General features: G+C 44.8%; 51 protein-coding genes and 1 pseudogene (2 of these 52 running past the window's edge). 38 read left to right on the top strand and 14 right to left on the bottom strand.

Annotated elements, in window-relative coordinates:
- Together K0625_RS06520 and K0625_RS06515 are read right to left on the bottom strand one after the other, a co-directional pair.
- Positions 1 to 247 carry the 5' end (the start) of a YjgN family protein gene (locus tag K0625_RS06520; RefSeq protein WP_220108933.1) on the bottom strand. Its footprint begins 932 nt before the window's first position, so 247 of the gene's 1,179 nt are visible here — the first part of the coding sequence; it begins with the start codon at positions 245 to 247; its stop codon lies off the left edge, out of view.
- A 126-nt stretch (positions 248 to 373) separates the two neighbouring features.
- Positions 374 to 835 (bottom strand): NanQ anomerase/TabA/YiaL family protein, encoded by a 462-nt coding sequence (locus K0625_RS06515; protein ID WP_220108932.1) that lies wholly within the window; start codon positions 833 to 835, stop codon positions 374 to 376.
- A 130-nt stretch (positions 836 to 965) separates the two neighbouring features.
- Between K0625_RS06515 and K0625_RS06510 the strand changes: the two genes are divergently transcribed.
- The 4 genes from K0625_RS06510 to K0625_RS06495 all read left to right on the top strand — a co-directional run bounded on the left by K0625_RS06510 (position 966) and on the right by K0625_RS06495 (position 4,468).
- Positions 966 to 2,021, top strand: a complete 1,056-nt coding sequence (locus K0625_RS06510; RefSeq protein WP_220108985.1) for an alpha/beta hydrolase — start codon at positions 966 to 968, stop codon at positions 2,019 to 2,021.
- Positions 2,022 to 2,240: 219 nt separating this feature from the next.
- On the top strand, positions 2,241 to 2,816 hold the full coding sequence (locus K0625_RS06505) for an LON peptidase substrate-binding domain-containing protein (protein WP_012323215.1): 576 nt from the start codon (positions 2,241 to 2,243) through the stop codon (positions 2,814 to 2,816).
- Between the two features lie 148 nt (positions 2,817 to 2,964).
- The gene (locus K0625_RS06500; RefSeq protein ID WP_220108931.1) at positions 2,965 to 3,885 is read left to right on the top strand and encodes a pseudouridine synthase; all 921 of its coding nucleotides are present in this window, start codon (positions 2,965 to 2,967) and stop codon (positions 3,883 to 3,885) included.
- Positions 3,886 to 3,997: 112 nt separating this feature from the next.
- Positions 3,998 to 4,468 (top strand): hypothetical protein, encoded by a 471-nt coding sequence (locus K0625_RS06495; RefSeq protein WP_220108930.1) that lies wholly within the window; start codon positions 3,998 to 4,000, stop codon positions 4,466 to 4,468.
- Between the two features lie 26 nt (positions 4,469 to 4,494).
- Here the strand turns inward: K0625_RS06495 and K0625_RS06490 are convergent, their stop codons facing one another.
- The 4 genes from K0625_RS06490 to K0625_RS06475 form a co-directional block, all read right to left on the bottom strand.
- Complete coding sequence (locus K0625_RS06490; protein WP_220108929.1) at positions 4,495 to 6,444, bottom strand: alkaline phosphatase D family protein; 1,950 nt, start codon at positions 6,442 to 6,444, stop codon at positions 4,495 to 4,497.
- 112 nt (positions 6,445 to 6,556) lie between these two features.
- A complete protein-coding gene (locus tag K0625_RS06485) occupies positions 6,557 to 7,522 on the bottom strand; it encodes an FAD-binding oxidoreductase (protein WP_220108928.1) in 966 nt (321 codons plus the stop codon).
- A 3-nt stretch (positions 7,523 to 7,525) separates the two neighbouring features.
- Positions 7,526 to 7,891 (bottom strand): group I truncated hemoglobin, encoded by a 366-nt coding sequence (locus tag K0625_RS06480; protein ID WP_220108927.1) that lies wholly within the window; start codon positions 7,889 to 7,891, stop codon positions 7,526 to 7,528.
- A 132-nt stretch (positions 7,892 to 8,023) separates the two neighbouring features.
- Complete coding sequence (locus K0625_RS06475) at positions 8,024 to 13,168, bottom strand: Ig-like domain-containing protein (RefSeq protein ID WP_220108926.1); 5,145 nt, start codon at positions 13,166 to 13,168, stop codon at positions 8,024 to 8,026.
- A 286-nt stretch (positions 13,169 to 13,454) separates the two neighbouring features.
- Here K0625_RS06475 and K0625_RS06470 point away from each other — a divergent pair, with 286 nt between their 5' ends.
- Together K0625_RS06470 and K0625_RS06465 are read left to right on the top strand one after the other, a co-directional pair.
- Positions 13,455 to 16,340, top strand: coding sequence for an alkaline phosphatase family protein (locus K0625_RS06470; RefSeq protein WP_220108925.1), 2,886 nt, complete (start codon positions 13,455 to 13,457; stop codon positions 16,338 to 16,340).
- A gap of 181 nt (positions 16,341 to 16,521) precedes the next feature.
- Positions 16,522 to 17,202, top strand: a complete 681-nt coding sequence (locus K0625_RS06465; protein ID WP_220108924.1) for a spondin domain-containing protein — start codon at positions 16,522 to 16,524, stop codon at positions 17,200 to 17,202.
- A 51-nt stretch (positions 17,203 to 17,253) separates the two neighbouring features.
- Here K0625_RS06465 and K0625_RS06460 read toward each other — a convergent pair whose 3' ends face one another.
- Positions 17,254 to 17,886, bottom strand: coding sequence for a DedA family protein (locus tag K0625_RS06460; protein WP_220108923.1), 633 nt, complete (start codon positions 17,884 to 17,886; stop codon positions 17,254 to 17,256).
- Between the two features lie 78 nt (positions 17,887 to 17,964).
- Positions 17,965 to 19,182 (bottom strand): MFS transporter, encoded by a 1,218-nt coding sequence (locus tag K0625_RS06455; protein WP_220108922.1) that lies wholly within the window; start codon positions 19,180 to 19,182, stop codon positions 17,965 to 17,967.
- Positions 19,183 to 19,265: 83 nt separating this feature from the next.
- On the opposite strand from K0625_RS06455, the gene K0625_RS06450 reads away from it, so the two are divergent.
- The 6 genes from K0625_RS06450 (at position 19,266) to K0625_RS06425 (ending at position 28,557) form a co-directional block, all read left to right on the top strand.
- Positions 19,266 to 22,028, top strand: a complete 2,763-nt coding sequence (locus K0625_RS06450) for a GNAT family N-acetyltransferase (RefSeq protein ID WP_220108921.1) — start codon at positions 19,266 to 19,268, stop codon at positions 22,026 to 22,028.
- The gene (locus tag K0625_RS06445; RefSeq protein ID WP_220108920.1) at positions 22,025 to 23,362 is read left to right on the top strand and encodes a lysine N(6)-hydroxylase/L-ornithine N(5)-oxygenase family protein; all 1,338 of its coding nucleotides are present in this window, start codon (positions 22,025 to 22,027) and stop codon (positions 23,360 to 23,362) included. Before K0625_RS06450 ends, K0625_RS06445 begins: the two co-directional genes overlap by 4 nt.
- Entirely contained in the window at positions 23,362 to 25,623 is a 2,262-nt protein-coding gene (locus K0625_RS06440) for a TonB-dependent receptor (RefSeq protein ID WP_220108919.1), read from the top strand. The genes K0625_RS06445 and K0625_RS06440 overlap by 1 nt, the downstream gene beginning before the upstream one ends.
- Before the next feature lie 141 nt (positions 25,624 to 25,764).
- Complete coding sequence (locus K0625_RS06435; RefSeq protein WP_220108918.1) at positions 25,765 to 26,685, top strand: dTDP-4-dehydrorhamnose reductase family protein; 921 nt, start codon at positions 25,765 to 25,767, stop codon at positions 26,683 to 26,685.
- 40 nt (positions 26,686 to 26,725) lie between these two features.
- Positions 26,726 to 27,994, top strand: a complete 1,269-nt coding sequence (locus K0625_RS06430; RefSeq protein WP_220108917.1) for a sensor histidine kinase — start codon at positions 26,726 to 26,728, stop codon at positions 27,992 to 27,994.
- Positions 27,994 to 28,557, top strand: coding sequence for a response regulator transcription factor (locus K0625_RS06425; protein ID WP_220108984.1), 564 nt, complete (start codon positions 27,994 to 27,996; stop codon positions 28,555 to 28,557). The genes K0625_RS06430 and K0625_RS06425 overlap by 1 nt, the downstream gene beginning before the upstream one ends.
- A 121-nt stretch (positions 28,558 to 28,678) precedes the next feature.
- Here the strand turns inward: K0625_RS06425 and K0625_RS06420 are convergent, their stop codons facing one another.
- Both K0625_RS06420 and K0625_RS06415 read right to left on the bottom strand, forming a co-directional pair.
- Positions 28,679 to 30,754, bottom strand: coding sequence for a TonB-dependent receptor (locus K0625_RS06420; protein ID WP_232846948.1), 2,076 nt, complete (start codon positions 30,752 to 30,754; stop codon positions 28,679 to 28,681).
- A gap of 140 nt (positions 30,755 to 30,894) precedes the next feature.
- Positions 30,895 to 31,809 carry a LysR family transcriptional regulator gene (locus K0625_RS06415; RefSeq protein ID WP_220108916.1) on the bottom strand — a complete coding sequence of 305 codons (915 nt, stop codon included), beginning with the start codon at positions 31,807 to 31,809 and terminating at the stop codon, positions 30,895 to 30,897.
- Between the two features lie 99 nt (positions 31,810 to 31,908).
- On the opposite strand from K0625_RS06415, the gene K0625_RS06410 reads away from it, so the two are divergent.
- The 8 genes from K0625_RS06410 (at position 31,909) to K0625_RS06375 (ending at position 37,525) form a co-directional block, all read left to right on the top strand.
- A complete protein-coding gene (locus K0625_RS06410) occupies positions 31,909 to 32,313 on the top strand; it encodes a VOC family protein (protein WP_220108915.1) in 405 nt (134 codons plus the stop codon).
- Complete coding sequence (locus K0625_RS06405; protein WP_220108914.1) at positions 32,310 to 33,401, top strand: alkene reductase; 1,092 nt, start codon at positions 32,310 to 32,312, stop codon at positions 33,399 to 33,401. The genes K0625_RS06410 and K0625_RS06405 overlap by 4 nt, the downstream gene beginning before the upstream one ends.
- Positions 33,402 to 33,414: 13 nt before the next feature.
- A complete protein-coding gene (locus tag K0625_RS06400; protein WP_220108913.1) occupies positions 33,415 to 33,606 on the top strand; it encodes a hypothetical protein in 192 nt (63 codons plus the stop codon).
- Positions 33,603 to 33,746, top strand: a complete 144-nt coding sequence (locus K0625_RS06395; protein WP_220108912.1) for a hypothetical protein — start codon at positions 33,603 to 33,605, stop codon at positions 33,744 to 33,746. The genes K0625_RS06400 and K0625_RS06395 overlap by 4 nt, the downstream gene beginning before the upstream one ends.
- The gene (locus tag K0625_RS06390; RefSeq protein ID WP_220108911.1) at positions 33,743 to 34,636 is read left to right on the top strand and encodes an NAD-dependent epimerase/dehydratase family protein; all 894 of its coding nucleotides are present in this window, start codon (positions 33,743 to 33,745) and stop codon (positions 34,634 to 34,636) included. Before K0625_RS06395 ends, K0625_RS06390 begins: the two co-directional genes overlap by 4 nt.
- A gap of 666 nt (positions 34,637 to 35,302) precedes the next feature.
- The gene (locus K0625_RS06385) at positions 35,303 to 35,602 is read left to right on the top strand and encodes a hypothetical protein (protein ID WP_220108910.1); all 300 of its coding nucleotides are present in this window, start codon (positions 35,303 to 35,305) and stop codon (positions 35,600 to 35,602) included.
- A 616-nt stretch (positions 35,603 to 36,218) separates the two neighbouring features.
- Complete coding sequence (locus K0625_RS06380) at positions 36,219 to 36,395, top strand: hypothetical protein (protein ID WP_220108909.1); 177 nt, start codon at positions 36,219 to 36,221, stop codon at positions 36,393 to 36,395.
- Between the two features lie 737 nt (positions 36,396 to 37,132).
- Complete coding sequence (locus K0625_RS06375) at positions 37,133 to 37,525, top strand: hypothetical protein (RefSeq protein WP_220108908.1); 393 nt, start codon at positions 37,133 to 37,135, stop codon at positions 37,523 to 37,525.
- A gap of 85 nt (positions 37,526 to 37,610) precedes the next feature.
- Here the strand turns inward: K0625_RS06375 and K0625_RS06370 are convergent.
- The 3 genes and pseudogenes from K0625_RS06370 to K0625_RS06355 all read right to left on the bottom strand — a co-directional run.
- A pseudogene (locus tag K0625_RS06370) lies at positions 37,611 to 37,901 on the bottom strand (transposase); the annotation flags it as partial.
- A 1,758-nt stretch (positions 37,902 to 39,659) separates the two neighbouring features.
- A complete protein-coding gene (locus K0625_RS06360) occupies positions 39,660 to 40,817 on the bottom strand; it encodes a putative sulfate/molybdate transporter (protein ID WP_220108907.1) in 1,158 nt (385 codons plus the stop codon).
- 214 nt (positions 40,818 to 41,031) lie between these two features.
- Positions 41,032 to 41,751: an SDR family oxidoreductase gene (locus tag K0625_RS06355; protein WP_220108906.1), complete on the bottom strand. Its 720-nt coding sequence runs from the start codon at positions 41,749 to 41,751 to the stop codon at positions 41,032 to 41,034.
- A 192-nt stretch (positions 41,752 to 41,943) separates the two neighbouring features.
- Between K0625_RS06355 and K0625_RS06350 the strand changes: the two genes are divergently transcribed.
- The 16 genes from K0625_RS06350 to K0625_RS06275 all read left to right on the top strand — a co-directional run bounded on the left by K0625_RS06350 (position 41,944) and on the right by K0625_RS06275 (position 56,060).
- Positions 41,944 to 42,861: a LysR family transcriptional regulator gene (locus tag K0625_RS06350; RefSeq protein WP_220108905.1), complete on the top strand. Its 918-nt coding sequence runs from the start codon at positions 41,944 to 41,946 to the stop codon at positions 42,859 to 42,861.
- 448 nt (positions 42,862 to 43,309) lie between these two features.
- Positions 43,310 to 44,227, top strand: a complete 918-nt coding sequence (locus K0625_RS06345) for a LysR family transcriptional regulator (RefSeq protein ID WP_220108904.1) — start codon at positions 43,310 to 43,312, stop codon at positions 44,225 to 44,227.
- 153 nt (positions 44,228 to 44,380) lie between these two features.
- Positions 44,381 to 44,599: a Flp family type IVb pilin gene (locus K0625_RS06340; RefSeq protein ID WP_220108903.1), complete on the top strand. Its 219-nt coding sequence runs from the start codon at positions 44,381 to 44,383 to the stop codon at positions 44,597 to 44,599.
- Between the two features lie 22 nt (positions 44,600 to 44,621).
- A complete protein-coding gene (locus K0625_RS06335) occupies positions 44,622 to 45,116 on the top strand; it encodes an A24 family peptidase (protein ID WP_220108902.1) in 495 nt (164 codons plus the stop codon).
- 15 nt (positions 45,117 to 45,131) lie between these two features.
- Positions 45,132 to 45,965, top strand: coding sequence for an RcpC/CpaB family pilus assembly protein (locus tag K0625_RS06330; RefSeq protein WP_220108901.1), 834 nt, complete (start codon positions 45,132 to 45,134; stop codon positions 45,963 to 45,965).
- Positions 45,966 to 45,967: 2 nt separating this feature from the next.
- Positions 45,968 to 47,308, top strand: coding sequence for a type II and III secretion system protein family protein (locus K0625_RS06325; protein WP_220108900.1), 1,341 nt, complete (start codon positions 45,968 to 45,970; stop codon positions 47,306 to 47,308).
- Entirely contained in the window at positions 47,305 to 47,796 is a 492-nt protein-coding gene (locus K0625_RS06320) for a hypothetical protein (RefSeq protein WP_220108899.1), read from the top strand. Before K0625_RS06325 ends, K0625_RS06320 begins: the two co-directional genes overlap by 4 nt.
- Before the next feature lies 1 nt (position 47,797).
- Positions 47,798 to 49,033 carry a CpaE/TadZ family protein gene (locus K0625_RS06315; RefSeq protein WP_220108898.1) on the top strand — a complete coding sequence of 412 codons (1,236 nt, stop codon included), beginning with the start codon at positions 47,798 to 47,800 and terminating at the stop codon, positions 49,031 to 49,033.
- The gene (locus K0625_RS06310) at positions 49,030 to 50,301 is read left to right on the top strand and encodes a TadA family conjugal transfer-associated ATPase (RefSeq protein WP_220108897.1); all 1,272 of its coding nucleotides are present in this window, start codon (positions 49,030 to 49,032) and stop codon (positions 50,299 to 50,301) included. Before K0625_RS06315 ends, K0625_RS06310 begins: the two co-directional genes overlap by 4 nt.
- A complete protein-coding gene (locus K0625_RS06305; RefSeq protein WP_220108896.1) occupies positions 50,298 to 51,206 on the top strand; it encodes a type II secretion system F family protein in 909 nt (302 codons plus the stop codon). Before K0625_RS06310 ends, K0625_RS06305 begins: the two co-directional genes overlap by 4 nt.
- Before the next feature lie 85 nt (positions 51,207 to 51,291).
- Positions 51,292 to 52,137, top strand: a complete 846-nt coding sequence (locus tag K0625_RS06300) for a type II secretion system F family protein (protein ID WP_220108895.1) — start codon at positions 51,292 to 51,294, stop codon at positions 52,135 to 52,137.
- A 3-nt stretch (positions 52,138 to 52,140) separates the two neighbouring features.
- Entirely contained in the window at positions 52,141 to 52,854 is a 714-nt protein-coding gene (locus K0625_RS06295) for a tetratricopeptide repeat protein (protein ID WP_220108894.1), read from the top strand.
- Entirely contained in the window at positions 52,854 to 53,345 is a 492-nt protein-coding gene (locus K0625_RS06290; RefSeq protein ID WP_220108893.1) for a TadE/TadG family type IV pilus assembly protein, read from the top strand. Before K0625_RS06295 ends, K0625_RS06290 begins: the two co-directional genes overlap by 1 nt.
- The gene (gene tadF / locus K0625_RS06285) at positions 53,335 to 53,859 is read left to right on the top strand and encodes a tight adherence pilus pseudopilin TadF (RefSeq protein ID WP_220108892.1); all 525 of its coding nucleotides are present in this window, start codon (positions 53,335 to 53,337) and stop codon (positions 53,857 to 53,859) included. The genes K0625_RS06290 and tadF overlap by 11 nt, the downstream gene beginning before the upstream one ends.
- A gap of 2 nt (positions 53,860 to 53,861) precedes the next feature.
- Entirely contained in the window at positions 53,862 to 55,355 is a 1,494-nt protein-coding gene (locus tag K0625_RS06280; RefSeq protein ID WP_220108891.1) for a TadE/TadG family type IV pilus assembly protein, read from the top strand.
- A gap of 3 nt (positions 55,356 to 55,358) precedes the next feature.
- A complete protein-coding gene (locus tag K0625_RS06275; RefSeq protein WP_220108890.1) occupies positions 55,359 to 56,060 on the top strand; it encodes an OmpA family protein in 702 nt (233 codons plus the stop codon).
- A 109-nt stretch (positions 56,061 to 56,169) separates the two neighbouring features.
- On the opposite strand, the gene K0625_RS06270 is transcribed toward K0625_RS06275, so the two are convergent.
- A complete protein-coding gene (locus K0625_RS06270) occupies positions 56,170 to 56,367 on the bottom strand; it encodes a hypothetical protein (protein ID WP_012323260.1) in 198 nt (65 codons plus the stop codon).
- Between the two features lie 300 nt (positions 56,368 to 56,667).
- On the opposite strand from K0625_RS06270, the gene K0625_RS06265 reads away from it, so the two are divergent.
- Positions 56,668 to 57,234 (top strand): carboxymuconolactone decarboxylase family protein, encoded by a 567-nt coding sequence (locus K0625_RS06265; RefSeq protein ID WP_220108889.1) that lies wholly within the window; start codon positions 56,668 to 56,670, stop codon positions 57,232 to 57,234.
- A gap of 20 nt (positions 57,235 to 57,254) precedes the next feature.
- Positions 57,255 to 57,671 carry the start of a putative bifunctional diguanylate cyclase/phosphodiesterase gene (locus tag K0625_RS06260; protein ID WP_220108888.1) on the top strand. The gene runs 1,503 nt beyond the window's last position, so the window shows 417 of its 1,920 coding nt (coding positions 1-417); the start codon lies at positions 57,255 to 57,257; its stop codon lies beyond the right edge, outside the window.

Here is a 57,671-nt window from a genome sequence, read left to right as displayed (position 1 = left end):
CAACGGCGATGATACGCCCAATTAGTATCTGCATAGGTTTAGCAAGATACTCAAAACGATCGCCATCTAACTCAGTATTGCCGTAAAAGTAATTATTGGTTCTGACTTTCGCCCAGGCGGAGTAGATGCCAAAGGTGACGATAGTCAGTAGGATGTTAACGATCCAGATCCCGAAGAATTCTGTGGCGTTACCGTGGAAATTAAAGGGGTGTTGTGTATTGGATAGATCTGTGTTGGTCCGGGTCATGATTTTTCCTTCCATTGGAATAAGCGTCTATTAGAGACGATATGAGGAAAGATATCAAATTATGGCATTAACTCACAGATGAAATTTACTTAGGCCAAACCTTCGAGAGGAGGCTGGCCATAGCGTTTAGACTTTCACTTTTATCACGACTTTGCGCACCTGCTTTGGGCTCGCACTTGTGCCCGGCATATGCATATCTTGGGGAAAGAAGATCGCAAACATCCCAGCTTTAAAGGGGATAAAAGCGGCGTCATCTTTATTGCTCTCGTAATCAAACTCGGCATAATCATGTTTAGCAAAGTAGGGACGAGAGGGAGTTTGATCCGCAAGTGGAAGGTAGCCAAACTCCTCCTCACCGCTAACGACGAACTGCACATCGATATACTCTTGGTGCACTTCAAAAGGCTCCACCTCTCTGGGCTTTGTCTCGTAATCGTTAACGATGACGAAAATATCTTTACCCTCGAGCTCATAACTTCCCACCTCAAGCTGGGTGAAGTCGGTTTGGGTGAGGTGTGCCAACGCTTTCGTCAATCTTGGCGTTAGGTGGGAGTATAGGTCTGCGTTGCTTAACGTATCGAGGATCATAATCGGCTCAATAGGAGGAGATAGTAGTGGAAGTGTAACCTTGTCGCTGTTTGGCGTAAACCAGTTGGTTTGCTATATTGCCGAGGCTTATGAAGCAAATTGATAATTAATTGAGATAGGGATGTTCGCTTTGCCTGCACTACGCTTTCTTGCTGGTTCTACCGCATACAAACAAATTGCCGAAAATGGTTTAAAAGCCGACCTGTTTACTCAAGTGCTAGCGGCATCTGGAGGACCTAAATGGATCGGTATCGCTGGCTTAGATAGGTATCTCTTTGGGGAGTTCTTTAAGGGAAGAACCGCCCCGCTGCACACCTTAGGAGCATCATCAGGTGCTTGGCGCCTAGCTTGTTTGGGTCAGGCAGCTCCTTTAAGTGCCTATTCCCGCCTGGAGGAGCTCTACATAGAGCAAAGGTACGATACTAAACCCACTCCGGTTCAAGTCTCGACTCAGGTTAAAGGGATCATTGAGGGGCTTTTGGGTCAAAGTGGAGCGCAGGAGTTAATCTCCCACCCAGTGATCAAGACCCACCTGTTAGCGTGTCGTGGTCGACATTTGAATCGTATAGCCGGTCGATTACCGTTAAGCTTAGGTTTGGCAGCCACAGCAGCGACTAACTTTGCGAGTCGTCGTAGTTTAGGCCTGCACTTTGAACGTTTTGTTTTTAGCGGTCAGCATGATGACTCTCCATTTAACCAGCTTAAGGATCTTCCCAGTCAGCAGGTTAAGTTGACCTTAGATAATCTTCATAACGTCCTGTTAGCGACAGGCTCTATTCCTTGGGTGTTGGCACCTGTTATCGATATTCATGGGGCGCCTAAGGGGCACTATTATGATGGTGGGATCACAGATTATCACTTCGATCTGCCTCTTTCCCATGCCGAGGGGCTAACCCTTTACCCTCACTTTTACCCGAATATGACACCGGGTTGGTTTGATAAATCTCTGCCTTGGCGTAAGGCAAGCAAAAACTATCATAATGCACTTGTACTGGCACCAACGTCAGAGTTTCTCGCCTCACTTCCCTATGGAAAGTTGCCGGATCGCAGCGATTTTAAACACCTCTCTAGTGATGAGAGAATAGTGTATTGGCAACAAGCGCTTGCCATGAGTCATCGACTCGCTGATGAGTTAAACCATGCAATTTCAAAGGGTAACGTTATGGAACACCTTGAGCACCTATAAGGTGAATTTAGGTTGTTGCAACAAAACCCCATTTTAACTTGTCTAATAGTTATCAGTATGAAAAACAGACTTTCAGTCTTTTGTACTGTTTTCTATCTTGGTTAACCATGCTAGAAGCTGTTAACTGCTACACTTTAAGATTATCAGCTCTTTATTTTGACTAATCAGCTAAAGCTAGTTCTTTCTAGCAGTTACCTACCCTAAGTGGAGGAGGTTACTATGAGAACACAGGAGATGGCGTTAATCACGCGGGATGCCTTACTGTTGCCCGATGGAAGACTTGAGCTGAGACTAGTAAGCCCCAACCACCTAAAGATGATTGCCGATGTATATAAAGGTAAATACCCCTTGGCATTTGGCATGTTAAAAGCCAATGGCAACCCTCCCTGTTACTCCAGTGTCACTCAATGTGAGATCATCGACTTTAATCAGCTAGACGATAACAGTTTGAGTATTGTACTTGAGGGTAAACAGAGGGTAAAAATCTTGTCTGCAGCTCGACAGAGAAGTGGCGTTTGGATGGCAAGAACCCTACCATCTTGTAACTGGAGTGAGGAGCCGATTCAAGGGGAGTTTGAGTTGATAAGCGCAGCATTAGAGCAGTTTTATGAGGTCAATCCTGATCTATTTGAACTCTACTCTAATGTGCATTTAGAGGATGCTTCTTGGGTCAGCCAACGTTGGCTTGAGGTGCTACCACTTTACAATAAAGATAAACTGAAGCTAATGAATCAACCCGATTGCCATCAAACTATGGAGTTTGTCTTAGAGTTAATTAAGTCACATGCAGATTAACTGGATTAAGATATATAACTAGCTCTGTTTATGTGCCTATGTCTTATCCTGAGCCTATTTATGGCGCCCTCTTGAGGGCTTTATTCTCTGTGTCCCGCGTTTATAATTCTGTTAAAATACACTTCCCATTTTTTAATAGTTAACTCTCATGTCCTCCTCAGTCCTTGCAACTCAAGCCTCCTACGTTGTGTTACCTGAACATATTACCGATAAACCAACCGTGCTCAGTTTTCTGGTTGAACGTTTCGCTCAGATTGATGCTAGCGTATGGCAATCGAGAGTGGTTGAGGGAAAAGTACATTGGCAAGATGGAAGTTTGATTGAGCTTGATACTCCCTATAGACCAAGGGCGAGAGTCTATTATTATCGTGAAGTGGTGAGTGAGACTAAGGTGCCTTTCGATGAGGAGGTTATCTATCAAGACGAGAGGATTATTGTCGCTTTTAAGCCCCATTTTTTAGCATTACACCCAAGTGGAAATGTGATTAATGAGTGTTTAGTCAATCGGTTGAGGATGAAAACTGGATTAGAGACCATAGTGCCTGCCCATAGGCTCGATAGGGCGACAGCGGGTCTAGTATTACTTTGCCTGCATCCTGAGCACCGGCAAAAGTACCATGACCTGTTTAAGTTTGGGCAGATCCACAAAGAGTACCAAGCACTGGCTAAACTGACACCTGAACTGTTACTGAAACATCAGCGGGGGGAGCTAACACTTCCGCTTAATTGGACGGTGAAGAACCGTATGGTGAAAGGGGACCCGACATTCACCATGAGAGTGGCGCCGGGGGAGGCCAATACCCACTCTGAGGTTGAGTTGATTGAGATAAATGGCGAGCTAGGTGTGTTTAATCTATCCCCTATTACGGGGCGCACTCATCAGCTTAGGGTACATATGCAAAGTCTAGGCATGCCGCTCTTAAATGACAGATGTTACCCTGAGCTGCAGCCTAAGACCCCAGATGACTACAGTAAGCCTCTTAAGCTTTTGGCTAGGCGACTCACTTTTACCGATCCTGTGAGTGGTGAGTTGATTAAACTTGAGTGTGATGCTCTATCTTTGGCTTGAATATTGTATTCAATTATTGTTTTTCTGCTGTGTTCGTTTTATGCTGGCGTATATTGAGGATGGTAAACCTCTGGATCTTTACGAGATATCTAACATAACAGGGAGAAAGGTAATGGATAAAACGGGTCTTACCGGTTTAGGTTTAGTAACACTTGTTGGTATTACTGCCTTGGGGTATCAAGTTTTCACTCAAGAGCCTTCAGCCTCGCTTACTCAGTCTCAATCAAGTGAGCAGCCCTCTGAGATGTTAGCTCATCTGTCTGACTCAGCGCGAGAACAAGTTGAGTTAGTGATGGTTTCAACCCAAGTGGCACCTGAGGAAGGTTTCACATCATCTCCCGCTTTGCCCGCTGAGTCAATCAGTCCCTCTACTGTTAACGCATCGGTTGAGAGGGCTGTTTCCTTACCTGAAAGAGAGAGGGAAAATGAGGCGCAAACCCCGCCACCTCAAGCTGCAGACTTGATAGTAGAGACCGATCCAGGCCCTAGTGCTGGAAAAGATCTCTCACGTCCTCAAAGGCCCACAGTTCAAGCGAAAGTCGTGGCACCTGTCAGTCGCCCAGCACCCGTATCTGTGAACTAGGTTATTCACAATAGGGACTTATAGGGTTAATCATCACTCACTGAATCGGCATGTTGAGCGCCATGTTTATCACGACTGGGGGCCTGAAAAAGGGTCTCACTCATATCCGCATGAAGAACTGCAATTTTAGTTGGCGCCCCATTTGGCGAAAAACTCACTACACCTATGCCGCTCTTGTTAAACAGTCGTTGACTGCGAGCACCATTAGGTCTTCTGCCCCGTATCGACATGCGCTTACGTTTGGTGAAGAAGTTAAGTGGTGAGAAGTGTCCATATAGCCAACCATTAAGCTTATCGAAAATAGGCAATAGCTTTTCGGGGAACTGGTTCTTAATGCCGCTGCTGGTGATCTGGTATATTTTCGGTCCCCCTTTACGGAAACGAATACGGATATCGTAAGCAAAGGAGTAGTGCACATCTCCTGATAGGATCACAAACTGCTCTGGGGTTTTTCTGTGTTGGAATATGCTGAGCAGAGTGTTGGCGGTTCCGGGGTGAGCCATCCAGTTTTCTGCATCGACTAATAGAGAGCCCCCAAGTAAGGTTGCGGTTCTTTGAATTGTCTCGATTAGTTTTACTCCGAACATAGGCGCAGCGGAGATGATGATCACCTTATCTTGACCCATTAACTCATGTTGAAACTCCATAAGAGCTTCCCAGTCCATTAAACCGGAGGGCTTGGCCAGGTTAGACTCACTGCGCCATCTATGGGTACGGGTATCCAGTACTACGATTTTGGGACTGGTATTTAGGCTATAGTGCCAATGTTCAAACTGCAGTAATTTATCGATTAACTCATCTTGGTTGAGCTCATTGGGCTGATTAAAGAAAGCATCTAGGCTGGGAGTGATCTCATGTTTAAATTTATCAGGCCCATTGCCGAGTCCTTGGAACAGGGCGTAACCTATCAGTGCATTACCAATGATACGCTTTGAAAATGTATGACCGTAAGCCGCTTCCTCCCACTTAGCGGTGAGGTTCCAGTCATCGGTGACATCATGATCGTCAAATATCATATAGGTGGGCAGATGAGCCATGAGTCGCCTGACCTGCTTTAGCCCAGCTTTGAACTCAAGCAGATGTAACCACTCTCGCTGCCACCTTGCCGTATTGGCGACTGATAGGCCTACAACCTCTTTTGGAATTTCGATGCGATCCCATAGCTCAGGTGACCAAGTTAATAGGTAGAAGGCGATGATCTCCCCTAGGCTCACCAGGTGGTTTTCAGCGAGGGAGGAGGTGAAGATTGGGTGGTTTTTATACCAGTGCCCCAGTGCTGTTTTGGCTGGATAGTTGGTTTTTGGCAGCAGATTCCTATGCCTTTGGTACATGGCGGCAGGGTGGTAGCTTATTGAGTGACTATCGGGGAGCTGGGCATGGGTAAATTTCTCCTGTGGCAGACCCAATAGCTTTATCGTTTCTCCAATGGCAAAAAGGGTGGGGCCTGCAATATCATCGACATAAACTTGATCGCCACTGAGCATCAGAAGTGAGGGTCTGGCTTGTGGGCTTAAGTCTTGGCTTACCTGAGTATCGGCCGCGACTAAGGCATCGCCACTGTGATGATGTGCATTACGACAGGAGCCATGGAGCATATGGTCAATTTCAGGTTTGATAACCAAGTTCGGTGTCGCTTGATCATCATAATTCAGCGCTTCCACATCGCTAAAAATCGCACCATGCTGGCTGTCTTCGAGGCTATAACTTATCTCTACGTCTGTTGGCAGTAGCTGAGTTTGTTTGAGCTGAACCATATATTGGTAAGCTCGCTCGCCCAATCGAATAGTGTGTAGCTGCTCACCCTTTAGTGGTTTGCAGAAAAGAGCTTGCTCCCCTTGATGTAGGCTTGAGCTCTGTTTGAGCGTAAGAGTGAGCGAATCCATAGGTTGGCTGCTCACAAACCAGAGGGTAAAGTTATCCCGATCGCAATGGCGCAGTATCGGGCCGGCAACTAATAGGGGGAGAGCTGACTTCATCTAATACCAATCTCAATATTTTAGTGCCTACCAGCCTAAACAAGTGATCTTAAATTGCAAAGGTAATTCAATGAAAAAGAGTTAACTTATGTTTGGGAATAATAAGAGAAGATCATCTGGCCTTATGAATAAAAGGATCGGCGAAAATATGTTTGATATCGGCGCCTGCCAGATAGGTGCGTTTTTTCATCTTATTTACCATATCAGGGTGTCCACATAGGTACACTCGCCAGCCACTTAAGTTTGAATGGTTTTTAAGTGCAAGCTCATCGGCGCGAATTCGTTCTTTCTCCTCTGCCTGAGCTCCAGAAACACAGCCTAGGTAATGGAGATTATCGTGTTGTCTTGCAAGTGAGGTCAGGAGTTGTTGGGCATATAGGTCATCAGCGGTTCGACTTCCGTGATAGAGGTATATAGGTCCTTGATGTTGGTTATGCAGTGCATCTTTGACGATACCAAGTAGAGGCGCTAAGCCACTACCTGTTCCCACCAGCAGCATGGGCATGGTTTGCATATTTTTTTGATAGTAACAATGGCCAAAGGGGCCGCATAGCTCAAGTTTGTCACCTAGTGATAGCTCCTCATGTATCCACTGGCTCATGCCTCCATTATCGGTGCGCTGAACATGAATCTCGATCATCTTATCTTGGGCTGGATGGCTTGCTAAGGAGTAACTTCGTGTTAATCCATCGGATCGTCTGAGGTTGATAAATTGGCCTGCGCGGTACTCCAGTGGTGTGCCGGGGTCGAGTGTGATGCTGAGTATTCGCTTGCTAAGGGGAGTAATTGCAGCGACTTTAACTTGGGAAAATAGCTCTTGCTGGGTTATGGGGGATACCGTTAACTCCCCCTGAGGAAAGCAGATACAGGGGAGAAAGTAGCCCAATGCTTTCCAGCTTTCTCTTATGTCTGGCTGGGCATCTTGAACATCACCTTTTTCTGCTTGTAGCATGCAGGTGTGGCAGTTGCCGTTTTTGCAGGAGTAGGCAAGGTCAACCCCTTGTCTGAGAAGGCCCTCGAGTACGCTTTCATCTTGGTTGAGAGTGATTGTTTTTTCTTGCCAGTGTATCTGCTTCATCGGCTATAAACTTAATACGTCGTCATGGGTGCTAGCTGCAATAGTCATGACTTGTTCGATTAACTCATCTGATACATTGAGCTCTTTGAGTGTGGCTTGCAGGTGTCCTGCGACGATTGTGAAATGACTGGTATCGAGCCCCTGTTTAAGCAAAGGGGCATGGGCTTCGCGCAGAGAGGTGCCGGTGTAGTTATTTGGGCCGCCAAATGCCATGGTTAAGAAGCTTTTTTGCATCGCCCGCATACGATCCATATCAACATCATCAAAAAACTGGCTGATGCTATCATCGCTTAATACTTTACGATAAAAGATATCCACTGCTGCATCGACAGAGGCGTTACCTCCGAGTTGTTCAAAAAGTGTTGTCATTTTTATACCCTGTTGGTCTAGTAATATTTGGTTCCATCTCTATGAGATAAATACGCTCTTTTGAGGTTAGGACACCAGCAGCTAACGTCAAGTTGGAGGGCTTTGTAATCAGCTTTTATCAGGTGTTATGGGTCATAATATTTTGCGCCTGATAAAGATGAATAGAGCTAACATTAGAATTAAGGTAAGACCCAGTGCACCAGAGCTTGAGCCTACTAGCTCTACTGGAGTATTGATCTGTAAGCGATCATTAATGCCATCTCTGTTGTTATCGAAATTCTCACTTCCGTCTAAGATCCCGTCATTATCCGAATCACTGTCGAGATAATTTGGTATGCCATCACCATCGGTATCTATGACTCCCTCCTCAATATCAGGTACCCCATCGTTATCACTGTCTAGATCAATGAAATTGGGGGAGCTATCTTTATCTGTATCGATATCCCCTTCAATACTGTCGGGGATAGTATCGTTATCGCTGTCGCTATCGATAAAGTTCGGGGTATCATCATCGTCGATGTAGCTTTGGGTTAAGAGGCTGTCATCTATGCCATCGAAGTTCTCGTCGACGCCCATGGTGATCTCTACATCGACAGCGTCATCAATTCCATTTTGGTTACTGTCTACTTTAGAGAGCGCTATCAACACCTCCTCTTTGGTATCTGAAATAGAGTCATTATCACTGTCTAAATCTAGGTGGTTTGGTCGAGAATCAAGATCTGAGTTAAGTGGGATAAATTGATCGTCAATGCCGTCGTTATCAGCATCGATACCACCTGTGATATCTACGTCCCATGCGTTATCGATACCATCTTTATCATGATCGAGATTCATTGGGGCAGGGTAGTTGTTTTCAACTGTATCGGATAAGCCATCATTGTCACTATCACGGTCTAAGTAATCGGCCACATTGTCTTGATCAAAGTCGCCTCGGCCTTCGATAATGTCAGAGAGTCCATCATTATCATTATCTTTATCTAACGCAGAGGGGATGCCGTCATTATCATGATCTATGGGGGCGGCGGTGCCGAACCAATTGGGCATGTTGTCATAAGAGTTATCTATGCCATCTGCATCATCATCGTTTGATAGGTCGATGCGTCCATCGCTGTTTTTATCTAACGTGGCAGCGGGAGAGTCTGTGATATCCATAACGCCATCGTTATCACTGTCCAGATCGATGAAATCGGGAATAGTATCTAAGTCAGTGTCACTTGGTATTAAGATCAGTGTGCTGTTGGCATCAGATAATCCATCGTGATTGATATCTGTTCCACCAGACTCATTAATGTCGAGTAGGCCATCGTTATCACTGTCTAAGTCATGCATATCGATCACACTGTCTGCGTCGCTATCGGTAAGCTTGATATTGTCGATGATCCCGTCATTGTTACTGTCATTGCCAGGGGTGAAGTCAGGATCGAAGATATCTGCTATGCCGTCATTATCTTCATCTAAGGCTTGTGCGATGGTTTCGCTCGTATCTATGATGCCATCGTTGTCAGAATCTGTGTCTAAGTGATCAGCTATACTGTCATGGTCATTATCATTTTCCTGTAACTTGGCATCACTTATCCCATCGTTATCTGCATCAAATTGACCGGTATTATCGATATCGAACCTGTCATCAATACCATCGGCATCACTATCCTCTCCCAGAGTCATATCTATGTCGTAGAGATCGGTGATCCCGTCATTGTCGAAATCGGTACGGGCATAGGTGGCCTCGATAGCATCGGGGAGCCAATCGTTATCTGAGTCTGAGTCTAGGTAGTTAGGTTTACCGTCACTATCCGAGTCGATAAGATTAATATCATCATCGATACCATCGTTATTAGTGTCTCTTCCTTCTGTTTGCTGGATATCGAAAAGATCATCTATCCCGTCACTGTCGGCGTCCTCTCCTGAGATCCCAGCTTCAAATCCATCCACTAATCCATCATTATCACTGTCAATATCTAGATAGTTCATGATCCCATCGAGATCGCTATCAAAATTACCCTCAACAATATCTGGGATCCCATCTCTGTCTTCATCTTGACTGGAGTCGAGGTAATCGGCGATTCCATCGCCATCGCTGTCGACTAGGCCCTCCTCGCTATCAGGTATGCCATCATTATCTGAGTCTGTATCTCGACTGTTAGGAATGCCGTCGCCATCACTGTCAGAGTCTCCTTCGATAATATCTAAAATACCATCGCCATCATCATCGAGATCTTCACTGTCTGAAATTCCATCCCGATCGAGATCTGGCAAAATAAGAATAGTGATAAGAGCAATATTTGAATCAGACTCAGTATCATTGACCTTATATGTGAAACTATCACTTCCAGAAAAAGTCTCTGTTGGCGTGTAGGTTAAATTGGGTCCAGACCCCATTAGCATGCCGTTTTGAGGAGATGACACGATAACGTAATTTAATGGTGAATCTTCAGTGTCTGTGGCGGTTAACAGGAGCCCAATGGAGTTGGCTTGCACCATCTCTATACTTTGCCCATTTGCTACTGGTGCATCGTTAATGGCGTGGATATTGATTGAAACAGTGGCGATACTGGAGTCGAGAGTTCCATCATTGACCGTAAAGGTGAAGCTGTCGGCTCCAGTTTCATTAAGGTTTGGCGTGTAGCTCAGATTAGGTAGGGTGCCGGTTAATACTCCCTTGCTGGGTGAGCTGGTCAAGCTGAATGTTAGGCTGTCGGCTTCGACATCGGATGCGGTGAGGGTGATGGCTTTAGGAGTATCTTCTGTCACCGTTACGCTCTGATTATCTGAGATCGGCGCATCATTAATGGCGTCGATATTGATTGAAACGGTGGCAGTATTGGAGTCGAGAGTTCCATCATTGACCGCAAAGGTGAAACTGTCGGCTCCAGTCTCATCAAGGTTTGGCGTGTAGGTCAGATTAGGTAGGGTGCCGGTTAATACTCCCTTGCTGGGTGAGCTGGCCAAGCTGAACGTTAGACTGTCGGCTTCGACATCGGATGCGGTGAGGGTGATGGCTTTAGGAGCATCCTCTGTCACCGTTATGCTCTGGTTATTCGAGGTTGGCGCATCGTTTACCGCGGATACGGTAATGGTGATGCTCGCAGTATTTGATATCAGATTGCCGTCATTGGCGATAAAAGTAAAACTATCTCCACCCACATAATTTGCTGCAGGGGTATAGGTCAGGTTAGGTAGAGTTCCGCTTAGACTACCGTTTGCTGGAGAGGTGAGTAAGCTATAACTCAGGCTGTCCAGATCGATATCGGTTGCTGTGAGGGTGATGGATGTCGGTATATCTTCTACAACAGGAATACTCTGATTGTTGGCACTGGGAGTGTCATTGACTGGGCTGACATTAATTGAGATCGTTGCTGTATTGGAGTCGGTAAACCCATCATTGACCTTAAAGCTGAATGTGTCAGCTCCGTTATAATCTGAATTTGGTGTATAAGTTAGGTTAGGGAGCGTGCCGCTCAATACCCCATTATTCGGGGAGCTGGTAAGGCTATAGCTGAGGACATCGAGATCTATATCTGTTGCGGTTAGAGTGACTGATGTAGGAGTATCTTCGGTTACTGGTATGCTTTGAGGGGTTGAGTTAGGTATGTTGTTAACTGAAACGGTTAACTCCTGATGAATATATTCTAACGTGCCACCACCATCTACACGAACAAACAGTAAGTAATCATTATTGGTGTCTGCATCTAAAGGTGTCTCATAGTTTGGGGCGGAAAGGAAGGTGAGCTGCCCACTGGCGTCGATATTAAATAGAGCTGAGTCACCGCCAAATATAGAATAGGTGTATGATCCAGAGCCTCCCGTTGCGACAACATTTGTCACTAAGGTGCTGCCCTCATTTATTTCGATTGCAGCTTCATGATCTCCTCCATTTGAGGTGATTGTCGGGGCGCTGGCATTAATATTGATAGCTTCGGTGGCAAAGTCACTTGAGTGACCATAAACATAGGTGTCCATGTAGTTGAGATCACCAATGCTAGTGAAGGTAAAGTCTCCCCATGTATGTCGGTGTGTACCCACTGACGCAAGAGAGGATAGGGTGCCTGTGGGGAGATTCGTGCTTCCGCCGACAGGGGTGTCATCCCAATAGACCTGCGTTCCCACCAGAGTCGTTTCATCGGTGGCCTGTAAAATTGTTAGGCCGTTATTTGTTCCCCCTCCACTGGTTTCAACATCTTTAACAACGAAGTGAGATTCACCTAGCTTTAGGGTTAATTTAACATCATATTTGGCTGGGATCATGGCGTTCCCATCAGCATCCTTACCATCCCAAACGTGATTAACGGTGACATTTTGCTGCATCTCTCCCTGTAAGACTACTTCATAACTTCCCCCTAGTGCGGCCACGCTGATAGCATAAGTTCCTGTTGCATTAGGAGTAAACGAGAAGGTGCCTGTATCTTCAATGGTGTCTGCATTGGGGGTTATTTCATTGTCGTTTCCCGCACTATCGATAAAACTGAGTGTGTCGGTAAGTTGAGCGGCACTGCTAGGAGCTGGAGAGGGGCTTGCCCCTTTTGGGTAGCTAAGGTAAGTGGGGAATTTCTCATCAATACTGAATGAAAGAGAGTTACTCGTGCCGGAGTGGGGAGGGTTTAACCCTATATTGTTTGAGAGTATTTTATAGATATCTCCGGCAAAGTTTTGGAGATCGGCGGCCCATACATAGTTAGTGTTAGTAAAACCACCCGGCGCTAGAATATACATCCTAGTATCTGCCGCATAGGGCTCAGTGTAACTGGGCGTATCAAATCGCCATAGGTAAGAGAATAGGTTGCCGTCATTGGCCATAGGGTCGACGCTGTCGCCCACGTTATCGACAACTGAGATATCCCACCTCTCATAATTATCAAATAGCTCACTTAAGTCGACGGCATAAACCCCTGCGCTTGATACCTGATAATGCATCACTTCACCACTACTAGGTGTCGCTGGAAGTGGGTTAGTCATGGGATCTGAACAGCTAATATTCCCAACGGTGGAGGTCAGATCTGCCAACTTGGTATTTTTCACATATTTACCGGAGACAAGGCTCGTTGAGTAGATGTCAGCATAGACTTGTCCGCTTTGATTGAACTGTCGACATAGGTGCAAGCGAATATACTTATTTGCCCCATCGACATGGATAAACATCAAGGTATCTGTTTCGAGAAATTGTGGGTGGGCAGCATCCATCTGATAGGTGCCCTCTGCATAGAGGTTATGGCTGTATATGCAAAGGAGCATCAGGAAAATTAAACGGTTTAATAATGGCTTTAACGTCTCATTCATCATCAGCTTCTTTTCCACATTAAGGTAAAGGCTGGGTCAATGAGTGAACTGAATTTCGATTTGATAATTTCAGTTCGATTGACCTGATTATTACGAAAAATCCATTTCTTATTTCATTAAATATAGAATAGATGTCGAGTTTTAGCTTGTTGGCGTAAACGCTGAGCTCTTTTGATTGTTTTGATATCAACGGCTTCTAGTAGACTTATCTTGTTTTCTAGTCTGCGCCATTATGTAATGATGAGTGACTTGAGCGCGTATAACATTGAGATTGGAAACTTTAGATATTATGGATGATGTTCAGATTAAATGGCGTAAGTTTAAAGCCTGTATAGCTCTACCTATGGTGATGATGAGTGCGCCAGCACTGGCTGATATCGGCGATACCCCTGTTATTGGTGGCGTGTTTAATGCGAGTGAGATAATGAGAGATCAAATCGTCTCCTCTTTGAGTGCATCCACTAAGCTGACCCGTGATATCACGCTGTTTACCATTGCAGGTGTCTCTCTCGATGTTTACATTCTCTCTCTTCCTCTGGACAGTAAGGTTAAAGCCAGAGTTATCGGCCAACTCAGCGATCCCACCTATGCCATCCCTTTGGGTCACTTTCTCTACAGTTATTACGATCGTTATGGCGACATGAGCAGCGATGATGAGTTTAAGTTGTACCTCAATAGTCAATATACGCCAGAGCAACTAAAAGGGTTCGAACATAGCTTATATCACGTAGGTGTAAAGAGTGAGATAGAGGAGAAGGAGTCAGGTAGTCAAGGTAATAATGAAGGTTTAAAAGCCGATAGTCAGTTTATCGCCTCTATGGTGACAATTTATGATGCCTTGGTTGAGATTGGCCAGTGGCAGGAGATGGATACCTTGCCATCGACTTATACCTACCTCACCTCTTCAGCAGAAGATCTTGAGTTAATAGATAAGATACAGCCGATCATTATTGGCTTAATGGACAAAGCCAGTGCTGGGATGGAGCCTAGCGAGATGAAAGCTGCTCTGCTTGGGATCGTCGAAGATGGCAAGCCTGAACATAAACACAAAGTGAACAATAAAGCTCAGGCGTTAACCATCACGCTCATAGATTTTGTTCGTCTAAATGTCCTTAAAGCATATCGTCAATTTATCTATAAGCAGGAGCGGGAAGAGGCGTTACATGCCTGGATGCTGGATACTTTTGATGAGGATAATGATCGCTTAATCGCGTTTCTCAGTTCACAGCAAAAACGCCGTTATGGGGTGCAGGTGGCCGTTGATGGCCTGCAACAGGGGTTACTCGAAGGGCTGGTGGATCAAGGTAAACCTTTTATTAAATATGCAAACTTCCTACATGAATCTCGTGACAAGTTAAAACCTAAGGGAGAGGGGGTTAATCAGCCGGAGCATGAACAACAAGTTAAGTTTATGAAACACTTAGCCGAGCATGAGTATAAAGATCCCAACTACCTGCCATTCTTTAAGCGGCTCTACCTCAACCATAGTGACTCCATTACTCAGGTGGGGATCTCATCCACACCGACAATCAGCGTGCGAAACCTACCTATCATTAAAACTGGGGCCAAGGTTTCTGGAGAGAGAGGAACTGGGATCCCTAATTTTCACTTTGTCGACAGAGAGGATGATAGGGCATATTACTTTTTCGGTAACGATGCACTGCAACTGGACAGACTAATGGAAAGTCAGGGCGTTCAGACTATGTTCGATCGTTTAGCTTATCTCAATACCCTTAACTGCAATGGACAATATGATTGGAATGCTCACACAACCTATGATGGGCTCGTCAACCTTGGTTTTGGCGAAGCACAGCGAGATTACGGTGAGAAGCGTTGCCTCAGAGAACTAACTGAGCGGGTTAAAGTGGAGGTAAAATTAAGGCTCTTTCGACAGGAGTTAATTGAAGATATACAAGGTTATCAGGGGATCTTCTTTCTCGATATTGTTACCAAACTCACCAAGAGGTGGAAGATAGAGAAGGCGATCGCTGAACTGGCAAGCTTGGATGGACAAGGTATGCCAGATTTCACCTTGATCTATAACCCTTGGCCAGATCATTTTGCGCATTTTACTGGGCCGTTTAGTGATGAGATCATCATGCCCACAGGAGAGCTTAACCGGCTAGATCATTGGCTTGCCAAAACAGAGCAGATCTACAAAGAGGCTGGGATCTATGAGCAAACACTCTGGGGAATGGCTGGAGATCATGGTCTAACCCCTATCTTCTATGCGCTGAATCCTGAGAAGCGTGTCTTTGAAGCACTCTCAAAAGAGCGGGGATTTGAGATTGTGGTAAAGAAGATCTCCTCCGATGAGGGCGAAGGCCCTAAGATCACAAATGCCCTGAACTACCCTGGAAATCAATCAGTTGATGTGGTTGTTGCTTCTACAGCAGGTGGCAACATGATGATGGACTTTTTCAATTCAAAAGCGGGGTGGAAATCTCAACCTGTTTACCAAGAGTTGACTCAATGGAAGCCATTTAAAGGGGATAAACCTGTCGATATCGTGGCTGAGTCAGCAGCTAGGTTATCAGAGTCTCTTGACTACATGGTACTGCGTGAACGTCAGTGTAAAGTGGATGATTGCAGGGTACGTTTGGTGGGGCTACGTGAAGGTGTACGCCTAGATGAACTTGTTGAACTTAAAGGAGATAAGCTATTTTATGCCAGTCACTCTGCTAGTGAACCAAGCTTGCTTGGTATCCAAACTTTAAATCCTTATCGTGTTCGCCCTACAGAGGCTGAGCTTCAACATTACTCAGATTTAAAAATGCAATGTCTGCAGCAAGCCAAGGAGCAAGACAGTGCAACGTGGTGCAGTGTAAAACAGTGGCGCGAGTTGACGGCATTTACCCTGAGGCCTGATTCAGTAAATCAAATAGCAAGGCTTTATGAGGAGGATAGAGCGGGCACAATTAATCTGTTTCCTAAAGCTGGGATAGGATTTAATACCAAAGTCCCAGGTCGTCACGCTGGTGAAGATTACCTAGAGAAAGATGCTTTTATCGGTTTTTGGGGCGCCCCAATAGGTGACTCAACCACACCATTAACTATCGAAGAGAATGGTTCACTTGCACCAACCATCTATGAATACCTAACAGGTGAAACTGTTGTGCCCGGTGAGAATGGTTGGGGATATCCCTCTTTACTGGACAAGCTGGATATTCAATAAAGCTTCTTTAACTTCTTTTATAGTCTAGAGGCCATGTATCATTTTGAATGGCCTTTTTATCATGTTGTTCAAATGTGCCTTTCTCGTGAATCTTTTGTGATATTCGGGGCGTAGAGTCTGGGTCTCTAGTTCAAGATGTTGATATTAAATTTACCCTATCCATTACCATGAGAGCACAGCCATGAGACATACTATAAAACTGAGTTTGATGCTTTTTGCCCTTTGCTTATCTCCAAACCTGTTAGCAGACAACTACGGGAATTATCACCGTGAAGCTGTTTATGAGGTAACGGTGACCAATTTAACCAAAGGGATCGCATTTACCCCTATTTTAGCCGCGACCCATAAATCTGGAATGCAGCTGTTTACCTTAGGTGAGCCGTCGAGTGAAAATATCGCCAATATTGCCGAAGGTGGAGATATTAGTGGTTTAAAAGATGAGTTAGACAGTTCATCTAGAGTCGCTAATACAACCAGTACGGATGGATTGCTAACAAATGGCCAAAGTGTGACGTTTGAAATTAGTTCGAGTCGTCGCTTTAGCCAGCTCAGCTTAATTTCGATGTTACTGCCAACCAATGACACTATGGTTGCATTAAGAGCGAAGAAGCTGCCTAGAAAACGTGGTCAAACGGTTCACTACAATATGCGTGCGTATGACGCAGGCTCAGAAGCAAATGATGAGTTATGTGTGAATATTCCAGGCCCTGTTTGTGGCGGTAACCCTTTCTCTGCACCAGATGCCAGTGATGAAGGTTACTCATATCCCAGCCCTGGCATTCATGGTGAGGCTGATTTAGCTCAGTCACTCTACGATTGGAATGGCCCTGTTGCTAAAGTAAAAATTAAGCGTATCCGTTGATCTCTCATTGATTTAATTGATGCCCAAAAAGCGAGCCATTAGGCTCGCTTTTTACTGGCCGTTAGTATCTGTTTGAGCTCTACGCCGCTTCATAATTAAGCACAAAGTCACTGAGGTTATGATGATTAAGGAGGTGATCACCAACCAAAATAGGTGTTGGTGGTGATGGTAAAAACTGAGTATTGGGGTGAGCTCATTACGAATAAATAGAGGTCCAAGGCCGAAGAGGCCTAGCCAAAGTCCAGTGGCTAACGTATTACCTAATAGGAACTTTTTAAGGGGCATCTTGGCCATGCCGCAACCGATAAAGATGGTTTGCTTAAGGCCTTCTATAAATCGGCTGAGGAGTAGCGCGATTAATCCATACTTGCCGATAAAACTGTGGAGCTTGGCTTCTGTGTCTGCTTTTATCCAGCCCTTTTTAAGCAGAATATCGCCAAATTTTTCCCCTAGAAGGTAGCCCAAGCTATTACCGATAAAGGCGCTGCTACCAGCTACAATCAGTACAAGTGGTAGTGACATCTCTCCTGTCGCAGCGAGCAAACTGGCTACGATTAACAGAGATTGGCCGGGAGCGGGGATGCCAACACCCTCAATCGCAATCGCCAGCGCTAAAATTAGGTAACCATACTGCTGCAACCAAGGTGTCATCTCGGTCATGATATGTTGTAAGGCTTCAGGCATCTGTAGTTATTGATTGTGGGTATTTGAGTTTTCCATCATAGCGCCTGAAGCTATCTAGAGGAGAAATATTGCCAAAATTTAATCTTTCACTGCCTCTTCAGTTCCTATGTTGAATTTCCAGAGCATCAGCGAAGCCAGCTGCGCCAACCCCAATAGAGTTAAAAGCTGTAAGTTGGTATCGATATCTGAGTTGGTCAGCCAGAGCAGTCCTGCACCCATGCCATAGCCGAGGGTTTGATACTTAGAGACTAGGCCTGTCGCAATCGCTTTTCTTCCTCTCCCAGCTTGATCGCACAATAAGCTAGTGACCTGCAGTTGTAAGATAGCGAATGCGCCACTAAGTAGTGGTACACAGATGAACAAAATATGGGGAATTGGCAGCTGCATTAATAGCAGTGAAAGCAGCAACATCATATTGGCAAGCAGCATCATCTTAAAAGGAGCTAGATGCGTTAATCTGGAGGTAATTCCGTAACATAACAGCATAGTCATGGCGGCTAACGTCATCAATAAACTGAGATATTGGCTGGCTTGTTGGCTAGTGTAATGCAACCACTCTAGCGCCATAGGTGTCAGTAGAAAAGTGACACAGCTATAGCAGATACAGATTAAGGTGATACTGATAAGTAGGCTGTGGACGGGTTTGCCATCTATTCGATCTTGAGTGATTTTGGGTTTATCCACATGATGAGCTGTTAGGGTCTCTTGTGAGCGACTGAATTTAAATATGCAAATTAAGCAAATCAGTGGTGCCAAACTAAGAAAGAGTAACGGTGCTTGCCAGCCAATCCAGATCAGAGCCATTGCAAGCAGAGGGGCGATGAGTCGACCAAAAGCCATTGTTGCCGAGAGTTCTGCGAGTTTTTTCATTGTATGTTCAGCATGATTTAACTCGCTTAACCAGGCCTGACAACTTGGCACTATAGCCGAAGCTGTCATGCCGTAGATCACCCGAGAGATGATAAGGCAGCTTATCAGCCACACCAAAGGCCACTGCAATGAAACACTCCCCCACAGGGCTACTAGCATTAAGCTGAAACTGATGCTGAAGCCTAAAATCCCACTTAGTAACACCTTAGGGTATCCGTAACGCAGTGAACACTTAGCCCACATGGGAGCACTAAATAGAAATAGTGCTGAACCTAAGCTCATTAACATGGCAAGAGAGGCAAGCGAAAGTGTTGTTTTCTCAATAAATATTGGAGTGAAGACAAGCAGAATACTATGACTTAAACCTAACAACGGCGCCGATATAAACAGCGGCCAAGGGCGCATTTTCATCACTAACTTTCGCAAATGTAAACCTTGTTGACATGCTAATGGTAATAATTATCATTTGCAACTCAATATTATCTAAATTAGATGCAGGTGTAATAGGGATGTTAGTCAATGAGCAGAGTGAGCGTGTCGATCTGGCGGCTCAATGTTTTTTTAATGGGCTACTAAAAGAGTTTCATGGCTGGAAAGTGGATGAGCAACAGCAGTTTGTCTCTATCGACTTGCCTGATAGTGGTGTTGAGTTACAGCTCTCATATGAACATCTTTCCAGTTGCGGCCCCCACAAGTTTATCTTCCCTATTCGTTATTTAGATGGAAAAAGCAGAGGTTCGCTGAGCTTTGAGCGTGCGCTATCTTTAATCATCAATGAGTCGGAGATTGTCGGTGAACTGTCAGATAGTGCAAGAGATCTGTTTAAAGATCGTGTGATCCAGAGTGCGGCAAATACCGCTAATGGGGTCACAGAAAGGTTTGATGATCTTCCACATCTCTATAATCAAAAACTGAACTTTATTGAAGCTGAGCAGGCACTGCTGGTGGGACACAGTATGCATCCAGCCCCTAAGAGTCGTAGCGAGTTTAGTGGTGCCGACATTCGTTATGCTCCCGAGAGCGGTGAGAGTTTTGGCCTTCACTGGTTTGCCGTCCACAAAACTGCTTGGCAGGGCGAGATATATGGTGGAGAGATTGACGCTGCGATCGCCTCAATTATTGAAGATCTTAAGTTAGACCTCAAGTTAGATCTTAGGCTTATTCCCTCTGATTATCAGCTACTTCCCATGCACCCTTGGCAAGTCAAAGTGCTTAAAGAGCGCGATGATATTGCGCATCTATTTGCGTCCGATCTCATTTTAGATCTGGGAGTTCATGGGGATGGTTGGCGAGCCACCACATCTTTGCGAGCCATCTATCATCCAGATTGTCGTTTTATGCTCAAATATTCATTGAGTGTGAAGTTGACTAACTCAGTGCGCCACCTTTCGGTAAAGGAGGTGCGCCGCGGCATGTTGCTGGAAAAGATCTTAGATGCCGATAAAGGACTTGAGCTACAGCAGCGCTACCCAAACATGACCATAATGCGTGAGCCTGGATTTGTTGCACTGCAAAACGGTGAGGGAGAGGCGATTGAGGAGAGCCTGTTTGCCTTTAGGGTGAACAGTTTTTGGAAGCAGCCAGAGCGTGAGTCTTTAGTGCTAGCGAGTTTGACTCAAGCCGACCCTATGGGTGGGAATAGTGCGTTGGCCAACATGGTGTTGAATCGTGCCAATGAGCGAAAAGAGTCTACCTCAATCGCGTCGCAGCAGTGGTTTCAAGGGTATTTGGAGCAAGTGTTAGAGCCCTTAGTGACTGCGCGAAGTGACTATGGTGTGATATTTCTGGCCCATCAGCAAAATATCGTAGTGGATATTCAGGACAGGCTTCCTGTTGGTCTCTTCTATCGAGATTGTCAGGGAACAGGCTTTACTTGTGCGGCTCAAGCGTGTTTCCCCGAGCAGTTACGCGAGGTTGAACCTGAAAACTTTATGTCCCGTGAGATCGTAGATCCTTTTATCAGTTACTACCTGATATTTAATAGCAGCTTCAGCGTGATCAGTGCCCTAGCATCGGCTGGATTAGTGGATGAATCAGTACTGCTGAACCAGTTAAGACTGTTTATGGGACATCTAAAGCAGAAAGGTTACAAGGATTCTGGCTTTGTTGATTATCTTCTAAGCTCTGAAACTTTGATATTTAAAGGTAATTTCTTTGTCTACCTGAGTAATATTAATGAAAACAGCATAGAAGATCCCAGCGAGATCTACCAGACGATCCCCAACCCTCTCTATGTTAAATCTGACACCAAGGCTTTGATTAAGCGGCTTCCCGATAATAGCCTGATCGGTTTTAGCCAGAGCAATGCTATCAACATAGAGACACCTGAAACCTCATGTGAAGTCAGTTTGACTGAGCTCGATGGCTTAAGAGTTGTGCAGCCGAGCGAACTAAGCGCTAACTTCTTGCGACTCTCCTACCTGCAGATGTTGTCGCTGATCGAACATGTGATGTTTGCCAAAGAGGTTAAAGGGGTCAGTATCTCGCTATCTCATTGGGAGCTGCTATGTTTTGTTAAGCCTCCAGAATGGATCTGTGTCGATGATAACGCGCTGTTTATTGGTGTTTCTCAGTTTGAGCAGAATCCAGATCTCTGGCTGTTATCTCCGCTATCACCCAATTTAGCTTCACCTGAGTGCTTCATTAAAAATGATGAGGTTACACACCCCTTAAGACCTAACCATCCACAAGGTGTTTTCTTCCGTCGTTTCAGCTACGAGCTGGGTCTGGAGTTTAGCCTGCGACTTATCGATCCACAGGCGGATCTCGAGCTACTCCATCAATGGATGAACCAGCCGCGAGTGGCTGAGTTTTGGGAGCTTGATAAGCCTAAAGAGGAGCTGCTTGAGTACCTGCAAACTACCCTCGCACTTAAGCACCAGTTTCCTGTGATCGGTATGTTCAATGGTAATGCCTTTGGTTATTTCGAATATTACTGGGCAAAAGAGGACAGACTAGGGCCTTACTACGAAGCCGATGATTACGATCGCGGTGTTCATCTCTTGATCGGCAATGAAAATTACCTTGGTACCCAATACTGGAAAGTATGGGGTAACTACTTTATTCAATATGTTTTTCTCGCTGATAGTCGTACAAAGCACCTTGTTGGCGAACCTAGGATTGATAACAAGAATATTATCAAGCTATGGCAACACTTTGCCTTAGAGAAGGTGAAAGAGTTTCATTTTCCCCATAAGCATGCAGCCTTAGTTATGGGGATGCGAGAGCGCTTTTTTGAAAAAATGTTACGTCATTATAGGGGGAAAAAATGATGAATAAGGATATGAAGCACTTTGATCTTTTTGGTATAGGTATTGGGCCTTTTAATTTAAGTATTGCCGCGCTGTCTCAAGGCATTAATGGATTAAATACAGCTTTTGCCGATGCCCATAAGTCGATGACTTGGCACCCTGGCTTGCTGCTCAATGAAGCGAGAATGCAGACCAGCCCATTGAAGGATATGGTGACGGCTGTTGAGCCGACAAATCCACTCTCCTTTCTCTCTTACTTAGTGAATAAACGCAAAATCTACGCTTATATGGCGGCCCAGATGGACACCATCAGCCGGATAGAGTTTGCCGATTATTTAGCTTGGGTAGCCAGTAGAGTTGATAACCTAATCTTCGATAACCCTGTGGATGCAGTGGAGTTTTCCGGTGATAAATTCCTAATCCATAGCAAGCAGGGGATCTTTACCAGCCAGCATATCTGCCTAGGAACCGGCAAGGTTGCTCACCTGCCAGCATGTGTTAAGCCCTACATGGGTCCTAAATGTCTGCATGCGAGTCGCCTAGCGCTAAAAGATCGCAGTTATCAAGGGAAGACCGTGGCTGTAGTCGGTGGTGGTCAAACTGGCGCCGATGTTTTTCTAAACCTATTGCAGCGTCAGTGGGGGGAACCAACACGGGTTATCTGGATCTCGAGACGACCTAATTTTCAAGCCTTGGATGAGGGGGTCTTTACCGATCAGTACTTTACTCCTGGTTATGGCGAGATCTTCTATGGGCTGAGTGAGCAAGTTAAAAGCCAAGAGGTGAAGCATCAGAAGCTGTCGAGCGATGGCATTACCAGTGCTTCTTTGAATGAGATCTATCAGCACCTCTATCAGGAGCGGTTTATCAAGGGAGATAAGTCGGGAGATAAATGGAATCTGCGTCCCCACAGAACCTTAACAAAGATGCGTGAGCAAGGTGACAAATTTGAGCTGACCTTAATAAACGGGATCACAAACTGTGATGAGTTACTCGAGGTGGATGAGCTGATCCTCTGTACTGGTTTTGAGTCACAGATCCCAAGTTATCTGGCACCGATTAAGCAGAAACTAGATATCGACCGCTATGGTCAATTTAATCTAAATCGCGAGTTTTCTGTTGCCTGGGATGGGCCACAAACCAATAAGGTCTATGCGGTTAATGCGGGTATTCATAGCCATGGCATTTTAGAGCCTCAGCTTAGTCTAGCCGCTTGGCGTAGCGCCATCATCATCAATGACATGCTTGGGCATGACCATTTTGACCTTTCATTAGAGGAGTCAATTATAGATTGGGGTCAGCAGCCTCCAGTTTTAAACAAAGAAAGTACTATTAAACATCAGGGAATAAAATAGTGTCTAAGTTCAAGTTAGCTCCAATATCGACCGCCATTTTGCTTTCCACTCTGGGGGGATCTGCATGGGCTGAGAGTGACCAACTTAACGTCGATAATCAGGAGATGGAGGTGATTAATGTCACCGCCAAACCTTTCGATACTCCAATATCATCACTGCCGGGAACGGTTCAGATCATCGATCAGGAGGCGATTGCTGCACAGATCAGTGTAAGTGCCGATCTGTCTGGATTGCTAGCAAACCTAGTGCCGAGCTACGGCCCTGAAACTCAGATGATGTCCAGTACATATCAGGGGTTTCGTGGCCGAAAAGCGATAGTGATGATCGACGGGGTTATTGTGTCTAATACGCTACGTGATACCAGTCGAGTGCTCTCATCTATCTCGGTGGAGAATATAGAACGTATCGAGGTGATTCAGGGGGCGAGTGCCGTTTATGGAAATGGCGAATCTGCAGGTGTGATTAATCTTATCACCTATCAGGCAAGTGAAGAGGGGATCGCATTTTGGAGCCAAGCCAAAATAGATGGCTCTATCCATGACTCTGACTCAATCGGTTATCAGCTAAGCCAGCGAGTCTCTGGTACTCAAGGCCAGTTTAACTATCTGGCTCAGCTTAACTGGCGGGATTCAGGCACTCTGTTTGATGGGGAAGGGACTCAAATCCCATCAGATCCCGCGGGACGTGGTGGGCAGGGGGAGCTTGAAGACCTCGACGCCTTAGTTAAACTGGGTTATCAGTTTGATGATGACTCAAGCATGGCGCTCAACCTGCATACTAGAAAGCTTGAGAATCAGTTGAGCTTTGCACGTAAAACAGTGTTTGATGAAACCGTTGTAGTTGATACCTCTAAGCCCTTTACTGGTGAAGCACCTTACAGCGAAAACAAGTATCTGCAGTTTACTTACCATGCCCCCTCATTAGGTGGGCATCAGGTGAATATCGAAGTGAGCGCCAGTGAAAGTGAAAATACTCAAGCAAACAAGGTGCTGACTCAGTCTAAAAAGCAGGCTGCACGTATCGCAGCCCAGCCCCTTAGATTACCTAGGGAGCAAGACAGACTCACCTATGGTATCGATTATCAAGTGGATAAAACCAAACAGATCAGCGCCAAAGGGATCTGCGAGATCTGCAATGTTGAGCAGACCAATATCGCCCCTTTTGCCGAGTATGAGTTTAACCAAGATGATTTTATGCTGCAGTTTGGCGTCCGTTATGAGAATTTTGACCTAGATGTGCCAGATTACCTGGCTACAGGCAGGTATGGTTCTACACCATTTAGTGGTAAAACCATCGAGGGCGGCAGCCTAAATTACAGTAAGCCAGTATTTAATTTGGGTGGGGTTTATCGATTTGAAACCACAGAAGTTTATGCCTCATTTTCACAAGGATATGGACTCGGCGATCTGCGTCGACTTCGCTCTATCGATGTGCCTGAGGTTGAGCAATATGATGACAAGATGAAACCAACCGAAGCCAATAATTTCGACTTGGGATACCGGGGACAGTTCGATAGTTTCAGTTTCGATATCGGCCTTTTCTATACTCAATCTGAACGTGCCCAGAGCTATGTCGATATATTGGATCAGGTGATCTACGGCACTTTAGCCACGATAGACTCTCGATTGGTTTATGATCAATCTAAAACATTAAATCCAGATGCTATTGATGCCGTGGTGAGCCGCGATGAGAAGACCTACGGGCTTGAGCTTATCTCATCCTATGCGATTAATGACACCTTTACCTTTGGCGGAAACTTGAGTTATACCCAAGGTGAGTACCGTCACCCGACAAAGGGGTGGGTGGAGATGAACAACGCTCGCATAAGTCCGATGAAAGCAAATATCTTTCTCGACATGAACCTGAATGATGAGTTTGGTGGTCTGTTACAGGTCAACTATGTAGGTTCACGAGATGAAGGTACAGAGATAGACCTGCCACTGCCGCAAAACGGTATGTGGGGAACCTTTAATGGCTATAGCTATTACAACGCTCCTACCGAGAGTTATACCACAGTGGATCTCAGTCTCTTCTATCAGAGTCATTTTGGTCGATTTACTTTAGGGATCAAGAACCTGTTTGATAAGGTTTATCGTCCAGCCTATGCCCAGATGGGGAGTGGCAGTGTATATGGTGGTATCGACTTGCCAAGCGATCCGACTCTAGATCAGCTCGAAGGCTTAGTGCGTGACTATGCGTTTAAAGACAGTTACAACGCTCAAGGAACGACCTTCACCTTAGGTTATCAAGTCTATTATTAATAGACATTAATATAGCTAAGAGATAGCAGCAGAATCGAATGCGGTCCTGCTGCTTTTATTTGTCTAAATTTAGGGTTATTTATGGTGGAAAAAATCATTAGACTAGAGGCTATACCAATCAGTCAATAAACTGGAGTTGATGTGGCAAGAGTTATGGTAACAGGGGCGACGGGCCTCTTAGGTAGAGCGGTGGTTAAGCAGCTTAAGCAAACAGATGAGCATCTACTTATCGCCACGGGATTTAGCCGCGCCGAAACTGGTATATACAAGTTAGACCTGACCGATGAAGAGGCTATCAGTCAGTTTATCGGAGTCCATCAACCAGATGTAATTATTCACTGCGCAGCAGAGCGTAGACCGGATATCTCTGAACAATCTCCCGAAGCTGCACTGGCGCTTAATCTAGGTGCGACAGGTGCTTTAGCAAAAGCGGCTAAGCAGCAGGGAGCTTGGCTTATCTATATCTCCACTGATTATGTGTTCGATGGGACAGAGCCTAGCTATTGTGAGGCTGATAAGCCAAATCCAGTTAACTTTTATGGTGAGTCAAAGTTACAGGGCGAGCAGGCTTTATTAGCAACTACCAGTGATTTTGCCGTGTTGAGGTTACCTATCCTCTATGGTGAGGTTGAGAAAATTGAGGAGTCTGCTGTGTTAGTACTATTAAATCAGCTGCTCGATAACTCGCCACAAGATGTGGATCATTGGGCGGTTCGCAGCCCCACTTCAACTCAAGATATTGCTCTGGCCATTGAGCAGATGATCAGCCTTCACCTGAAGGGAGAGGATCTGAATGGGATCTATCATTTCAGCGCTAAACAGACCATGAGCAAATATCAGATGCTGCTTGTGTTAACCGAGCTGTTTGAGCTTAATGGCGAGCACCTTTCGCCGATATCATCCCCTATGGACACGGCTAAAAGACCCCATGATTGTACTTTGAACTGCCAACGTCTAGCAGACTTAGGGATCGCCTCTCAAATCGCCTTTAAAGAGGGGGTAAAAGAGAGCCTAGTGAGCTCACAAAATGCATTGTCCTTAATAGGATTAACCTTGAAATAATTGTTATATTTATGCCCTTAAAAATGAGTCGGCAATATTTATGTTAAAAGGCGTTTCTCCACAACTATTTGCAAACTTAAGTGCGTCTGATCAACTCGCTTCCCTGCGGATTTTAGGTCTCGTACTTAAGTTAGTGCTGACCTTCATGGCGGCAGAAACCTTCGGTCTTTCACTGCACAGTCCCGCGTTAAATTATGCCCTCGTTTTGGAGGCAGTGTACCTTGCTGTCACCTTTGGAGTACGTAAGCCGCTGCAGCTAACCGATACGGGTCTGTTTATTGCACTTTTGCTCGATACCGCTTTTTGGATCACTTGGCTCTACTTCTCTGGTGGTGCCACCAATGCATTTATCTCGCTATTGTTACTACCCATTGCCATTGCCGCGGTGATCTTGCCCCGCTGGGCACCGTGGATATTAACGCTTATCTCAACCTTGGCATACAGTCTGATGCTATACACAGTGCCGTCTGAGCAGATGCAGCATCACGGTATGGATATGGGTTCCCACTATTTAGGAATGTGGCTTAACTTTGTGATCTCATCTTTAGTGTTAACCACAAGTGTGGCCTTTATCGCTAATAGGATGCGTAAGCAAGATGCTGAACTTGCTTATATGCGTGAGGCTCAACTCAGACAGGAGAAGCTGCTTGCCTTAGGTACGGCTTCGGCGCAGATGGCACATCAACTAGCGACCCCTCTTTCAAGTTTGAGGTTGCTCGTTGAGGAGGTCGCCGAGGAGTCCGATGCTAATATACCTGCGATAAAGGAGATGAATAGCGCGTTGAGCCGCTGTGAGAAAACCTTGGCAGATTTGAGGCTGGCCACTGAGTCGATTCGCGAGCAGAAGCAGTTTAAGATCACGGCAGGTGAGCTTATTAATCAACTTGAGCAGCAGGTGACACTACTGATGCCACAGGTGTTACTGGAACTTGAGTCAGACTCCCAAGCTCATGTTATCCAAGTGCAAAGTGATACTAGCTTGCTGCCTGCGGTTTTGTCCTTAATTGAGAATGCGGCGCGGGCCAGTGATGAGCAAACTGCGAGTCAGAGGGTCAAGATCACGCTGGATATTGATAGTGATCAGGCCAGCATTAGATTAAGGGTTAGGGATTATGGCAGTGGTATTCCACAGGGGGTTATCTCTCAGCTGGGTCATAAATTCGTTGAGAGTCCAACAGGGATGGGCGTTGCCTTAATGCTCAGTCATGCCAGTTTTGAGCGTTTAGGCGGGAGGCTAATTTTAGGTGCTCACCTAGAGGGGGGCGCTGTGGCTGAGGTGAGTTTACCAATTGCGGAGTCAGTGAGATGATGGATTATAAATTGTTGATTATAGAGGATGACCTCGCATTAGCCGGTGTGCTGGAGCGGCGCATGTCGCGTCATGGTTTCAGCTGCCTTCAAGCCCACGATGCCAGTAAAGCTCTGCTAGATGCTAGGCAATTTAAACCGACCCATATTCTGTTGGATATGAAGTTAGCCCAAGATAATGGCTTGAATCTTATCTCGCCTTTGCGCCGCAGCCTACCGGATGTGGTGATGGTGCTATTGACTGGTTACGCTAGTATTGCCACGGCAGTAGAAGCGATTAGACTCGGCGCCGATAACTATTTAGCTAAGCCTGTGGATACGGCAACCTTGTTGAGCGCGTTAACCGATGCTCAGATAAAGGGCGGAGCTGTGGAGATCAATGAACCCGATGAGCAGCCATTGACCCCTAAAAGGCTGGAGTGGGAGCATATTCAGCAGGTACTAAATATGAATAAAGGCAATGTCTCTGAGACTGCGCGCCAGCTTGGGATGCACAGGCGTACCCTGCAGCGAAAGTTACTCAAAAAACCTACCTTAGATAATCGTCACTCTGAAATATCTTGATGCTGATTGGTAGCGCAGAACATAAAAAATCCCCGAGCTTTCTCGGCAGAGGAGAGGGCTCGGGGTGGGTAAACGCAGTGGATAATCCCTAAATAAAACCTTACACCTAAAAGCTAGAGTGTTAGAACCTATACTCTCCAGTTACCCAAGCATTCATCCCCATGCCTGGCATACGATCCCCAGGCGCAATATCGCCGCCCATGGCTCGGTTATAGCCAGCAAGATGGTCCTCGTAGTCGGTATCAAATAGGTTATTTACTCCCGCTTTCACCATCCAATTGTCGGCATCGTAGGCAAGTGAGATGTTCATTAAGGCATACCCAGCTGTGGCTTGCTCAAACTGAGTCTGAGATACCTTGTCTTGAGCCGAGACTGCAACACCTTCGATACGTCCTTGCCAGTTTCCCTTTTGATAGCTCAGACCTAAGTTAACTTTAGGAGGGGCTATGCGATAAAGATTATCTTCGATATCTCGTCGCTCACCACTGATATAGCTGGCATTCATATCTAACTTCCAGTTGTCTGCGAGTTGGTAGATCGCGGTAACATCCATACCTAACAACTGGGCATCGACATTAGCAAACTGCATAGGATTACTATCTCCCATCATCTGCGCCGCCATGATCACAGCTGGATCGGTGGCATTTACACCTTGAATGTAGTCGTTGATACGATGCAGGAAGACACGGGGACTGATAGAGAGTCTGTCATTCGCAAAGTCAGCACCAAGCTCTAACTGATAGGCGGTCTCAAGGTCGAGATCTATCTGGCCAACATAGGTTCTGCCATCGGCCAGTCCTCCTGTCGATTGCATCGGCACCCATAAATATCTCTGTTGATAGCTTGCACTGGCCTGCTTTCGAGCTAAGCCTAAGATCCAGCTTAACTCATCGTTGACCTGATAGCGGCCGTTAATCACAAGATCTACGCCTGTTTGAGATTGAGCGCGCTCTGCGTTGTTGTATCTGTCCATCAACATCTTGATTGCTGGCATGCTAGCCGACATGGAGTGACTCACCTCGTCCGCATCGGTTTGATAGTGTTTAATGCGTGCTCCCAGTTGCCAGTTCCAGTGATTGATATCTTGTTGCCACTGCGCAAATGCACTGTAGATATTATCTTGCACACCATTAAAGTTATCGACGTTAAACATAGGGTTTGTTGGATCCGATATCACAGAGTTATGTTCGCTAAGCTGAGTGTCTACACCCAATAACCAAGCCCCCTTGCCAATGGATATTTCACCATCGAACCCTGTGCTATCGGCACTGTTATATCTCGCATTCATGGTTGGCATCTTCATACGTTCACTGAAGTTATCCATGCCGTGCTTGGCATCGCTATAAGCTAAATGCCAGTTTAGATCCCAATCTTGAATATCGTGTTGGCCCTCGACTTTGATCCGATCGCTGCGAATAAAGTCGATATCCATTGGCAGGGCAGGTGTGCCTGCATCTTTGGTTTCTAAGTGCTGAAAACTGATTGCAACAGATTCATCCGCTCCATTAGGCTCACTTAAGTTAAGACGGTATTGACCGCCCACCATACTCTTATCATAAGTTGTTGGACTCACCTCTTTATCTGCGCCTGTGGTGATATTCTCCTGCCCTTTTAAGATATCGGCATAGACAAGCAAGGCATGATCTTGCCCGCCCAGATTAGCCTTGGCGCCGAGGTGGCTACGCTGTCCATTGTCTTGATATTGACCAGCTATTTTACCACTGGTTTCGTCGAAATTGGCTTGAGACTCAATCACCTTGATACTGCCACCTAAGGTGTCTGTACCTGAGGAGACAGGCGCGATACCTCGGGTTATCTCGAGGCGTTCTGAATTGACTAAGCTGGCGTAACTGAGTGGCGTATCCATGGCGTTGGGTCCAGCTCCTGCCAAGGAGACACCATTGACCTGAGTATTGACCCTGTCACCAAATAGGCCACGATATTGCGCTATGCCAGTAAGGGGGCCGTTGCCATTGACCGACGCCCCGGGAAGTTTGTTCAAAAAACCGCTTATATCACTCTGAGGTGAGCTGGACTCAGTATTGACCGCGCTATAACTGCCCTCATGGTGACCTGTGACTTCGATAACCTCAAAGCCTGTATCATCTGCAAGGGCGGATGAGGCGGGCAGAAGTGCCGAGAGTATGGAAAACGAGAGTAGCGAAAGTGGAGAGATGGGTAAGGGTAACTTCATCATAATTTTTGGAATTTTGTTATTTTATCTATGCTGTCGATGGTGACAGTCAAGGGCTAAAGTAACAAAGGCTAATCTACAAACTGCGACAAGGTGTCGCAGTTTGTCATTGTTTCATTGAACCATTTTTATACCCAAACGACTTACTTTTCGAGTGGGTAGAGCTGCTGAAACTCTTGGATCTTATCGGTGAGAAGATCCATGATGCAGCGTACTTTAAATTTAGGATAATCAGTTTTCAGGTAGACCAGCTGCAGAGGAGTTTTACTGGCAAGCTGGTCTGCAAAAAGCAGCTTAAGTCTGCCCTGATGTATATCTGCTGCGACATCGAGCCAACTCTTATAGGCGATGCCCATGCCATCGAGTGCCCACTCTCTTATCACTGCGCCATCGTTGCACTGCCTAGCGCCACGCACGTTGATATCAAACTCCTCGCCTTTTTGGCTAAATCGCCACTTATGCCAAGGTTCGCCACCACGGTTGAGGATCAATATCTTATGTTGGCCTAGCTCATGGGGATGTTTAGGTGTGCCCTGTTTGGCTAGATACTCAGGTGATGCGACGGCGACTCTAGGGGTCATAGCCAGTTGCCGTCTCATTAAATTGGAATCCTCTAAGTGACCATACCTTAGTGCGAGATCGACATTTTGACCGATAAGATCTGTCATCTGATCGCCAAAATAGAGGGAGAGAGTTAACTGAGGATATTGCGCTGCAAACTCATCCAGCCATGGACGGATTAAACTTCTGCCAATATCTGATGGCAGAGCTATCCGTATCTCCCCTTTTAACTCTCCTCGATTATCCGCTAATGCATTACTTGCGCCTTCGAGTAGCGTCAAAGCTTGACGTCCACTTTCAATAAAAAGCCTTCCCTCTTCGGTAAGCTTCATGCTGCGAGTCGAGCGAGCAAAGAGCTGACAAGCCAGTTTCTGTTCCAACCTTTGCAGCGCTGCACTTGCCGCAGCAGGTGTCATGCCCAGTTCACGGCCTGCAGCCGAGATACTGGCAAGTTCAGCAATTCGGATCGCCAGTTGTAGATCGTTGAGATGATACATATCAAAAATTTTTTGAAAATGATTTTAATATTAGCCCAATTATCAAATTAGATTAACAAATTTACACTGGTTTCATCTTTTTAATCTGTGAGTTTGTTTATGGCGATGACATTTAACCATCTGAACCTACTAGCTTCAGCCGATAGCGATATATTTGCTCTTCTAGTGGATACCTTAGGGCTTGAAGTTGGGCAGCGTCCAGATTTTCCATTTAAAGGACACTGGCTATATCAAGGTGATAAAGCTCTAGTTCATATCATTGAGACCCAAGCTTACCAAGAGTGTCAGCTCGGACATCTTGCGTTTGAGCTGGATATGAACCTGCAGGAGTTAACCACTAAGTTACAACAAAGCGCTATTCAATACAGCGTTAAGCAGGTTCCTGACAGTGAGATAATTCAGGTGTTTGTGCGCGTCGGCAATATGGTTTTTGAACTGCAAACCTTAAATCAATCTAGAAAAAATCAATTTCCCGTTTTTACCCAACATAAGGAGCTAGTATGAGTCTTTTTACCCCCTATAAAACAGCAAAGTTGTCATTGAGTAACCGCATGGTAATGGCGCCAATGACGCGTTCGCGTACTACGCAGCCGGGAAATATCCCCAACGAGATGATGGCGCAATATTATGCTCAGCGTGCATCTACTGGGCTTATTATTACCGAGGCGACGCAGATCTCAGATGACAGCCAAGGCTATTCGTATACGCCTGGGGTGTATACGCCAGATCAGATTCTAGGGTGGCAAAAGGTAACCTCTGCAGTGCACCAATCTGGCGGGAAAATCTTTAATCAACTCTGGCATGTGGGACGAGTGTCGCACCCAGTATTTCAGCAGGGTCTAGCCCCCATTGCCCCTTCGGCGATAAAGCCCACAGATACACAAGTTTGGATTGTTGATGCAGAGCATCCCGATGGTCAAATGGTGGATTGCCCTGTGCCGAGAGAGATGACGCATCAGGATATCAAACGTGTGGTGAATGATTTTGCTGATGCTGCGGAAAATGCCATTGAAGCGGGCTTTGATGGTATCGAGATCCACGGTGGTAATGGTTACCTGATCGATCAATTTTTGCGTACCAACTCAAACCATAGGGTCGATAGTTATGGTGGGAGCCGTGAAAATCGAACTCGCTTTTTGATGGAGGTGGTCACTGAAGTGAGTCAAAGAGTCGGCGCCGATAAAGTGGGAGTCAGACTCGCACCATTTGTGACTTTTAAAGATATGGATTGTCCCGATATCGTCAATGCCATCTTGTTGGCCGCAGAGCAGTTATCACAACTCGGCATCGCTTATCTGCATCTATCAGAAGCGGATTGGGACGATGCGCCCCAGATCCCTGCTAACTTTAGAGTGAAACTAAGAGAGGTGTTTAAGGGCACCATAATAGTCGCTGGGCGCTATGACACCGCGCGAGCCTGCGAGATTATCGACAGTGGCTATGCGGATCTGGTTGCGTTTGGCCGCGCTTTTATCGCTAACCCAGATCTCCCTTTTCGTTTACAGACGGGTAAGCCCTTAGCCGATTTTGATAAGGGACCACTGTTTGGTGGCGGAGCCGCTGGTTATACCGATTATCCAAACTACAGCTAAGGGGGAGAAGTACATGAAAAAACAACTGACGACTATTCTACTTATTTTAAGCATTAGCTGGTTAGCCACTCTTTCAGGAGCTAGCGCCGCTGAATATGATGAGAGAGGAGGAAGCAGGGGAGATAATCATTCCCAGTTAATTTACTCAGATGGAAGTGGTGAGCATGCCAGAGTAACTTATGAGAGTTTAGTGCCACTTAGATGAGTGGCCTTCTATTTGTCGTTGGACTGGAGCTGTACTCGATTGCTGAACAATATATGGATTACATTATCGACTCTGAATGGTTTATGCTCCTGCACTATGGTCAAAATGCAATGACAACTTTAATGGGTAGCAAAGCGTGAAAGTATTAGTGACGGGGACGGCGGGTAGAGTGGGACGGGCTATCTATATTCACCTGATGAAAAGCCATGAGGTGGTAGGAGTCGATAAAACGCCATGTTCGACGGTGAATTATGTGGGAGATATTCGCGATTCAGCCCTGATGAATACTGCATTAAATGGGGTTGAGGCGATCATACATACGGCGGCCCTGCATGCGCCTCACGTAGGTTTATGCTCAGAAGGTGAGTTTGCCGAGATAAACATTAATGCCACCGAACAACTTGCCTTATTAGGACTACAAAGGGGCGTGAAACATTTTATCTTTACCAGTACCACGGCTCTCTATGGTTATGCCTCAACGCCTGAAGGAGTCGCAGGCTGGGTTGATGAAACTGTGCAGCCACAGCCTAAGAGCGTTTATCATAAGTCTAAAATGATGGCGGAAAGCATGCTTGAAAATATATCTAAGCAGTTTGCTTTGCCAATCACAGTGCTTCAGATGTCACGCTGCTTCCCTGAATCAGCCGACTTTATGTCGGTATACCGTCTAACTCGGGGGATCGATGTTCGCGATGTGGCACTTGCTCATGCTTGCGCGCTAGATAAGCGACTTCAAGGGTTTAGGCGTTATATTATTTCGGGTAAGACGCCCTTTGTAAGGGAAGATTGCGAACAGTTACCTCTTCATGCAGCAGGTCTTATTCAAACCCATATTCCAGAGCTTGCACAGGAGTTTGCCAACAGAGGCTGGCAGTTGCCCCAAGGATTAGATCGAGTCTACGATTCTTCGCTAGCACAGCGTGAGCTAGGCTGGCAGCCTAAGCATAGTTTTGAGAGTGTGTTGAGCATGTTAGATAGTGAGAGTTCAGAGGTTCTACCGGTTTTGGGTCAAGCTTCGAATGAAGCTTAATTACATTTTCTTATTTAGCTTATGGCTGGTTTGATATTTGGGTGTTGTGTTTGAAGGTTGTACCTTCATTGTTATCTATTGCCTCCAGCGGGGTATGTGCAGCTACTTCAGTGACACGACACGAGTATATCCCTATAGTCTCGGCCGTGACGTCCATGTCACGGACGGTCACTGCCGCATCGACACCTGATAATTTATCTCTTCGATTTGGATTACTTGGTTGGAATTTGAAACTGGTTTTTGTCCCTTTGTGTGTTACCTCAAATAATTTGTCCTATGTAGCACTGACCTCTTTGTAATACTTTTCTCATCAGTCGGAAAGGTATGGGTTCCATCTAGCGACAACCTCTAAGTTCATCAGTGTTTGCACTTATGTACAGTAGTATCGGTTTTGTGCGGTAAATCTCTAAATTTTGCGCAATCAGTTCACGGTTTGTTATTGAGTGGAAATAGAAATAGATGTAAATTCAGTAAGATGAAAGTGTGCGACTAAGTTTTGTCCGAGAGTGTATTGGATACAATTTAGCTATGCATGTCTCAATACGTTGTATTAATGAGGTATATAGTGTTGATGCCCGTGCACGCTTTCCCGAGAGAATTTGGCAAAACGCGCAAGCCGTATATACAAATGTTATGTGTCAGTGTTTATGTATCTAGGAGTCAATTTTGGAAATAGATGATTTTTTAAATACAAAAGAGTATGAGTCAAGGGTATTAAGTGGAAATTATTCTGATGACGATATTAAAGAATTACTTAAAAGTCTGGATGATGAAGTCAGTTTTGATGATTTAAAAGACATGATTGAAAGTTGTTTGAAAAACAAGCCAAAGTCTTTTGAGGATCTTCTTGCATGCATTAAAGAGAGAATAAAAAATAAAAATAAGCTAAAAGATGCAAATATCAATGATGTAAAAAAAGATCAAGAAAGACGAACAATCAAATCTAACAGTAAAAATAAACGTTAATTTTTAGCTTAGAAATCCAGTAGGCAATTTAACTGTAATACACATACAAGTTGCTCAAAAGGACTCGTAACAGTTGGCTTGGTTCCGCTTCGCTTCACATTTTAGCCAACAATTGCTCGCCTCTTAGCAAGGCGTTGAGGCTGTAGAATTATTCCCAAGCTGAAATGATGGATGAAATTTACGTTCGGAGAACGCGTAAAAGCAATTGTTTAGAAGTATACCGCCTTAGAATTCACGTAGCTCCGCGTTTTGGGGCTTAATTTTTATCATTTTTGAGCCTATTTTTTCTAGAAGAGAAGTTCTACAGGCTCGTTACCGTATATCCACTTTCCATACTTTCCCTAATAAGAGTCATCACTTTAAGAGCTTTAACTCCAACTAATAAATGTCCAAGTGCATCATAGAGTGATCAGGCCTAGACGATGTAGTCTAACTTTTATTCTGCAAAGTATGGGGGAACCGTTTATATCCAGATGTGTATTTAGCAAAAAGCTGATTTACCTGAATTGATAATGGCGTAAACTATGGCAATTAATATATTTCTTTCACGTAGAGATAAAGCTGTATGGTTCAAACTACTACTTCAAAATACACAATAAAAACAAGTGATTGACTTTTGCTGGCTGAAACTATTTTAGCTATAGTTTTTATGTATGTAGTAAGTCAAAATAAGCCTCTAAAAATTTTATTAATTGGCCCTAAAAATATGAAAGAATGTTTGTATCTAGTTAAAGATGCAAAAACAGAGGCTGGTGCGAGAGCTATGATTCAGTTCTGTAAAACAGGGCTTTAGGTCACTAATGTGTCAATTTTTATGGCTGGAAATGAACACTTTTTAGCGATTTTATAATGGGGAATAACTAATATGGATACCAAGAAAGAGTCGGTTTACAGTACTTATTGCGCAGAGTGCAACTACGGAAAGCACTATGATGAGTGCGAAGACGTCCCAGAATCTTGTCCTGTATGTGGAGAGCATAAAGAGTATTCCATTTTACACTTAAATGAAGTATAGCCCGTCGTTAGACAATCTATAGGTATGAATTTAATTTACCAATTTAAAAAGTTACACCAGGTGTCTCTTTGATGTTTTCAAAATTCGACATTCTTATCGTTATGTGAACTAGGTGATTTTGAGTTTTATATCTAACTCATGTTTGCCCCAAAAAAGTGTTAGATAAAATACTCATTCATACCGTATTAACGTGGTTTTGGATTAGTTTTATTAGGTATTAGTTAAACGCCACTTTTGGGGCTTTCACTCGCAAACACCGTCCTAATTTAACACTTTGAAACTAGTAATGTCATTAACAAAATAATAATGTCTATTTTGTTGTTTTTCTATGATTTTTTATTATGTGAATGCATGTTTTAATGTACAATCACCTTGGGTTTCAATCTTGATATGCGTGAAAGATCGAATATGCTAAATAGGGCTGAGTTTTGTGATATATTGCAATTGTTTTTATTTTTTCTTTCTTAGGTATTTATATGATTATTTGAAAAGATATAGAAGTTCGTATTACTTCTATGCGAATTAGTAAATTTCTTACTCAATTGTTAATACAATATGTCCACGATGAGCAGATCCAAACCCACTATGTTGGTAAATCCCACGGCCAAGCTGTATTTCGACTCTATACACCTAAGTTTCAGATTCGCGACTTTGGTACTCATGGTTATTTGTATCCTGGTCGTAGTGGTGGACTTGATAGCGGTAATATCTCTAAATATTATGACATGTATCATAAGTCTATGAGTTTAGAAGATATATTTGATAAATACCCTTCTCATTGTAGTTATGTTGTTCGTGAAGAGGTTTATGCTGAATCTCCGCCTAGAGAGCCTACAGAATATGAGCGCAAGACATCGAATATGTCATTTTCTGAGCTTTTTGATGAAGCATTGAAGCATATCAATTGATATTTATAGCTTTATTGTTAAATGACCGCCAACAATGGCGGTCTTTTTGTACCCTAAAAGGTACTTCATGAAGAAGTTATCAATGCTTTTGCCATTGCCTGACAACCTCGATATCTGACCAGCTCTTCACTAAATCAGCATCGACCCGCAAGACTAGGTGCAGGTGATTGCTCATCACCGCAAACGCACAGATATCGATAGCAAACACCTCTGCAAGCTGCAACAGTCGATGCTCAACCCAATCACGCCTATGCTCATAGGATTGACCAGTGTGCCTATCAACTCCGCACAGAAAAGCCTTTCTAACACAACGAGATATACAATGATAAAACGGCGTATTCTCTAAACTAACTAGCGCCTTTCTTGGTGTCGGCATAACAAACTCCTCTCTTCAGCTTTAACTAAAGCCTAGTAGAGGAAACTTGCATTCACAATTATGGGTGTCTATGTTATTTTGTCATCGGTCTCTCAATAGAGGAGCCATCGCTCAATCGAACTACGACAAGGAAAGCTTTAGTTGCAGCTAAAGCCTGGGTCTCACATTACCCGAAACAGGGAAGTATTTGTAAATTAGGTGGGTTTATTATCCATACAAACTGTTCAAGAGTGATTCGCAACGCGTGGCATTTTTACTATGCGTTGCGTTTGGTGTTTAAGGTGGTATGCGAAAGCATTGGTATTGCGTTGCTCACACCTTTACAGGGCGTTAGATTTTTCGGGGATATGAGTAGAATCAAAGCAACTTTAATCGCTACTTTGTTGATGCATGTAATGCTGTTTATAGCCGTGGAACATGCTTTTTCGAGAGGAAGTGATTTTCAAATCATAGCGCTAATCATATTGTGGTGTATTGGCTCGTTGACTGCTGCTTATCAGTTTCGAAAAGTCACTCGTTCTCAAAGGGAAAAAACGTTTCTGGTTAAGTTAAGTAGCTTCGTTTTATGGCTTATTGCACTTCTACCAATTAGTTTAGGGGCTCTTCTGTTATTTCTCGCCGTGGCACTTAATGGTGTAGATTTTAGGTAGGGCGCAACTGAAAAGTACAAATCTAACAATAAATTTAAGCAGATTCGCAACGCTTGGCACTTTCGGTTTGAATCAGCTTTAGTGTTTAAGTGCCAGTTCAGCATCTGACCGATAAGGATATTGGAAATGTCAAAAAGTGTCGGGAACAATTTTGACCATGCTTCTCGTTCGTGAACTTGAAGCTCTGCTTCATTCATCGTCCCGCAGAAGTATTTACACATCGGCTGGCTGCAAGCAATTAACTGAATTGAAGTTATGGTGTTCAGTAAACCAACCAAACACCAAACTCGTCCAATGAACCCAATCAAAAAGATACTTGAAGCTTGCTATCAGGCAAGTCAGCAAACTTTTGTCCAAAAGTGAGCTTGGAAGTGATAAAACTTGATGTGATCACCAAGAGACTTTGTCGTACAAAACCTAAATCGAAGAGATAAACAATCAGGTGTGAATGCGGCTATGACCTTCGACAGCAAGGCGAAGTTATACAAAGTGGAACTCTTTGAGCGAGAGATAGGGATATCGAACTGGCCGTTAAACATGGACGTTGTTTCAAGTCGTAGAGCCCACAGGCAGAAAATGTTCCAGACATTTTTTCTGCATTTCCTCAATCCCTGGAGGTCAGATATACTTGCGCCGTGTCATAGAAGCATTTACACATCGGCATGCTGCAAGCAATTAACAAGATTGAAGCTATGGTTTCCTAGATACCATCAAATACCAAACCAGCTCCATGAACCGAACTCAATAAAAGATATTTGAAACTTGTTATCACACAAGACAGCAAGCTTTTTTCCAAAAATGAGTCACAACCAAAAAACTCAATCGAAGAGATAAACAATCAGGTGTGAATGCGGCTGAGGGCGTCGGTGGCAAGGATGCCACCGTCGAGCGTATAGGGACATATTTATAGCGTCCCGCAGAAGTATTTACACATCTGCCTGCTGCAGGCAATAAACATCAGCTTAGCTATGGTATTCAGCAAACCAACCAAACACCAACCCCGTCCAATGAACCCAATCAAAAAGATACTTGAAGCTTGCTATCAGGCAAGCGCAAACCTTCTTGTTGGAAACAACAAAAAGATTTGAATGCCGCTAAACAGGCTAATTTAATGTCTCAAATCGGAGACGGTTTTCCACTGTCGACGTCCCATCTCCAATATCACCCCAACGGCGAGTCCTGCTGCGGTATTGACGACTAGGCAGATAGCGGCGGTGGAGAGGATGACGAAGATACAGAAAGGCTTTCCGTCGATTAATCTCTTTGACCAGGCTAGCTGAGTACCAGCAATGGCGAGCATGCTGCCGAGTATCGCTAGCGGGATGAGGGATAACATGGTGGCGATACCATCCCCCCAGCTAAAAGCGATAAGCAGACAAGCTGTACCGAAGATAGTAGGAGCTATCCAGGTTCTAGCACCAAAGTGATGTTGCACCGCAAGACCTCCAGCACCGTGGCACATGGCGGTAGCGCCAAAAGGAGCCAGTAATAGGTTGGCAAGTCCCGAGCTGGTGGCCAGTCGTTTAGGTGTGAAGTTCTCCTTGCCATTGACCTTATCTGCTGGAAACTTATCTTTTGCCATTGCAGAGATGGCGATCACCGCATTGGTTAAGGTCAGTGCCAGTTGTGGCAGGACTAAAAGACCCGCCGCCGAGGTCCACTCATCGAGACTTGGCCAACTGGGCTGCCAGCTTGTGTGACCGGAGAGGTCGAAGCTAGGGGCAATGCCGCTGTTCATCTGCCAGATAATGCCGAGTGCGAGCACGAGTGGCATAGCGAGATACCTAAGAGGCATAAACTTACTGGCAAAGAGGGCGATAAAAGCGCTGATGCCGATAAGCCAAGTTTCACTCATCATCTGGCCACCCATCCAGATTAACTGGAGACCGATGGCGAGTTGAATGCCGATACTCACAGCTGGTGAGAGCTGCTTTGCCATCCAAGTAATCGCGCCGCTATAGGCGAGTAGGAGTAAGATAGCTCCCATCATCATGCCGCTCGCTTGTAGCATGCCAGGGGTTAAGCCTTGGGCGATAACTAAAGCGGCGATCACTTTCATCGGCTGCACGGGGATCGGGCGTCGATAAAAGAAGGCGGTAAAGAGCGCAAACAGGCCGAAACCTAAGAAGATCCCTTGAGGAGAAAAATGGTTTAAGGCGATAAGACCCAAAACTAGCGGTAAAAAAGTACCAAGATCGGCGAAGGCTCCACTGAGTTCACCTGAGAGTTGATCACATCTACTTAGAAATGTGCTTTTGCATGTCATATAGCTTGCCGTGGGAAAAGATTAGCTCTGTTATTACAAGTTTGGTGCCAATATTTGAGGGCGAAATACTTAGCTTGAGGGAGCTATTTACCGCTATTTTAACAAGCGGCTAGACAAGTTGGCTAATTGACAGGTTTTTGTGCGGCAAAATGTAACTTATTAGTGGGAGCAATATTAGAGGGGCCTTGATTGAGCGCCCCTCTGGTAATCTTTATTACGGCTGTTGGCGAGTCGCTGCTAGTACAATTTCACGTACGCAGACACTTTGTGGTTGCTCGAAGGCAAAGAGTGCGGCTTCGGCAATTGTCTCTGGTGCGATAACGCCCCCCATCTCCTCTTTCCAGTCGGCGTAACCCGCTTTAATTTCATCGCTGGTTGTGTGGCTAAGAAGCTCTGTTTCTACCGCGCCAGGTGCGATAGTGACCAGACGCACGTCATCCATTGCAACCTCTTCGCGGATATTTTCTGTTAGTGCATGTACCGCAAATTTAGTGGCGCAGTATGCCGCATGATTTGGGAAGGTTTTACGACCTGCAATTGAACTAACGTTGATAATGGTGCCTGTTTTACGCGCCTTCATGTCGGCAAGTACAGCATGAATACCATTGAGTACACCCATCACATTGATGTTGAGCATACGTGTCCATTCGGCAGGATCTTGTGTATCGGCTTGACCAAGTAACATGACACCTGCGTTATTGATTAATCCGCCAACGGGACCAAACTGCTCAACGGCCGTTGCGATAGCATCTTTGATCGCTTCACCATCGATCACATCAACACTGATGCAGAGGGTGTTTTCAAGTGCAAGAGCTTGCATAGGTTCAACACGGCGAGCCAGTAAAAGTAGCGGATGACCCTTAGCGCTAAATGCTTTGGCCATCGCTGCGCCAATACCAGAAGATGCACCTGTAATTACGATTAGTTCTTTCATTGTTTTTTCCTTTCGTCAGCCTCTATTTACTGAGCTGAGTGAGATAGTTGTTTTGTACCATTGACAGTCATTATAGTGACGAGTTTATTGTTGATATATAATCTATAGCGAACATGATTGTTTACAAATAAGCTCTAATAGGAGATGGTCCAGTGTTTAAAATAGCCAGAGTTAATAACAAGTGAGTGTGTAATGAACAAAGATTTGAACTTAGCAGATATTCGCGCCTTTACTGTGATCGCAGAGCAGGGCAGTTTTACTCAAGCAGCTGAGGTGCTTGGTTGCTCCCGCTCACATCTGTCGAAACAACTTCTGCAACTTGAAAATTTGCTTGGGGTGAGTCTTATCACCCGCACAACCCGCGCACAAAGGCTAACGGAGCAGGGACGGTTCTTTTTTGATTCCTGTCAGGCGGCATTAGAGAGTATTGACCAAGCGGTCGCAGTAACAGTAGACAATGCTCAGCGCTTGCAAGGGCATATCAATATTAACTGTGTTGGTGGGATTATCGGTGAAGAGATTGTCACTGCGCTTGTGAATGACTTTATTTCTGAATATCCAGATATCAGCGTGCATCTGGATTTTAGTAGTCCAAGGGTCGATCTGGTAGTGGATGAGTTCGATCTGGTGTTTCGAATGGGGGAACTTGAGGACTCAGCAATTGTAGCGCGCAAGCTGATGAGCATAGAGAACATGACCATGGCATCGCCTCAGTATCTTGCGGCTCATGGATATCCAAATCACCCAAAAGATCTAAAAGAACACCTTTGTATCACTGGCTCCATCGATCACTGGTTATTCGAAAAGAGAGACGATGCTAAGAGTAAAGTAGAAGTGGCAATTAAGGGGGGATTTAAGTGCAAAAATGGACGCGTGATGAAAAGTGCGGCATTAGCTGATAATGGTATCGTGAGATTACCCAGATTGTACTGCCCTAGTGAACTTGCCAAGGGGGAGCTTGTATCTGTTTTTGACGATTGGCGAGTGGCTGATACGCCATTTTACCTGCTTTATTGTAAAGACAGGTTTCAGCCTGCAAGGCTAAGGGCATTTATATCGTTCACAATGAAAAATTTTATGAAATATGTCACTGACGTAAAGCAAATATAATTTGGCTTTATACAAATAAACTATTATTTAACAGTCATAATACTAAATAAATTAATATTGTTACATCTTTGGGTTTTGGTATAAATAATAAACCTAGCTAAGCTGCTTGTATTTAATAGGTATAACAATTTATTTAAATAGTTATCTTTAATGTGTAAACATATTATTAACTTTTTAAGGTTTATGCTTAATTAGTGCCAGATTAAATGTATCTCGATTGATACAATATGACACAAATGTCTGGTTGTGTAGTTAATGTTTACGCAGTTATGCTTCGCGACAATATAATATATCGCCATATGTTATTTGCGACTTGAGAATGTTCGCCTAAATCAACCTTTGCCTACTTAATATTTGGCTATTTTATTGATTTGATACATTTTTACACAACATTACTGGCATGGAAGTTAACAGTAAAACCACGACTTCAAAAACATAACGATTAGTCATGAAAATTCAATTCGAGAGCCTTAGCTCCTTTATCGCCGCAGCCGATACAGGTTCCTTTAGTGCAGCAGGTCGAAAGTTAAAAAAGTCTCAGGCTGCCATCAGCTTAGCGATCCAAAATCTGGAAATTGATCTAGGTTTTAGTCTATTTGATAGGGATGGAAAGTACCCGAAACTGACTCAACAAGGTGAGTTGGTGCTGAAGGATGCGAGAGAGCTGATGTCTCAGTACAGTGCTTTCATTGAGCGCTCTAAATCCATCTCAAGCGTAGAGCAAGTTAAGCTGCGTATCGGTATAGATCCTTTAGTTTGCTGTCATAAAATAAATGAAGTAATTCAAGAGTTTTCAATGGATTTTCCCTTGGTTGAACTCAAGATTGTCCAGCAAAGTAGTGAGTCGTTAGCGCAGAAGTTAACCGATAAGACCTTAGACTTTGCCCTTGGCGTATTCAGTCATGACGTGAAAAATAATTTTGAGCATATCTCAGCGTTTCAGCTCAATGGTAGCTGGGTAGTGTCTCCTACTTACGTGGAAGAGAATCAGTTAAGACTCGATAATGGTGTCGTTAACATTGAAAAATCTGTTTTTAATCAATCTCGTATACTACTTCCTTCAGAAACACCTTTAACGGATATTGATGAGGTGAGCCTGACAAAGCAGATCTGGTATGTTGAGGATATTCACACCTTACTCTCATTCTGTCGCAATGGGCTTGGGATCGCCTACCTGCCTAATTTTGTCGTCGGTCATGATCTGGAAAGAGGCAGTTTAAATAAACTTGTACTGGATTCAGAGCAGACGGGAAATAATTGTTGTAGGGCATCGCTTATCTACCTACTTGGTTATCAAAAATCTTCTGCTGTGGAGTGGTTAACTCGAAATTTTTTAAAGTTAAAACTATGTGATCCTGTTCAATAATATTATTTAAGTCTATTTTAATATTTAATTAATGATCTATAAATTTACCTCATAGGTCCTATTTTTATTTTAAATTTTACTGCGATTACAATCCGCTCGTTGAAAATTCAGCCTGCTGAATATTACTGTAAATTAAATAAAATAGGATCTCTTATGAATAAGTTTTACTGCAATACAATGGCTTTTCTTGCGACGTATAAAAAAGATGAGCGCGGCGTGACAGCGATTGAATATGGCTTGATCGGTGTCGCAATGGCCGTTGCTTTGACAGCCGCTTTCGCTTCAGACGGTAACTTGATGACTGCATTAAATGAGGCCTTTGCCAAAATCACTGAGAACCTAGGCAAAATGACAGGTTCAACAGGCGGTTAATCGATTTCAAAACAGATCTATCATGTTGGCGATCGCTTCCCTACTACTCGTTCTCGTTATCTGTTGTTTAACCGACATACGTAAACGACGTATCTCAAATATTGGGAGTTTCGCCACATTGATCATTTGTGTTTGGCTGGCCGCTAGTGAGCAGCAGTTACTTGAAGGTTTTATCAATGGAGCTTCAATCTTTGCGCTGAGCCTAGTGCTTTTCAGATTTAGGTGGCTTGCCGCTGGAGATGGAAAGTTAGCCAGTGCCCTCGCGGTTGCTTTACCACTATCGCAACTACCAGTGGCACTGATGCTCACCTTGATGTGTGGTGGTGTGCTAGCCGTGATCTACTTGATTAAATACCGAGTGATACAAAAAATTCCCCGTGGTGAAGATCTAGGCTTGCCCTATGGCATCGCTATTTCACTGGGGTTTTACATCCCTATTTTAGCCTTCTACTTAGGCGAATTAGAGGGAGCGAGTCAAACCTCGCTTTTGGCTACTGCAGTCGTTAATCGGCTCTAATAGAACAGTTGAATAATGCTTAACTCTAAATTGATTTTCATTATCGCATTTATCGCGGTATTGACCGGCCTGTATGGCGTGGCGGATAAGTTGCTTTCCACCTCAGAGTCTGTGACTCAGCCTGTTAGCGATGATGGCATAGCGAAAACTTTTACTTTGTGGCAGGCAAAATCTCCCCTGAATAAGGGAGATCATCTGAGTCTTGCGGATCTTAAACGAGTGCAGTTGGACACAGAGGAGTCTTTGGCTCTGGGAGTCAATGCTGATGTCGAGCTAAACCTAGACCCTCAATCCCTATTGAACTCATCGGTCGAGGCTGGGCAATACCTCTTTCCTGAACAGCTTTCTCATCCGGGAGAGGCTGGCTATCTCAATCTTATTACCCGTGAAGGGATGACGCTTTACCCACTGACGGTGGCCACAAGAAATATGATCCAAGACTACATCTTGCCTGGAGATGAGATAGACATTATGACCGTGAGTTCACCACAGCATAATTTAGCCAATGATATGAACAGGCTGGATGATTTTATTGGCTTACGCGCATCGCTATTGATGAAGAGGGTGAAGGTGATCTCTGTGGCCGATTCAGATTCTGACACTCAATCAAGCAAGATTAATCCAAGCATGAAAAGCTCAGATAAATCCCAAACCCGTATTGTTATCGAGGTGGATCCAGAGGATCTTCCCCGGTTAACTTTGGCCCAGAGAACCATGCATATTGAGGTGTTTCATAGCCAAAATTACAGTGCTAATCCCGAGGCCGATGTGAGTGATGTGATTAACAACTATACCGGTGTGGTTGAGTTACGTGGCGCATCTGAAAACAGTGTAGGCGGAATTTTTTAACCATGATAAGTCGAATTAATTTCTGGGCGAAAGGCCTTATTATCAGCCTGCTTTTCTGCGGTTATGCCATGGCTGGCGACAGGTTTGTCACCCTTAATGATGCCTCAAGTATTGAGCTGAAGCAGGAGATAGGCACGGTTTTTATCAGCCAACCTGAGGTTGCCGATTATAAAATCACAGGCAGCAATAAGTTGGTGATTTATGGACGCCAATTGGGGCAGGCAAGGCTGTTTGTTTATAACAAGGCCAATGAAGTTATCTTATCTCAACTGCTTCATGTGGATATCAATCTGTCCCAAATTCGTCGGCAGTTAAAGCTGTTTTACCCAGATCTCGACCTGACCCTGACCTCAGTGGGCGACAAAGTGGCGGTGCGCGGCATCGTCTATAGCGAAGAGCAACGTAATGATATCTACCGTCAGGTGGCCACGTTTTTAGGTCGCGAAAAGGTAGAGCGTTTCGATGAGTCGGAGTTGGTGGAGTTTAAGGACTCCTTTACCGAGGCCAATTGGCTGGCCTATGAGCGCAACTTTACCTGGCAGGGGATCATCGAAGGGCTGACGCTCTCTCAGACTCAGCAGGTCAATGTAAAGATCTCTGTGGCTCAGGTAACGAAAGAGTTTAATGAAACCTTAGGGGTGAGCTGGTCAACGGTTGGGCGCAGTGTTGGTGAGTTCTCTTTTCTCGATTTTAAAGCCAGTGATCTAAGCACCATTATCAATGCCCTTGGCAAGGACAGTATCGCCGAGGTCTTGGCTGAGCCTAACCTTTCAGTGATGTCTGGTGAATCGGCAAGCTTTCTGGTGGGAGGTGAGATCCCTGTGATATTCAGCAACAATAATACCACCAACATTACCTATAAAGAGTTTGGTATTCGACTGGATCTGTCGGCCAAGGTGTTGAATAACGAGAAGATAAAACTACAGATGATGCCAGAGGTGAGTGCAGTCGAAGGTTTTGTTGAAGCGGCGGGGATTAAGATCCCTCAACTTACCACTCGGCGTGCGATGACCACCATAGAGCTAGGTGATGGAGATAGCTTTCTATTAGGTGGCTTGATGAGCAGTGATGAGCTAGAAAATGTCAGTAAGATCCCACTATTAGGTGATATTCCAGTTTTTGGCGCCTTGTTTAGGCAAGCGGGAACGACTCGTAAGAAAACCGAGCTGGTGATAGTGGCCACAGTGAATCTAGTAAAGCCAATCTCTCCTACTGAGGTGCGCCTACCTAAAATAACACCGACTAAGTCCTTAGCACGCTTTTTCAATATCACTGCCGACTCCGATGAGGACAACAAGGTTAACGTGATACAGATGCTTAACCAGGGAGGATTTATTCAGTGAAGACTTTAATCACCATCGGCCTGCTAGTGCTGAGTTTATCAGGTTGTGCTGACAAGGCTGCCACTCAGTTGGGCAGCGAAGCCTTGGTATACCAAGAGCTGCACCATTTTGTTATTGAGCCGAAGAGGAGTGGCTCAAAAACTGAGTTGGATAGTGAATTTACGCATATTATTGCCAGTTTCCATCAGGGATTTGAACAGACAAATTGGCGTTTACGTTATCGATATGAGTCGGATAAGGCTTGGATTGCTTCGCTCGAGAGGAGCTTGCTCAATTTAGGGCTAAACCCTGCCAAGATCCATGTCGAGAAGTTGCAGTCTGGCAACAGAGTTATCGATATCCGTGTCGGCCAATACAAGGTTAAAACTCAGGAGTGTCGACGCAGCATCTTTGGTGAAATGGCCAGTGACGTGGGCTGCTATGCCGACTCTATGCGCCTTAAGCTGGTGCGCGACGTGCAAACCTTAGCGGCAAAGGAGGGTTTGTAATATGTTTGATCTGGCAAAAGTGATCACTAAAAACAGTGAACAGACTCGTGAACAAGCAGGGCCAGCTAGCTGCTCCTTCTACTACCAATCCTCTGAGTGTCTCGAGTTGATCGAACAGGTTTTTCGTTTCGAAGGCTGGAACCTTCCCGACTGCATTAAAAGCTCAACTCCAGGTGAGCTGCAGCTCGACGCCCTTAAAGATATCGTTATTTTAGAGCTGAACCACTCCAAAAATGTGGTTAAAGATGCTCGTGAGTTTGCTGCCAAACTCCCAAATCAGAAGGGAGTGATTGTAATAGGTAAAGAGGACACCATCACGACGCTACGTGAGCTCAAAGAGATGGGGATCTACTATCTGTTTTGGCCACTGAATCAGGAGGAGTTAAGTGAGTTTCTGCGCCATGTTCACAATAATTTGCAGCAGCTCTCAGGCGTTAATAAAAACCGGAAGGCGAAGCGTGTCGCTGTGGTGGGCACAAAAGGTGGCATAGGTAATACCATGATCACCTGCGAGCTGGCGGCGACCTTGGCGTATCAAGGGGTCGATACCATTCAGGTGGATCATCAGTATTTTAATAGTAATACCGATATTTTATTGGGTCTTAAGAAGTTTGAGCGTCAGGACACCGACAACCTCTCGTTGCAGTTGCGGGATATGGATGAGGTGAGCGCCAGTAACTATCTGAGCAAGGTGGATGAGCATTGGCGTCTATTAGCGTTTGGTGGCTCACAGTCGGCAGAAGCCCTCTACAGTGACAGCCAGAATATCGCCGATCTGTTGAGTCGTCAGGCTAATTTCATAATAGAAGATTTCTCCAGCTCTAATGATTTTGTCATGGATCCAGCATTATTGTCTGATCGAGTGGATCTGTTTGTAATAGTCCTTGATGCCACCGTCTCATCGGTACGAAATGCCAGTCAGATCATTGAGAAGATTGAGCTGCATAATCTGTCTGGGACTGCGGATATTCGTATCTTAACCTTCCTAAATATTCATCGCCCAGAGGGGGGCTTCCCTCTTAAAAAAGATGAGGTGGAGCGATATCTCGCTCGGCCAATTGATGTGCAGTTGGACTACGCCGCCAATTTTTCAGCCCTGATGTTATCTGGTAAACGCTTACACCGTTTAGAGAAGCGCAATGGTGCGTTTAATAAATTGGCTCAGCTTATTCAGGGCAAACAACCAGAGCTGACTCACTCTCCTTTGAATAGGTTTAAGGCGCTGGTTAAACGATGAATAATAAAGAGATCTACTTAAGCTTTCGGGATCAGATCTTTGAAGCGCTTGATGCTCAGATGATTACCAATATGCCGCGGGAGGAGCTGTCCAGACAGATCCAAAGTGCGGTTGAGGTATTGGCGAATAATTTCAGCCAGCCAATCTCTACCGCAGTGCGCACCATGACGGTAAAGAATCTGGTGGATGAACTACTGGGCTTGGGGCCGCTACAGCCGCTACTGGAAGATGACAGCATCAACGACATTATGGTCAATGGGCCAGATCAGATCTTCTATGAACGCCACGGTAAAATTCATAGCTCCGAGGTGGTATTTGTTAACGAAGCTCAACTACTCGAGATAGCCCAGCGCATCGCAGCAAGAGTTGGTCGCCGCGTCGATGAGTCCTCACCTATGGTCGATGCCAGACTCAGTGATGGTAGCCGAGTCAATATTGTTATTAAGCCTATTGCCATCGATGGCACGACGATCTCCATTCGTAAGTTCAGGGAGCAGAAGATAGGACTAGAGGAGCTGGTTGGTTTTGGCTCTCTTTCACCTGAGATGGCCAGAGTCTTGATGATCGCAGCTCGTTGCCGCTTAAATATTTTGATCTCAGGCGGGACAGGCTCAGGCAAGACAACCTTGCTTAATGCCCTGTCTAACTATATTGCCGATGATGAGCGGATCATCACCATAGAGGACGCAGCAGAGTTAAACCTGCAGCAGCCCCATGTGGTTAGATTGGAAACCCGTCCAGCCAGTATTGAAAATAGCGGTCAAGTGGATCAAAGAGACTTGATCATCAACTCCCTACGGATGCGGCCAGATAGGATCATCTTAGGTGAGTGCCGCGGCGCCGAGGCGTTTGAGATGTTGCAGGCGATGAATACAGGTCACGATGGTTCTATGTCGACTTTGCATGCTAATACGCCAAGAGATGCGATCTCTCGAGTTGAGTCTATGGTGATGATGGCATCTCTTAACCAGCCTTTAGATGCTATTCGCCGCACTATCGTTGGGGCGGTCCATCTTGTGGTTCAGGTTAATCGGCAGCGAGACGGCTCACGTAAAATTACCAGTATCTCAGAGGTCGTTGGCCTTGAAGGTGAGAATGTGGTGATGGAGGAGTTATTCAAGTTTCAACCTACCGAAGGGCAGAGCATGGAAAAAGTGCTTGGTGAGTATCTCTCTCCTGGCATTATGCAGCGCTCTGTCTTGATGCAGCGTGCAGCCTATTTTGGGCTACAAGATGAGCTGATGCTGGCATTTAGAGGCCAGCAATGATCTTGTCGCTCTCTTTGATACTACTTGGTATCGCCGCCCTGTTATGGGGGATGAGAAGCCGAGATATTAAGAGCCAGTTTTTGGTGAATAAAGTCGAGATGGCTGAGCCAGACGAGATCCGTTCGGCGGTAAAACTAGACTCGCTGCAACATCAAGCTTGGCTTGTGAAAATACAACTGCTGCTTCGACCTGCCATTGTTGCACTGGGTGATAAGGCGTGGTTAAAGCTGACAGGCTTTCTGCTGCTACTGAGCAGTGCTGGGGTCTATATCAATGGCTTTTTGCAGCTAGATAATGTCTGGTTACCGATTGTTCTTCCAGTATTGGGCTTTTTCTGGGGCTGGAACTATCTGATGAGAAAGCGCAAAAACGCGTTTGATGAAACCTTCCCCGACGCCCTCAATATTATGATGAGTGCGGTCTCATCTGGTGAAAGTATTATGCAGGCGATCGCCTATGTGGGGCAGTCACTGGATAACCAAATTGGGTTGGAATTTAGGGATATGGGAGAGCGTCTTAAGCTGGGAGAACCACCTGAGCAGGTGTTTAAACGTGCCTGTAAACGCTTTCCCTACCCGACGTTTCTGTTTTTCATCGTGACCATTCGCGCCAATATGTCCAGAGGCGGCCAGCTGAAATCTGTGATGGCCAGATTGATCCGTGTATTGATGGACGCGAGAACATTAGATAAGAAGAAAGCGGCTATGACCTCTGAGGCTCGATTGTCGGCGAAGATCGTCGCTTCATTGCCCTTCTTCTTTATGATTTTGCTGAGCTATCTCAGCCCCCAGAACCTAGATTTTGTCCTAACGGATCCATCTGGAAGGTACATTTTGTACTACGTTGTCGGAAGTGAAGCGCTGGGGATGTTTATTATCTGGTTACTTATCAGAGGTGTTCGCTAGTGCTTGTTTTGGTTTTATTGGTTATCTCGTCCATAGCGCTATTTGTCTCTGGTTGCGCCCTCTGGTCATGTATCAGGGAGGAGGCATGATGCTTATATTAATCATGGTATTGATAGTCATCAGTGGATTACTGGCGCTTGGGTTGGCGCTATGGCATCAGGAGAAGCGGCGACAGTGGCATATACAGCGTTATCTGGAGACATCTCAAGAGTCTGGCCTTGAGAAGCTGAGTAAGCTAGTGGTGCGTGTAGGTCAGGAGAAGCGTGAGGAGCTTGAGCAGCAATTTATTGAGGCTGGTTTCTACGATACTCGCTTTGCTCGCTTCTATGTACCAGCCAAGATAGGACTGGCTTTGGTGATTGTTCTGCTGATTGTTATCTCGGACATGACACTGCCGAATAAGCTGATGATAGGGGCGGTCGCTATGGTGATCACCTTGATAGTGCCAGATTCTATCTTAGCCATGCGCAAGAAGATGTTAGTGAAGAAAACCTCACGTCAACTCCCCTACATGCTGGATATGATGTCTGTGTGTGTACAAACCGGCATGACGGTTGAGGCGGCGCTGGCTTATCTTGCTGAGGAGTTAAAGGCGTTCGATAAAGATCTCTGCTTTCACATTAAGAAAACCGCAGATACCTCTCGCATTACAGGACTAGAAAAAGCGCTGTTAGAGCTCAGTGAGCGGATCCCGACCCCTGAGGTGCGCAGCTTTTCGTTAACCCTTATTCAAAATATTCAGTACGGCACCTCTATTGCTAATGTGTTGGCCGATTTGGCTGAAGATATGCGCCAGATGCAGGTGCTTGCTATGGAGGAGAGTATAGGTAAGTTAGCGGCGAAAATGAGTGTTCCTCTTATCCTCTTCATCATGTTTCCTATCGTGGTGCTGATCTTAGCTCCCGGTTTTATGCAACTCTCAATAGGTTGATCCATGTTCAGATATCACATCATCCCCTTACTGCTGTTACTTAACATGACAGGGTGCAGCACGACGCCAGTTTCGCCACAAGTTAGCGCACAGGATCTTATCGCCGTGGGTAATCATGCTGGGTTGATTCAGCACTATAAGCGTGAGCTGGCAAAGAAACCAGACTCGATCAAGGTGATGCTTAAGCTAGCTCAGTCCTACTATGATAATGGCGATGTTGAGTCGGCGAGTTTCTATGTTGAGCAGTTAAAAAAGCAAAATTTACAGCAGCCTAGCCTCTATTTTCTTTCCGGTAATATTGCAGCCGATTCGGGCCTATTTGAACTGGCGGTTTCTGATTATCAAACTGCGGTCGCTAACGGCTATCAGGGCTCACAGCTCTATATCAACTCAGGGATCGCCTTAACCAATTCTGGTCAATATCAAGCGGCATTGGAGGCGTTTAATCAGGCGCGTTTAATGGGCCATGATGATATTACAGTTAAGAATAATCTGGCGGTCTTGTATCTGGCTCAGGGGGAGTATTTGCGGGCTGTCGAGTTGTTAACCCCTGTTTATCGTCAACATACCGATGAGAAAAAGTTAGCTTTTAATTTAGCTATTTCGCTGTTTAAGGTGGGAGATTATCGTGAGGCTCATCGCTTGCTCAGTGATGATTACTCTGATGAGCAAATTTCTGCCCTGTTCCATAGTTTACGTCAGGGAGAGCAGAGCTAGTGCAGTTTAAACGCTTAAAGCGGAGGCAGTTAGGTGCTTTCTCTGTTGAGTTTGCTATCGGAGCCATGGTGATGTTTTTGGTGACATTTGGGATCTTCGAAATTAGCCGACTTATCTATGTGATTAATTTAGCAGAGTCTTCATTGCGAGAATCCTCCAGAGATACCCGAGTGTGGGAGGGGGAGCGAAGTGGTGATCTTTATGAGCAGAGATTAACTCAGATGTTTGAGAAGAAGGGGGAGATCTGGCATCTCTTGGTGGACCCTAAGCGTTATCATCTTTCGATCTCTTATTTCGAAAGTTTGTCGGATCTTATCGACGATAAACCTAGCTTATCTCAAGTAAAACAACAGCGATCCCCACTCGCTATCTATGAGATCTCCTATCAATATACGCCGATGTTCTTGCTTGCTGGCATAGTTGAAGAAAGGATAAGCCGACGCATTTTAGTGACTATGGAGCATGAGGGGTGGCCAATCGATGAAGAGTAAACAGCATGGTGCTTTTACGATAGAGCTGGCTTTTGTTCTGTTATTTACCTCTGCTCTGTTGGTTTTTACTGGCGATATCGCTTTTCAACTGCTTAATAGGGTCAATCTGGACAGGGTGAACTACTCCTTGGTGAATGTCCTTAAGGAGAGAACTCGTTTCTTTGAGGAAAATTTAATTGTGACCTCAGCAGAGGTGGATGAGCTGGATATTTTGGCCGCGAGACTGCTTGGCTATGGGCAAACATCTGAGAATGCACCTTATGGGATCCGTGTCGAGTGGATCGTCAACGATCGTTACTCATCTATCGACAAAGGTATTGAGGGAGGGGCCCCCTGTATCCCAGGTGATTCTCTTAAGGATAGAGGGCATCTTGCACCGCAAACCTCGGCTGATAAACGATTTCCACTCTATCAAGTGACCCTCTGTTTAAATACGGACTCTTGGTTTAACCAGTTTTGGGGCGATGGTGCTAAGCACTATATCCATTCAAGTTCAGTCATGCCGGGAAGATAGTGATGGTAAACAGTGAGAGTGTGATGGCTAAACGTCAGCGAGGTGCGGCGGCCATCTATTTAGTTTTTTTATTGATCCCACTCTTTGGCATGGTGTTTTTAGCCTTAGAGGGGACTCGTTATATTCAGAAGAAAAATCGTTTGGGGGATGCAACAGAAGCGGCGAGCTTAGCTGTCTCCATGGCTAATCGAGACGATAAAGGTTACGAGACCCAGCTCGCTAAAGACTATATTTCAAGTTATATGCGAAATATCAAAGAGATTAGTCAGGTAAAGGTTGAGCGTAAAGAGGATATCGATCATTACCCGTTGGCGGATGGCTCGTTTGAAGATAGGGAATATACCCAATATCGTGTGACAGCGAAGACAGACCATACCTCTTGGTTACACAGTGACTTAATCCCAAGCTTTAATGAGACCGAGACCTTAGCTAACCGGGCCTTAGCACGTGCTTATCCTGAGTATTTGGGAGATCGTGATGTCGATATTGTATTTGTCTCAGATTTTTCTGGCTCTATGAAAGGTTCTAGAATTAACAGCCTTAAAGATGCAATTACCGAAATATCGAATGAGATCTTAGTGCCTCGTGATGGAGAGACTGAGATTAGAAATCGTATTGCGTTAGTGCCCTATAACATGCGCGTTGTCGAGGGTGATAGCGGTCGAAGTGTCTGTATGACTCAGCTTAAGTACCGAAACCCAAGCGGGAAAACTGGCAGTAATTATACCAATTATGAATCAATTAATTGGAGAGAGTGGGCTAATAAAAGCTATAGCCAAGTCTCCAGTTGTGTGAGTAACAGCCGTAAATGTAATGGGTTACCAGGACCAAGAGCAGATGCGCGCACGATTAAGTCCGTTGTGAATGATAGCTCTCAAAGGTGGCCAGATAGCAGTAATTGGATAGATTACAGTCGCAGTGTTGAGCAGGTGTTTAATGAGAGTCCTGATCGTGTTCAACACCATCCAAGTTATCAAAGGCTCTATAGTGGCTCCATGTGTAACGGCAGTTTCTGGACGATCCCTTTAACAAATCAAAAGTCCGAGGTTATGAGAGTTAATCAGATGTCGCCTAATGGTGGCACCTCTGTATATCAAGGTTTATTTAGAGGTGCGCAGATTTTAGATAAAGGTAGGCCTGTGGATCCTGATGAAGAGGAGGATAAGGCGTATCAAAAGCGACTTAAGATGTTGTTAATGATCAGCGATGGTAAGGAAGATCCCTATCGTAATACCTTCTCGGATCTAGTGAATGCAGGGGCGTGTAATAAGATCAGAGAGCGGTTTAATGATGGAGACCTTCCTCTACATATGGGAGTGATAGGGGTTCAATTTAGTGCGTCGGGGCAAAATGCTTTTAAGAAGTGTGTTGGGGAGGAGAATATTATTGATGTGGGTAATTTAGATGATTTGATTCAGGAGATTTTAGATTTGATTAAGAAAGGTGCCAAGAGTGATGGCATCTCTAAACTTTATTACCGACATACAGAGAGCTAAATAATGGTAAGCAAAACATGTTCTACCTTCATCAGTATCTTAAGCCTGAGTTGGCTTTTAAGCGGATGTGCACAAGAGGTGGTATCAGAATCGATATCAGAGCCGATGCAATCTCAAGCATCTGAACAGGGTCAATACGAACTAGCGTCATTTTGCTCAACTAAGGGGTATAACCTGAGTCAAAACGTGACGATCTCTGATGTAACAGGTATTGCAAATCATCGTGATGGGTATTTGATGATTAGGCAAGGATTAGAGCAAGTAGAGCTCAAGACTGCGCTATTGAAACTGGCAAAAAATCAGGATGTTTCGATAAGTTGTATGGAGTATTTATCTAGTAATGGGTTGGTTGAATTTGGCTCTGGTGAGGGGCTGCTAGCACGGATCTATTTTGATTTTGACAGTAAGAGTTTGACACCTGAATCTCGCTTAATTTTAGATAAGGTGGCAAAAAGGCTGGTTCAAGCTCCGGAGGTGATCAAGTTGGTCGGCCATACAGATAATAGTGGTAGTGAAGAGTATAACTATAGTTTGGGCTTGCTCAGAGCTGATAATACCCAAGCTTATTTAAATAAACAGGGAGTGAGGGATACTCAACTCAAGAGTGAAAGCCAAGGTGAAACAAGGCCCATTGCCAGCAACGAAACCGTTGACGGAAGAGAGTTAAATCGAAGAGTTGAGCTGCTACAAATTACGCCTCATTAGTCACCTATGGCAAATATTTACCTGTGAACTTATGGGTATAAGTACTGATTTATAAGCTACCTAACAAGCTTAACTCTGTTTAGAGGGGAGTATAGCTCTCCTCAAAATATTATCCTGTGGTCAAGAACTCTTCGACACCTGTGACCCCAAAGTATTGAACTGAACGTTTGATTGCGATTTTTTTTGCGATCAGGTTTCCATCTTTAAATATCTTTACCACCTTTTTGCCGCCCCGGTCATTGGTGGAATATTCATGGTCATCGTTGAGGCGAAGATTGTCGAACTGAGTTTTCATGATCAGGTGCATAGACCCCCCATATATTTACCTATTAATTCTCTATCTGTCTATTATCTATACTTATTTAACCTTAGCATCTGTGGGAGTTATGGCTAGTGTTTTTAGATATTTATCTGCTTATTCAGCAAGCTTTTTTGTCAGTTTTTTTCTAGAAATTTGATTCTTTGGGCTTTATCTATCGTCAAGAACTTTTCGAAAAATCGACTATTATTTGATGTAGGAGTATTAGGTCTATACTTTTAATATTATTAATAGTATTTTTTGTTGGGCCTAAATATTTACTGAAAAACTGACTTTACGGTATTAGATATGAGTAACCTACCTGTTTTATCCGAGGAAGAGTTTAAAAACAAGTTTCCTGAAGTTCACCAACAGGTTTGTGATGAGTTAGGGATGGGGTTTGTGCCGGCAATCTTTCGCTGTGTTGCTCTTTTAAATCCTGATTTAGCGATGTCTTCCTGGAATATGGTGAGAAAGAACCTATGTGCAGGGGAGTTACCTAGGATCACCAAAGAGATAATGTTTGCATATATTGCCCATAAGAAAAAGTGTAACTACTGCACCGTGGCACACCATGCACTCGCCCTGCATCATGGATTTACCGAGGAGGATATGGAGACCATTCTTAATGATCTGGAGCAGATAAAAAACCCCTCCTTAAAGTTAGTCATAAAACTGGCTGATTCCTCTGTTGATAATGATTTTTCTAGTGTTTCGGAATTAGATGACGAGCTGTGTGCTTTAGGTTTCGCTAGAGATGAGATAACAGAGTTGATTGGTATGATCTCCTGCTCTCTCTATATGGTAAACCTTGCGGACAGTATAGGTATCGATATAGATAAACGGTTTACCGATGTGATAGATAAGGCTAGTTGAAACTGATGCCAGGGAAGAGAGTGTTAGATGTAGAATTAAGCCATGAGGGGGAGAACTCCAACGGTATAGATAAGTCACTTTTTTATAGTGATTCTACCTCGATCAAGCAGACCTTAGAGGCTTCCTTGAGATCTGCCAGTCTGTTAGAACTTAGTACTTCAATTAATGTTGATTCAAATTTTATTCGAGATCTGAAGAGTATCTACCAAAAAACACGTTTTTCGGTGGATATCGATACCTGTGTGCTCTTTCGTTTTGTGAATGGCTTATGGTGGGAAGTGATGCCGATCATCGAAAGTCATAAGTTTATTGGGCACACTTGCTGGAGCAAGGTACCTAAAAATCAAGTTAGTACGATAGAGTCTCTCTTTGAGATCCGAGATGAGGTGGTTAATCAGCGAGAGTGCGGAGATATGTCGGCAGATATCTTCGATCTA

This window comes from Shewanella nanhaiensis (assembly GCF_019457885.1).
GTDB classification, from domain to species: Bacteria; Pseudomonadota; Gammaproteobacteria; order Enterobacterales; family Shewanellaceae; genus Shewanella; species Shewanella nanhaiensis.
Note: the sequence above shows the minus strand (reverse complement) of the source record. Positions and strands in the feature narration are given on the sequence as shown.

Coding starts and splice junctions, on each gene's coding strand:
- K0625_RS06515 (WP_220108932.1), bottom strand. CDS start 835: ATGATCCTCGATACGTTAAGCAACGCAGACCTATACTCCCACCTAACG.
- K0625_RS06505 (WP_012323215.1), top strand. CDS start 2,241: ATGAGAACACAGGAGATGGCGTTAATCACGCGGGATGCCTTACTGTTG.
- K0625_RS06500 (WP_220108931.1), top strand. CDS start 2,965: ATGTCCTCCTCAGTCCTTGCAACTCAAGCCTCCTACGTTGTGTTACCT.
- K0625_RS06495 (WP_220108930.1), top strand. CDS start 3,998: ATGGATAAAACGGGTCTTACCGGTTTAGGTTTAGTAACACTTGTTGGT.
- K0625_RS06490 (WP_220108929.1), bottom strand. CDS start 6,444: ATGAAGTCAGCTCTCCCCCTATTAGTTGCCGGCCCGATACTGCGCCAT.
- K0625_RS06485 (WP_220108928.1), bottom strand. CDS start 7,522: ATGAAGCAGATACACTGGCAAGAAAAAACAATCACTCTCAACCAAGAT.
- K0625_RS06480 (WP_220108927.1), bottom strand. CDS start 7,891: ATGACAACACTTTTTGAACAACTCGGAGGTAACGCCTCTGTCGATGCA.
- K0625_RS06475 (WP_220108926.1), bottom strand. CDS start 13,168: ATGATGAATGAGACGTTAAAGCCATTATTAAACCGTTTAATTTTCCTG.
- K0625_RS06470 (WP_220108925.1), top strand. CDS start 13,455: ATGGATGATGTTCAGATTAAATGGCGTAAGTTTAAAGCCTGTATAGCT.
- K0625_RS06465 (WP_220108924.1), top strand. CDS start 16,522: ATGAGACATACTATAAAACTGAGTTTGATGCTTTTTGCCCTTTGCTTA.
- K0625_RS06460 (WP_220108923.1), bottom strand. CDS start 17,886: ATGCCTGAAGCCTTACAACATATCATGACCGAGATGACACCTTGGTTG.
- K0625_RS06450 (WP_220108921.1), top strand. CDS start 19,266: ATGTTAGTCAATGAGCAGAGTGAGCGTGTCGATCTGGCGGCTCAATGT.
- K0625_RS06445 (WP_220108920.1), top strand. CDS start 22,025: ATGATGAATAAGGATATGAAGCACTTTGATCTTTTTGGTATAGGTATT.
- K0625_RS06430 (WP_220108917.1), top strand. CDS start 26,726: ATGTTAAAAGGCGTTTCTCCACAACTATTTGCAAACTTAAGTGCGTCT.
- K0625_RS06425 (WP_220108984.1), top strand. CDS start 27,994: ATGGATTATAAATTGTTGATTATAGAGGATGACCTCGCATTAGCCGGT.
- K0625_RS06420 (WP_232846948.1), bottom strand. CDS start 30,754: ATGATGAAGTTACCCTTACCCATCTCTCCACTTTCGCTACTCTCGTTT.
- K0625_RS06415 (WP_220108916.1), bottom strand. CDS start 31,809: ATGTATCATCTCAACGATCTACAACTGGCGATCCGAATTGCTGAACTT.
- K0625_RS06410 (WP_220108915.1), top strand. CDS start 31,909: ATGGCGATGACATTTAACCATCTGAACCTACTAGCTTCAGCCGATAGC.
- K0625_RS06405 (WP_220108914.1), top strand. CDS start 32,310: ATGAGTCTTTTTACCCCCTATAAAACAGCAAAGTTGTCATTGAGTAAC.
- K0625_RS06400 (WP_220108913.1), top strand. CDS start 33,415: ATGAAAAAACAACTGACGACTATTCTACTTATTTTAAGCATTAGCTGG.
- K0625_RS06395 (WP_220108912.1), top strand. CDS start 33,603: ATGAGTGGCCTTCTATTTGTCGTTGGACTGGAGCTGTACTCGATTGCT.
- K0625_RS06375 (WP_220108908.1), top strand. CDS start 37,133: ATGCGAATTAGTAAATTTCTTACTCAATTGTTAATACAATATGTCCAC.
- K0625_RS06360 (WP_220108907.1), bottom strand. CDS start 40,817: ATGACATGCAAAAGCACATTTCTAAGTAGATGTGATCAACTCTCAGGT.
- K0625_RS06355 (WP_220108906.1), bottom strand. CDS start 41,751: ATGAAAGAACTAATCGTAATTACAGGTGCATCTTCTGGTATTGGCGCA.
- K0625_RS06350 (WP_220108905.1), top strand. CDS start 41,944: ATGAACAAAGATTTGAACTTAGCAGATATTCGCGCCTTTACTGTGATC.
- K0625_RS06345 (WP_220108904.1), top strand. CDS start 43,310: ATGAAAATTCAATTCGAGAGCCTTAGCTCCTTTATCGCCGCAGCCGAT.
- K0625_RS06340 (WP_220108903.1), top strand. CDS start 44,381: ATGAATAAGTTTTACTGCAATACAATGGCTTTTCTTGCGACGTATAAA.
- K0625_RS06335 (WP_220108902.1), top strand. CDS start 44,622: ATGTTGGCGATCGCTTCCCTACTACTCGTTCTCGTTATCTGTTGTTTA.
- K0625_RS06330 (WP_220108901.1), top strand. CDS start 45,132: ATGCTTAACTCTAAATTGATTTTCATTATCGCATTTATCGCGGTATTG.
- K0625_RS06325 (WP_220108900.1), top strand. CDS start 45,968: ATGATAAGTCGAATTAATTTCTGGGCGAAAGGCCTTATTATCAGCCTG.
- K0625_RS06315 (WP_220108898.1), top strand. CDS start 47,798: ATGTTTGATCTGGCAAAAGTGATCACTAAAAACAGTGAACAGACTCGT.
- K0625_RS06310 (WP_220108897.1), top strand. CDS start 49,030: ATGAATAATAAAGAGATCTACTTAAGCTTTCGGGATCAGATCTTTGAA.
- K0625_RS06305 (WP_220108896.1), top strand. CDS start 50,298: ATGATCTTGTCGCTCTCTTTGATACTACTTGGTATCGCCGCCCTGTTA.
- K0625_RS06300 (WP_220108895.1), top strand. CDS start 51,292: ATGATGCTTATATTAATCATGGTATTGATAGTCATCAGTGGATTACTG.
- K0625_RS06295 (WP_220108894.1), top strand. CDS start 52,141: ATGTTCAGATATCACATCATCCCCTTACTGCTGTTACTTAACATGACA.
- tadF (WP_220108892.1), top strand. CDS start 53,335: ATGAAGAGTAAACAGCATGGTGCTTTTACGATAGAGCTGGCTTTTGTT.
- K0625_RS06280 (WP_220108891.1), top strand. CDS start 53,862: ATGGTAAACAGTGAGAGTGTGATGGCTAAACGTCAGCGAGGTGCGGCG.
- K0625_RS06275 (WP_220108890.1), top strand. CDS start 55,359: ATGGTAAGCAAAACATGTTCTACCTTCATCAGTATCTTAAGCCTGAGT.
- K0625_RS06270 (WP_012323260.1), bottom strand. CDS start 56,367: ATGCACCTGATCATGAAAACTCAGTTCGACAATCTTCGCCTCAACGAT.
- K0625_RS06265 (WP_220108889.1), top strand. CDS start 56,668: ATGAGTAACCTACCTGTTTTATCCGAGGAAGAGTTTAAAAACAAGTTT.